At 64.7% G+C, this 56,767-nt stretch carries 56 protein-coding genes and 2 pseudogenes (1 of these 58 cut by a window edge); 26 read left to right on the top strand and 32 right to left on the bottom strand.

Annotation, left to right across the window (positions count from 1 at the left end; genetic code table 11):
* The first annotated feature begins 61 nt into the window (after positions 1-61).
* The 3 genes from ABZV58_RS30975 to ABZV58_RS30985 all read left to right on the top strand — a co-directional run bounded on the left by ABZV58_RS30975 (position 62) and on the right by ABZV58_RS30985 (position 3,790).
* Complete coding sequence (locus ABZV58_RS30975; RefSeq protein ID WP_355003954.1) at positions 62-2,794, top strand: type I polyketide synthase; 2,733 nt, start codon at positions 62-64, stop codon at positions 2,792-2,794.
* 71 nt (positions 2,795-2,865) lie between these two features.
* Entirely contained in the window at positions 2,866-3,192 is a 327-nt protein-coding gene (locus tag ABZV58_RS30980; protein ID WP_355003740.1) for a transposase, read from the top strand.
* Positions 3,193-3,253: 61 nt separating this feature from the next.
* The gene (locus ABZV58_RS30985) at positions 3,254-3,790 is read left to right on the top strand and encodes a DDE-type integrase/transposase/recombinase (RefSeq protein ID WP_355003741.1); all 537 of its coding nucleotides are present in this window, start codon (positions 3,254-3,256) and stop codon (positions 3,788-3,790) included.
* On the opposite strand, the gene ABZV58_RS30990 is transcribed toward ABZV58_RS30985, so the two are convergent.
* On the bottom strand, positions 3,687-5,063 hold the full coding sequence (locus ABZV58_RS30990) for an IS30 family transposase (protein ID WP_355003955.1): 1,377 nt from the start codon (positions 5,061-5,063) through the stop codon (positions 3,687-3,689). The two genes, ABZV58_RS30985 and ABZV58_RS30990, sit on opposite strands and share 104 nt — an antisense overlap.
* 79 nt (positions 5,064-5,142) lie before the next feature.
* Between ABZV58_RS30990 and ABZV58_RS30995 the strand changes: the two genes are divergently transcribed.
* Complete coding sequence (locus ABZV58_RS30995) at positions 5,143-5,433, top strand: integrase core domain-containing protein (RefSeq protein WP_355003742.1); 291 nt, start codon at positions 5,143-5,145, stop codon at positions 5,431-5,433.
* Positions 5,381-6,735: pseudogene (locus ABZV58_RS31000) on the top strand (IS256 family transposase). The gene ABZV58_RS30995 and the pseudogene ABZV58_RS31000 overlap by 53 nt, the downstream one beginning before the upstream one ends.
* 646 nt (positions 6,736-7,381) lie before the next feature.
* On the opposite strand, the gene ABZV58_RS31005 reads toward ABZV58_RS31000, so the two are convergent.
* The gene (locus tag ABZV58_RS31005) at positions 7,382-7,852 is read right to left on the bottom strand and encodes an SRPBCC family protein (RefSeq protein ID WP_355003743.1); all 471 of its coding nucleotides are present in this window, start codon (positions 7,850-7,852) and stop codon (positions 7,382-7,384) included.
* A 177-nt stretch (positions 7,853-8,029) separates the two neighbouring features.
* Positions 8,030-8,695 carry a class I SAM-dependent methyltransferase gene (locus tag ABZV58_RS31010; RefSeq protein WP_355003744.1) on the bottom strand — a complete coding sequence of 222 codons (666 nt, stop codon included), beginning with the start codon at positions 8,693-8,695 and terminating at the stop codon, positions 8,030-8,032.
* Between the two features lie 906 nt (positions 8,696-9,601).
* Here ABZV58_RS31010 and ABZV58_RS31015 point away from each other — a divergent pair.
* From ABZV58_RS31015 to ABZV58_RS31025, 3 genes are all read left to right on the top strand, one after another.
* Entirely contained in the window at positions 9,602-9,922 is a 321-nt protein-coding gene (locus tag ABZV58_RS31015; protein WP_355003745.1) for an acyl carrier protein, read from the top strand.
* A complete protein-coding gene (locus ABZV58_RS31020) occupies positions 9,906-11,180 on the top strand; it encodes a KasA/KasB family beta-ketoacyl-ACP synthase (RefSeq protein ID WP_355003746.1) in 1,275 nt (424 codons plus the stop codon). The genes ABZV58_RS31015 and ABZV58_RS31020 overlap by 17 nt, the downstream gene beginning before the upstream one ends.
* A gap of 1,147 nt (positions 11,181-12,327) precedes the next feature.
* Positions 12,328-12,864 carry a hypothetical protein gene (locus ABZV58_RS31025; protein WP_355003747.1) on the top strand — a complete coding sequence of 179 codons (537 nt, stop codon included), beginning with the start codon at positions 12,328-12,330 and terminating at the stop codon, positions 12,862-12,864.
* Between the two features lie 522 nt (positions 12,865-13,386).
* Here ABZV58_RS31025 and ABZV58_RS31030 read toward each other — a convergent pair.
* The 6 genes from ABZV58_RS31030 to ABZV58_RS31055 all read right to left on the bottom strand — a co-directional run bounded on the left by ABZV58_RS31030 (position 13,387) and on the right by ABZV58_RS31055 (position 21,486).
* A complete protein-coding gene (locus tag ABZV58_RS31030) occupies positions 13,387-14,685 on the bottom strand; it encodes a hypothetical protein (protein WP_355003748.1) in 1,299 nt (432 codons plus the stop codon).
* On the bottom strand, positions 14,682-15,251 hold the full coding sequence (locus ABZV58_RS31035; RefSeq protein WP_355003749.1) for a helix-turn-helix domain-containing protein: 570 nt from the start codon (positions 15,249-15,251) through the stop codon (positions 14,682-14,684). Before ABZV58_RS31035 ends, ABZV58_RS31030 begins: the two co-directional genes overlap by 4 nt.
* Before the next feature lie 103 nt (positions 15,252-15,354).
* Positions 15,355-18,288: a PrgI family mobile element protein gene (locus ABZV58_RS31040; RefSeq protein ID WP_355003750.1), complete on the bottom strand. Its 2,934-nt coding sequence runs from the start codon at positions 18,286-18,288 to the stop codon at positions 15,355-15,357.
* The gene (locus tag ABZV58_RS31045; protein ID WP_355003751.1) at positions 18,285-20,156 is read right to left on the bottom strand and encodes a hypothetical protein; all 1,872 of its coding nucleotides are present in this window, start codon (positions 20,154-20,156) and stop codon (positions 18,285-18,287) included. Before ABZV58_RS31045 ends, ABZV58_RS31040 begins: the two co-directional genes overlap by 4 nt.
* A 2-nt stretch (positions 20,157-20,158) precedes the next feature.
* Positions 20,159-20,563 carry a pilin gene (locus ABZV58_RS31050; protein ID WP_355003752.1) on the bottom strand — a complete coding sequence of 135 codons (405 nt, stop codon included), beginning with the start codon at positions 20,561-20,563 and terminating at the stop codon, positions 20,159-20,161.
* On the bottom strand, positions 20,560-21,486 hold the full coding sequence (locus ABZV58_RS31055) for a hypothetical protein (RefSeq protein ID WP_355003753.1): 927 nt from the start codon (positions 21,484-21,486) through the stop codon (positions 20,560-20,562). The genes ABZV58_RS31050 and ABZV58_RS31055 overlap by 4 nt, the downstream gene beginning before the upstream one ends.
* A 476-nt stretch (positions 21,487-21,962) precedes the next feature.
* Between ABZV58_RS31055 and ABZV58_RS31060 the strand changes: the two genes are divergently transcribed.
* Together ABZV58_RS31060 and ABZV58_RS31065 are read left to right on the top strand one after the other, a co-directional pair.
* Positions 21,963-22,607, top strand: coding sequence for a hypothetical protein (locus tag ABZV58_RS31060; RefSeq protein WP_355003754.1), 645 nt, complete (start codon positions 21,963-21,965; stop codon positions 22,605-22,607).
* Positions 22,608-22,656: 49 nt separating this feature from the next.
* Positions 22,657-23,682: a DNA methyltransferase gene (locus tag ABZV58_RS31065; RefSeq protein ID WP_355003755.1), complete on the top strand. Its 1,026-nt coding sequence runs from the start codon at positions 22,657-22,659 to the stop codon at positions 23,680-23,682.
* Here ABZV58_RS31065 and ABZV58_RS31070 read toward each other — a convergent pair.
* Genes ABZV58_RS31070 through ABZV58_RS31080 form a run of 3 tightly spaced genes read right to left on the bottom strand, consistent with a single transcriptional unit; the run spans position 23,595 to position 26,681 of the window.
* A complete protein-coding gene (locus ABZV58_RS31070) occupies positions 23,595-25,280 on the bottom strand; it encodes a hypothetical protein (RefSeq protein WP_355003756.1) in 1,686 nt (561 codons plus the stop codon). The two genes, ABZV58_RS31065 and ABZV58_RS31070, sit on opposite strands and share 88 nt — an antisense overlap.
* A 3-nt stretch (positions 25,281-25,283) precedes the next feature.
* A complete protein-coding gene (locus tag ABZV58_RS31075; protein WP_355003757.1) occupies positions 25,284-25,607 on the bottom strand; it encodes a helix-turn-helix transcriptional regulator in 324 nt (107 codons plus the stop codon).
* The gene (locus tag ABZV58_RS31080) at positions 25,608-26,681 is read right to left on the bottom strand and encodes a tyrosine-type recombinase/integrase (RefSeq protein ID WP_355003758.1); all 1,074 of its coding nucleotides are present in this window, start codon (positions 26,679-26,681) and stop codon (positions 25,608-25,610) included.
* A 275-nt stretch (positions 26,682-26,956) separates the two neighbouring features.
* Here ABZV58_RS31080 and ABZV58_RS31085 point away from each other — a divergent pair, with 275 nt between their 5' ends.
* The 4 genes from ABZV58_RS31085 to ABZV58_RS31100 are packed head-to-tail and all read left to right on the top strand — an operon-like array spanning position 26,957 to position 33,038.
* The gene (locus ABZV58_RS31085; RefSeq protein WP_355003759.1) at positions 26,957-29,470 is read left to right on the top strand and encodes a DUF87 domain-containing protein; all 2,514 of its coding nucleotides are present in this window, start codon (positions 26,957-26,959) and stop codon (positions 29,468-29,470) included.
* 39 nt (positions 29,471-29,509) lie between these two features.
* The gene (locus ABZV58_RS31090) at positions 29,510-30,529 is read left to right on the top strand and encodes a replication-relaxation family protein (RefSeq protein ID WP_355003760.1); all 1,020 of its coding nucleotides are present in this window, start codon (positions 29,510-29,512) and stop codon (positions 30,527-30,529) included.
* Between the two features lie 7 nt (positions 30,530-30,536).
* Entirely contained in the window at positions 30,537-31,544 is a 1,008-nt protein-coding gene (locus tag ABZV58_RS31095; protein WP_355003761.1) for a bifunctional lytic transglycosylase/C40 family peptidase, read from the top strand.
* A gap of 27 nt (positions 31,545-31,571) precedes the next feature.
* Entirely contained in the window at positions 31,572-33,038 is a 1,467-nt protein-coding gene (locus tag ABZV58_RS31100) for a cutinase family protein (protein ID WP_355003762.1), read from the top strand.
* 92 nt (positions 33,039-33,130) lie between these two features.
* Here the strand turns inward: ABZV58_RS31100 and ABZV58_RS31105 are convergent, their stop codons facing one another.
* Together ABZV58_RS31105 and ABZV58_RS31110 are read right to left on the bottom strand one after the other, a co-directional pair.
* Positions 33,131-33,580 carry a hypothetical protein gene (locus ABZV58_RS31105; RefSeq protein ID WP_355003763.1) on the bottom strand — a complete coding sequence of 150 codons (450 nt, stop codon included), beginning with the start codon at positions 33,578-33,580 and terminating at the stop codon, positions 33,131-33,133.
* A gap of 93 nt (positions 33,581-33,673) precedes the next feature.
* Positions 33,674-34,108, bottom strand: a complete 435-nt coding sequence (locus ABZV58_RS31110; RefSeq protein ID WP_355003764.1) for a hypothetical protein — start codon at positions 34,106-34,108, stop codon at positions 33,674-33,676.
* On the opposite strand from ABZV58_RS31110, the gene ABZV58_RS31115 reads away from it, so the two are divergent.
* Positions 34,082-34,492 (top strand): hypothetical protein, encoded by a 411-nt coding sequence (locus ABZV58_RS31115; RefSeq protein WP_355003765.1) that lies wholly within the window; start codon positions 34,082-34,084, stop codon positions 34,490-34,492. The two genes, ABZV58_RS31110 and ABZV58_RS31115, sit on opposite strands and share 27 nt — an antisense overlap.
* A gap of 369 nt (positions 34,493-34,861) precedes the next feature.
* On the opposite strand, the gene ABZV58_RS31120 is transcribed toward ABZV58_RS31115, so the two are convergent.
* The 5 genes from ABZV58_RS31120 to ABZV58_RS31140 form a co-directional block, all read right to left on the bottom strand.
* Complete coding sequence (locus tag ABZV58_RS31120; RefSeq protein ID WP_355003766.1) at positions 34,862-35,152, bottom strand: hypothetical protein; 291 nt, start codon at positions 35,150-35,152, stop codon at positions 34,862-34,864.
* A complete protein-coding gene (locus ABZV58_RS31125; RefSeq protein ID WP_355003767.1) occupies positions 35,149-35,430 on the bottom strand; it encodes a hypothetical protein in 282 nt (93 codons plus the stop codon). Before ABZV58_RS31125 ends, ABZV58_RS31120 begins: the two co-directional genes overlap by 4 nt.
* Complete coding sequence (locus tag ABZV58_RS31130) at positions 35,427-36,365, bottom strand: nucleoside hydrolase (protein ID WP_355003768.1); 939 nt, start codon at positions 36,363-36,365, stop codon at positions 35,427-35,429. The genes ABZV58_RS31125 and ABZV58_RS31130 overlap by 4 nt, the downstream gene beginning before the upstream one ends.
* A gap of 147 nt (positions 36,366-36,512) precedes the next feature.
* Positions 36,513-36,878 carry a hypothetical protein gene (locus ABZV58_RS31135; RefSeq protein WP_355003769.1) on the bottom strand — a complete coding sequence of 122 codons (366 nt, stop codon included), beginning with the start codon at positions 36,876-36,878 and terminating at the stop codon, positions 36,513-36,515.
* Positions 36,875-37,063 carry a hypothetical protein gene (locus ABZV58_RS31140; protein ID WP_355003770.1) on the bottom strand — a complete coding sequence of 63 codons (189 nt, stop codon included), beginning with the start codon at positions 37,061-37,063 and terminating at the stop codon, positions 36,875-36,877. The genes ABZV58_RS31135 and ABZV58_RS31140 overlap by 4 nt, the downstream gene beginning before the upstream one ends.
* A gap of 37 nt (positions 37,064-37,100) precedes the next feature.
* On the opposite strand from ABZV58_RS31140, the gene ABZV58_RS31145 reads away from it, so the two are divergent.
* Positions 37,101-37,355 carry a hypothetical protein gene (locus ABZV58_RS31145; protein ID WP_355003771.1) on the top strand — a complete coding sequence of 85 codons (255 nt, stop codon included), beginning with the start codon at positions 37,101-37,103 and terminating at the stop codon, positions 37,353-37,355.
* A 15-nt stretch (positions 37,356-37,370) separates the two neighbouring features.
* On the opposite strand, the gene ABZV58_RS31150 is transcribed toward ABZV58_RS31145, so the two are convergent.
* A complete protein-coding gene (locus ABZV58_RS31150) occupies positions 37,371-37,841 on the bottom strand; it encodes a hypothetical protein (RefSeq protein WP_355003772.1) in 471 nt (156 codons plus the stop codon).
* A 155-nt stretch (positions 37,842-37,996) separates the two neighbouring features.
* A complete protein-coding gene (locus ABZV58_RS31155) occupies positions 37,997-38,356 on the bottom strand; it encodes a hypothetical protein (RefSeq protein WP_355003773.1) in 360 nt (119 codons plus the stop codon).
* A 90-nt stretch (positions 38,357-38,446) separates the two neighbouring features.
* Between ABZV58_RS31155 and ABZV58_RS31160 the strand changes: the two genes are divergently transcribed.
* The 3 genes from ABZV58_RS31160 to ABZV58_RS31170 are packed head-to-tail and all read left to right on the top strand — an operon-like array spanning position 38,447 to position 39,679.
* Positions 38,447-38,854, top strand: a complete 408-nt coding sequence (locus ABZV58_RS31160; protein ID WP_355003774.1) for a helix-turn-helix transcriptional regulator — start codon at positions 38,447-38,449, stop codon at positions 38,852-38,854.
* Positions 38,805-39,311: a DUF5753 domain-containing protein gene (locus tag ABZV58_RS31165; protein ID WP_355003775.1), complete on the top strand. Its 507-nt coding sequence runs from the start codon at positions 38,805-38,807 to the stop codon at positions 39,309-39,311. The genes ABZV58_RS31160 and ABZV58_RS31165 overlap by 50 nt, the downstream gene beginning before the upstream one ends.
* Positions 39,308-39,679 (top strand): DUF397 domain-containing protein, encoded by a 372-nt coding sequence (locus ABZV58_RS31170; RefSeq protein ID WP_355003776.1) that lies wholly within the window; start codon positions 39,308-39,310, stop codon positions 39,677-39,679. Before ABZV58_RS31165 ends, ABZV58_RS31170 begins: the two co-directional genes overlap by 4 nt.
* 48 nt (positions 39,680-39,727) lie before the next feature.
* On the opposite strand, the gene ABZV58_RS31175 is transcribed toward ABZV58_RS31170, so the two are convergent.
* From ABZV58_RS31175 to ABZV58_RS31195, 5 genes are all read right to left on the bottom strand, one after another.
* A complete protein-coding gene (locus tag ABZV58_RS31175) occupies positions 39,728-40,411 on the bottom strand; it encodes an HAD family hydrolase (protein WP_355003777.1) in 684 nt (227 codons plus the stop codon).
* Between the two features lie 77 nt (positions 40,412-40,488).
* The gene (locus ABZV58_RS31180) at positions 40,489-40,938 is read right to left on the bottom strand and encodes an NUDIX domain-containing protein (RefSeq protein ID WP_355003778.1); all 450 of its coding nucleotides are present in this window, start codon (positions 40,936-40,938) and stop codon (positions 40,489-40,491) included.
* Positions 40,939-40,957: 19 nt separating this feature from the next.
* Positions 40,958-41,398: an NUDIX domain-containing protein gene (locus ABZV58_RS31185; RefSeq protein ID WP_355003779.1), complete on the bottom strand. Its 441-nt coding sequence runs from the start codon at positions 41,396-41,398 to the stop codon at positions 40,958-40,960.
* A gap of 6 nt (positions 41,399-41,404) precedes the next feature.
* Positions 41,405-42,658 carry a DegT/DnrJ/EryC1/StrS family aminotransferase gene (locus ABZV58_RS31190; RefSeq protein ID WP_355003780.1) on the bottom strand — a complete coding sequence of 418 codons (1,254 nt, stop codon included), beginning with the start codon at positions 42,656-42,658 and terminating at the stop codon, positions 41,405-41,407.
* Complete coding sequence (locus tag ABZV58_RS31195) at positions 42,655-43,644, bottom strand: Gfo/Idh/MocA family oxidoreductase (RefSeq protein WP_355003781.1); 990 nt, start codon at positions 43,642-43,644, stop codon at positions 42,655-42,657. Before ABZV58_RS31195 ends, ABZV58_RS31190 begins: the two co-directional genes overlap by 4 nt.
* A gap of 410 nt (positions 43,645-44,054) precedes the next feature.
* Between ABZV58_RS31195 and ABZV58_RS31200 the strand changes: the two genes are divergently transcribed.
* The 4 genes and pseudogenes from ABZV58_RS31200 to ABZV58_RS31215 all read left to right on the top strand — a co-directional run.
* Positions 44,055-45,272 carry an XRE family transcriptional regulator gene (locus ABZV58_RS31200; RefSeq protein ID WP_355003782.1) on the top strand — a complete coding sequence of 406 codons (1,218 nt, stop codon included), beginning with the start codon at positions 44,055-44,057 and terminating at the stop codon, positions 45,270-45,272.
* 113 nt (positions 45,273-45,385) lie between these two features.
* Entirely contained in the window at positions 45,386-46,147 is a 762-nt protein-coding gene (locus ABZV58_RS31205; RefSeq protein ID WP_355003783.1) for an aminoglycoside phosphotransferase family protein, read from the top strand.
* A gap of 959 nt (positions 46,148-47,106) precedes the next feature.
* Complete coding sequence (locus ABZV58_RS31210) at positions 47,107-47,496, top strand: hypothetical protein (RefSeq protein WP_355003784.1); 390 nt, start codon at positions 47,107-47,109, stop codon at positions 47,494-47,496.
* Between the two features lie 143 nt (positions 47,497-47,639).
* Positions 47,640-47,747: pseudogene (locus ABZV58_RS31215) on the top strand (maturase); the annotation flags it as partial.
* Between the two features lie 204 nt (positions 47,748-47,951).
* Here ABZV58_RS31215 and ABZV58_RS31220 read toward each other — a convergent pair.
* From ABZV58_RS31220 to dcm, 3 genes are all read right to left on the bottom strand, one after another.
* The gene (locus tag ABZV58_RS31220; RefSeq protein WP_355003785.1) at positions 47,952-48,797 is read right to left on the bottom strand and encodes a GIY-YIG nuclease family protein; all 846 of its coding nucleotides are present in this window, start codon (positions 48,795-48,797) and stop codon (positions 47,952-47,954) included.
* 206 nt (positions 48,798-49,003) lie between these two features.
* The gene (locus ABZV58_RS31225; protein WP_253784018.1) at positions 49,004-49,435 is read right to left on the bottom strand and encodes a very short patch repair endonuclease; all 432 of its coding nucleotides are present in this window, start codon (positions 49,433-49,435) and stop codon (positions 49,004-49,006) included.
* A gap of 301 nt (positions 49,436-49,736) precedes the next feature.
* Positions 49,737-51,059, bottom strand: coding sequence for a DNA (cytosine-5-)-methyltransferase (dcm, locus tag ABZV58_RS31230; protein WP_355003786.1), 1,323 nt, complete (start codon positions 51,057-51,059; stop codon positions 49,737-49,739).
* Positions 51,060-51,643: 584 nt separating this feature from the next.
* Here dcm and ABZV58_RS31235 point away from each other — a divergent pair.
* From ABZV58_RS31235 to ABZV58_RS31245, 3 genes are all read left to right on the top strand, one after another.
* A complete protein-coding gene (locus ABZV58_RS31235; RefSeq protein WP_355003787.1) occupies positions 51,644-51,775 on the top strand; it encodes a hypothetical protein in 132 nt (43 codons plus the stop codon).
* A gap of 187 nt (positions 51,776-51,962) precedes the next feature.
* Positions 51,963-52,883, top strand: a complete 921-nt coding sequence (locus ABZV58_RS31240; protein ID WP_355003788.1) for an IS630 family transposase — start codon at positions 51,963-51,965, stop codon at positions 52,881-52,883.
* On the top strand, positions 52,880-53,083 hold the full coding sequence (locus ABZV58_RS31245) for a hypothetical protein (RefSeq protein ID WP_355003789.1): 204 nt from the start codon (positions 52,880-52,882) through the stop codon (positions 53,081-53,083). Before ABZV58_RS31240 ends, ABZV58_RS31245 begins: the two co-directional genes overlap by 4 nt.
* A 132-nt stretch (positions 53,084-53,215) precedes the next feature.
* On the opposite strand, the gene ABZV58_RS31250 is transcribed toward ABZV58_RS31245, so the two are convergent.
* The 3 genes in view from ABZV58_RS31250 to ABZV58_RS31260 are tightly spaced (at most 23 nt apart) and all read right to left on the bottom strand, a layout consistent with a single transcriptional unit that may run on beyond the window.
* Positions 53,216-54,748: a PIN domain-containing protein gene (locus ABZV58_RS31250; protein WP_355003790.1), complete on the bottom strand. Its 1,533-nt coding sequence runs from the start codon at positions 54,746-54,748 to the stop codon at positions 53,216-53,218.
* Between the two features lie 23 nt (positions 54,749-54,771).
* On the bottom strand, positions 54,772-55,734 hold the full coding sequence (locus ABZV58_RS31255) for a DUF3883 domain-containing protein (RefSeq protein WP_355003791.1): 963 nt from the start codon (positions 55,732-55,734) through the stop codon (positions 54,772-54,774).
* Positions 55,734-56,767 carry the 3' portion of a DEAD/DEAH box helicase gene (locus ABZV58_RS31260; protein WP_355003792.1) on the bottom strand. Its footprint extends 850 nt past the window's final position, so the window shows 1,034 of its 1,884 coding nt (coding positions 851-1,884); its start codon lies beyond the right edge, outside the window; its stop codon occupies positions 55,734-55,736. Before ABZV58_RS31260 ends, ABZV58_RS31255 begins: the two co-directional genes overlap by 1 nt.

Consider the following 56,767-nt stretch of genomic DNA (forward strand, 5'->3'; position numbering starts at 1 on the left):
CACCCCCACCCCCTCCACCCACACCACCGTCGGAGCAGGCCTCCGCCCCACCAACCACCCAATACTCACCGCAACCACAGACCTACCCGACGGAAGCAGCCTGTTCACAGGCTGCATTTCACCACAGCACAATGCTTGGCTAGCTGACCACACTGTGTTAGGCCGCCCAACCCTACCTGCGGCCGCATTTGCCGAGCTGGCCCTGCATCTTGCAACCCACACACGTTGCAACCGCGTTGACGAACTGATTATAGAAGCACCGCTTGTCTTTCCCGAGCACAATGCCATGGAGATCCAAGCGGTACTGAGTGCACCGACCGAGGCCGACTCGTGCACGTTCACTATTCGTTCCCGGCCCGATATAGGCGAACAAAAAGCGTGGACGCGTAACGCGACAGGGTGTCTAAGCAGTACAAGCGATGCTCTCGAATTTGCGGATCATCTCGCCGTACCTGCTGATGCCGAGTTGATCGACATTAACAATCTGTATCAGACACTCAACGATGCGGGGCTCAACTATGGACCGACTTTTGAACGCGTTAGGGCTGCATGGCGTTGCGGCGGGACAATCTATTCCGAGATAGAAATCGACGATATCGGCCCTAAGGCCGCTCAAGCGGACCACTTTGTGATCCACCCAGGCATACTAGACTCCGCACTTCAGCCAGTTGCCCTCATTACCAAAACAAGCGAACTCGGAAAGCAACCCTTACGGTTACCATTTATTTGGAACGGGATCTCGGTACAAAGCAAAAATTTCCGAGCCGTTCGAGCACTTGTTGCGACCACGAGCGCGGGAAGTTTCAGCTTGACACTGGTGGATCCGATTACCAAAGAGTCGATCGTCAACGTCGCATCAATCGACCTTCGCCCAGTCGATCCCTATATTTTCGGTAGATCCGCGCCACAGAAGTCGCTTTATCACGTCGACTGGATGCCGTTGGCAAAAACATCTACATCTACCTCAAACAGCTACGCTGTCGTCGGCAACTCTCCCCCTAACACAGAAACGCGGGCATCGGCCGCCCTCCCGAGCATTGACTCCCTACGCCAGACGCTGGCAGGCAATGTTCCGGAGGTAATCGTCACATTCCGAACTAATGACGAATCAATCGGTACGCCGGACGCTATTCATCATTCGACTGCAGAATTGCTTGCGCTCGTCCAGGAATTTTTAGCGGAACCAGAATTGGATCTGAGCAAGCTAGTTATCGTTACACATTCAGCAGTTTCGACGAACCAATCGGACACCGCGTTAGACCTCGTTAACACACCAGCATGGGGGCTCATCCGCTCTGCCATGTCCGAACATCCCGGTCGGTTTGCGCTCATCGACCACGACCATAGCCAGGCTTCGTGGCACATTTTTCCCGCAGCGCTTGACGCTACGGTACACAATGACGAGCCACAGCTGGCGTTGCGCAATGGAGAGCTGCTGACGCCGCGGCTCCTCCGCACTAACACAAGACTCGACGAACGGATATATCTGGATTCTAACGGGACGGTCCTGATAACCGGCGGCACCGGTGCGTTGGGAGCAGTTGTGGCCCGTCATTTGGTCGCCAATTATAACGCCCGCCACCTGCTGCTAATTAGCAGACGCGGAGCAGACGCCCCAAACACTGACAGATTGGTTGAGGATCTCACCGCGCTCGGAGCCCGAGTTTCTGTTGTAGCGTGCGATGCCGCCGACCGCAGCGCATTGGCCGATGTCCTCCGTACTATACCCATAGAGCACCCCCTGACGGCAGTGGTGCACACCGCAGGCGTGATTGACGACGCTACCATTCCGACGCTTGGTCGCCAGCAGCTCGTCAATGTGCTCCGTCCGAAGATCGATGCTGCCTGGAACCTCCACGAGCTCACCGCAAATATGGACCTGTCCGCATTCGTTGTTTACTCATCGGCAGCGGCAACACTTGGCACTCCTGGCCAGGCAAATTACGCCGCCGCCAACGCCTTCCTTGATGGCCTTGCGCATTATCGTCGCAGTCTGGGGCTGCCTGCTTTGTCAGTTGCGTGGGGGCTGTGGGACGGTACCGACGGAATGGTCAGCGAACTCAATGAGTCTGATCGAGCTCGCCTTGAGCGTCTCGGCATAGGCTCAATGTCCGCTGATAATGCGCTGCTTCTGTTGGATATTGCATTGAGAAATAGCAGCCCTGCCCTGTTGCCGGTTGAATTGGATACTGGCAGACTGCGTACAGTCGGATTTGTGCCGCCACTGCTACGCGCGTTGGCACGTCGAGACTATCACCGGGGCACCGCCGCATCATCCAGCAGCTCGGATCAACTGAGAGCAAAGCTGAATACTCTTGCCGAGCCCAATCGTTTTCGATTTATCTTGGAGACGGTACGTAGCCACATCGCCACGTCACTGGGGTTCCCTTCCTCTCACGCAGTGGATGTTGACCGCGGGCTAATGGATATGGGACTGGATTCCCTAACTGCGCTGGAGCTCCGTAACAGCCTCCACAACGCGACAGGCTTGAGAATGCCGAATACATTTGCCTTCGATCATCCGACAGCTTCGGAGATGTCTCGCTGGGTTCTCTGCGCACTGTCAGACCGCACCGAAGGCAGTGACAACGGGCAAGAGAAAGCCATCAGAGATGCGTTAGCGCATCTACCACTGACACGCCTGCGTGAGGCCGGATTACTGGCCCCCCTCTTGAGGTTGGCCGAGCATCCCGAGGTGCCGCCCGCCGAGACAGCTGCGGCTGACGACTTAGCGAGCGCAGACGTGGAGGAACTTGTACGCATCGCATTGTCGCAACCGCCCGAGCGTAGCTGACTCTGCACGAACAGGAGGATGAACCGTCACGGGTTGGGGCCGCTTCTGCCTAGTGGAAGATGGTTCCCGTCATGACGAAGCGTTACCCGCCCGAGGTTCGTGAGAAGGCCGTGCGTCTGGTCTTGGAGCGCCTCGATGAGTTCGAGTCCCCGTATGCCGCCGCCCGCGCGATCGGCCCGCTGGTGGACGTGCATTACGAGACGTTGCGGGTGTGGGTGAAGAAGGCGCTCGCCCAAGGAACTTCGCCGGTGGGTAGGGCCAGTGCGGGGTTGTCAGCTGGCGAGCGTGAGGAGCTGGCGCGGCTGCGTAAAGAGGTCCGAGATCTCCAGCAGGCCAACGACATTCTGAAAGCTGCCTCGGCTTTTTTCGCGCGGGAACTCGACCCGCGACACCCCTGATTGTCGGGTTCATCGACGAGTATCGTCAGGTCTTCGGCGTCGAGTCGATCTGCCGGAGGAAATGTATGGCCGCCGGAAGATGACCCGTTACTTACGGCGCCGCGGCCACGACGTGGCCTTCTGCACCGTGGATCGGATCATGCGCGAACTGGGCATGAACGGGGTGGTGCGAGGCCGCAAGCTGCGCACCACGATTGCGGCCAAGGACGGCGTGCGCGCCGCAGACAAGCTCAATCGCGACTTCACCGCCGCCGCTGCGAATCTGGTGTGGGTCGCCGATTTCACCTACGTATCGACCTGGACCGGATGGGCGTATGTGGCGTTCGTATTCGACGCCTACTCCCGTGCGATCGTCGGATGGTCCACGGCCGCCACGAAAACGACCTCGCTGGTGTCCAAGGCACTCAACATGGCCGTGTGGCGGCGCGATCACTATGGGCACCCGATCGAGCCCGGACTGATCCACCACAGCGACGCCGGGTCGCAAGGCGGATTCAACTGGTCGACGCAACGCTTCGTTGTTGGAGCGATTGTAGGTGATGTTCCATCGCTTCGGCCGGAGTGCGCCATCCGAGCGTCTTCCGCGGGCGCGTGTTGAGCGTGTGTGCGACCGCCGCGAGGTCCCGTCTGGTCCACCGAGATAAGTCAGTGCCTTTCGGGAAATATTGCCGCAGAAGACCATTCGTGTTCTCGTTGGTTCCGCGCTGCCATGGACTGTGAGGGTCGGCGAAGAAGACCGGGATACCGGTCTTCGCTGTCAGCGCCGTGTGTGCTGACATCTCCTTTCCCCGGTCCCAGGTCAGCGACTTCACCATCTGCGCGGGCAGCCCGTTCAACGCCGCAACCAACGCCTTGTTCATAGACAGTGCCCCATAGCCGCTCAGCGCGGGACCGTTCTTCACCGGCGCCGATTTGCCCCATCCACGCTCGCGGGGCAGGTGGACGAGAACGGTGAACCGTGTGGTCCGCTCGACGAGGGTGCCGATCGCCGACCGGTCGGTGCCGATGATCAGGTCGCCTTCCCAATGGCCAGGGGTCACGCGATCGTCGGCCTCGGACGAGCGCTCGCCAATCAGCACGTCGGGAGTGACGTGGGCCCAGGCCACACGCTTGGCGCGGGCCCGCGGCATCCGCAGTGACCGGCCGGTCCGCAGATTCAAGATCAGTTCTCGGTCCAGGGCTCCCCGGCCTTCGATATATAGCGCCTGGTAGATGGCTTCGTGGCTGATCCACATCGACTTGTCATCGGGGAAGTCGATCCGCAGCCGCCGCGAGATCTGCTCCGGGCTCCACGCCTGCACCCATTGCCGGTCCGAGCGGTGCGGCTTGTTCCGGCCGGTCCAAGTTCCGATCGCCGGGCCAGCGGCGATCCTGCCGGTCGCGTCGGCGATCCGCCCCGACAGTCGATGCTGAACGTATTCCCGAAGTTGTTGGTTATCAACAAGTTTCGTCGTCTTCGGGCGCCTGGCGAACAGTTCAGCCTTCCACTGCGCAACCGAGGCGCGGTAATCGAGCTTTCCTCCCCGCGTCGCTGCGTTGCGCCGCAACTCCCGCGAGATGGTCGACGGGCTGCGGCACAACACCTGCGCGATCTGCCGAACTCCCTTGCCCTGCACCCTGAGCAGCGCGATCTCCTCCCGCTCGGCGAACGACAGGTAGCGGCCACCAGGCCGGCTCCAAGAATACGGCGACATCCCGCCAGCATCGCGGAACCATCTACTGCCCTTGACAGGCGATACCCCCACTGCCACACCGGCTTCCGTCGGCAACAGACCTTCGGCGATCTTGTCCCAGAACAGGCGCTCCACTGAACGCTGCGTCCCTGGAGCCCCCGGCGACCGCAGCGGAGCTCGTCCGGTGACCTCCCGCATCCAGTCCGATGGCCTTCCCATACACCCTCCGTGACCTCGGGTGTTGCGTCCACCGGTTGAACCTGAGCAATACACGTCGGTGAGATTCACCGAATCACTTGCACTGCAAGGACTCTCAGCGTCGATCGGTTCGGTCGGCGATGCGTATGACAACGCTCTGGCGGAATCTATCATCGGCTTGTTCAAGACCGAGGTCGTCAACCGGCACGACCCGTTCAAGACGCTCACCGAGGTCGAGTTCGCACTCATGGAGCGGTGCGACTGGTACAACAACGCCCGGCTCCACTCGCGGCTGGGCTACCTGAGTCCGGCCGAATATGAAGCCGCGTACTACTCTCAACAATCGCCACGCCGACCGGCGCTGGTCTGAAACCGAAGCCGGTCCCTTACCCGTGACGGTTCATACTGCTGCGGTGGCGAAGCGTAAGGATGCTAAGGCGCCGGCGGTGGATGCCGAGCTCGTGGGCCAGCTGGTGGCCCAGGCCCGCAGCAACGGCTTGCAGCTGACCGGTGAGGGTGGGCTGTTGCAGCAGTTGACCAAGATGGTCGTCGAATCCGCTCTCGATGGTGAGATCACCGACCATCTCGGCTATGACCACGGCGACCCGGCCGGTCGTGGGACAGGCAATTCTCGCAACGGAACTCGGTCGAAGACGGTGGTCACAGACGTCGGGCCGGTCGAGATCGACGTCCCTCGTGATCGGGACGCCAGCTTCGAGCCGCAGATCGTGCGCAAACGCCAGCGCCGGCTCAACGGTGTGGAGAACATGGTGTTGTCGCTGTCGGCCAAGGGGCTCGCCCATGGGGAGATTTCCGCGCACCTGCGTGAGGTTTATGGCGCCGAGGTGTCCAAGCAGACGATCTCGGTGATCACCGACAAGGTGGTGGATGGCATGAGCGAGTGGCAGAACCGGCCTCTCGACAGCGTGTATCGGTGATCTTCCTGGATGCGATCCATGTGAAGATCCGCGACGGCAAGGTCGCCAACCGGCCCATCTATGTCGCGCTGGCGGTCACCGTCGATGGCACCCGCGACATCCTCGGTTTGTGGGCCGGAGATGGTGGTGAGGGCGCGAAATTCTGGCTGCAGATCCTCACCGAACTCAAGAATCGCGGTGCCGAGGATGTGTGCATGCTCGTCTGCGATGGTCTCAAAGGGCTGCCCGAGGCGATCGGACAGGTCTGGCCCCGCGCTGTCGTCCAGACATGTGTGGTGCATCTGCTGCGCGCATCGTTCCGGTACGCGGCCCGTCAGCACTGGGACGCGATCGCCAAGGCGTTGAAGCCGATCTACACCGCGGCAACGGAATCAGCTGCGCTCGAACGGTTCTACGAATTCACCGAGGAATGGGGCACGAAGTACCCGGCCATCGTCAAGCTGTGGGAGAACTCGTGGTCGGAGTTCGTGCCGTTCCTGGCCTTCGACACCGAGATCCGCAGGGTCGTGTGCTCGACCAACGCGATCGAGTCGGTCAACGCCCGCATCCGCCGCGCCGTACGCGCCCGCGGCCATTTCCCCAACGAACAAGCCGCCTTGAAATGCGTCTACCTGGCGATCATGAGTCTCGACCCCACCGGCGCCGGACAGAAACGCTGGATCACCCGATGGAAAGCGGCGTTGAACGCCTTCGACATCACCTTCGAAGGCCGACTCAGCGCTGGACGGAAGTAACCCAATCAAACCGAGTTACACCGTTGGCTGGACAGACCCAGCACCGTCCGCATCCCGAAGGAGACGGAGTTCACGACCAAACCGCGGCAGGTCGCCATCATGTTCGCCGTGGCGAGGCTGGCGTGATCGGACCAGGTTCGGGCGGACAAGCAGTCGGAGGTGCTCAAGTTTCTTACTGTTGCCGACCTCCGATGGTCGGGTGGTCGTCGGTTCACCAACAATCGCCTAGTGGCGGACGGCATCATGTTCCGGCTGCAGACCGGGGTGCCGGGGCGGGATCCAGACGGAGATGTTCGGTCCGTGGCAGACGGCGTGGTAACGGCATCGCCGTTATGCCGGTGATAAAACCTAGAATCGGGCGCTGGTCGCGTTGACCGCGCTGGCTGATGCGACCGGGAACCTTGATTGGGTTGTGTCGGTGGAGTCCTCGATCATGCAGGTGCATCAACACGGCGCGAACATATCGCGACGACACGACGCTCGACCCGGCGGTCGAGCTATGAGCCGACCGATCACGCGATCGGCCGGTCCCGCGGCGAGCTGACGACGAAAGCGCGCCTGTCCGTCGCTTGCACCCCTCGCCGCCCTACTGCGCAGGCAAATCGGACGTGGGCAACTAAGCCCGGCAGCTCCTACAAAATACCGGTTAGGCACTGCGCTCTTGGGCATCGAGTTGCTCCACCCGAGCCTGAAGATCTCGAACGCGCGGACGTATGAACATCGCAATCACAGCGCGTTCGATCGGCCCTCGAACAACAATTTTGAGGATCCCGTCGAGAATTGCATCGAGCGCAAACGTAGCTGCGGTTCGCCCGTCGGCCAATGCCGCGAGCTCAAATTGACCTGTCAAGACTTTCATTCCCCCTTTCGTCTGGCGCCAGCTTACCCGTGTCGGCTGTTCGTACGAGAAGACCGCATGACCCTTGAAAGTCTTACCGACTGCGTGTGCCTCCATATCACACAACGTTGCGCGCCCGCAGCTGTCACGTTCAAGGGCCTTAACCGATGTCAGGCGGGCTTGCCATTCAGGGACCGACTCAACATCCGCGATTACGTTCCACACGCAATCGATCGGCGCGTTGATCTCGACAGTCGCAGCGAATCGTTTCAATGTCATATGTTCACTCCAGAGTATTCGGATTCCGTTGGGCACAAGCGCTTCGCTGAAAATAGGACACGACCGTCGGTGTCGCCGACCGTTTCTTTACGGGAGACGCCGACGGTCGGTCACATCGGGGGCCTACGCAGACCACGCGGAAAGACAGACACTTTCCGCGCACTGCATGAGCGGTGTTTACGGCTTGGGGCGCGTCGCTCGGAAGATGACCATTCCGCCAGAACACTCAATTTCATCTATCGTCAGGCCGGCATCCCCTAGCCACCGACGGAGATCCTCAATGGTTCCGGACGGGCCGAACCCACCAGTCAGACGCGCGAATGCCGACCACGTGTCCGTGCGCCACGACTGGCCACGCGCCGCAAAATTACCGACGAGCCTGCCACCCGGCTTCAGGCAGCGAGCCAGCTCAGCGATCGCGACGGGTGGATGCGGAAAGCAGTGCAGTCCGTTGAACGTTACGCAGAGATCGAACTCGGCGTTACCAAATGGCAGGTTCTCGACGTCGCCTTCAACGAACTCGATCGACAGGCCAGCCTCGCGTGCTATGCGCCGAGCGCCATCCATCATAATGGGGGAAATATCGCAGGCCACATACCGAACCTGTTGTTCCTGCCGCAACCGTTTTAGTGTGACACCGCCGCCACAAGGCACGTCGAGGATCTGCGATCCATCGGGCATCTCGGCAACCACGTCCATGGCGCGATAAATCACATTGACGTCGGTCTCAAAGATCAGCTGGCCAGCGCGGGCGGCGGCTTCTTCGTTATCAACGGTTCGAGCATAGGCACGACCCATTGTTTTAGCCATGAATTCGTCTCGGACTGCTTTGACATTGAGCATGTGACTCAAGTTAGCCCTGGCCTCTAAACTTCGTCTAAGTTCAGGCATGTCGGTCTGACAGCTGGCGAGCCGACGCATGTACCAGCCGCTGCTGGGCTCGAGGCCGGCCTGGCAGCCTGCGCTCCTCCTTGACGGGATCCCTACCCGATACGGCATCGCTGACAAGAGCTGACTTGACCGGCCAGCGCACACTGTGAGCTGCTTTGTAGACGAATAAGCATGCCTGCTCGACGCAACCCGACTATGGGCGCCCCGAACCATTCGCCGAGTTGCGGTGCCACCGTAAGGCCTATGCGAACAGCAGGCTTTGCTCAATTCCTCCATGAGGTGCGGCGCAACAGTGCCCGCCTTTCCCGGTCTCGGCACCGACAGTGCCAGCACACCGCATGGGTCGATCGTGTATACACCGATCCGCCGACTAGTTCGATCCACCTCACACCGCATGTAGTTCGATGGATCCACGCTTCAAACGGCTCGCGGGTGCTCTCATCACGACACGCCGAGACCCTGCTTGATGACGATGCGCCTCAGGCCTCGCCACTGACCAGGCTCGTAGCGAAAGATCGCCACCTCGAGGTCTTTTGGTAACGGCATCGCCGCCGGACAGGCCAACCATCGCCCACCACATGGCAGGGTGAGACTGGAGCTTGCGATACGATCGGGCCCCTGCCATAGACGTCGCCCGACGTCAAGCCAAGGGTTTCCCGTCTCGCTGCCTCGAATCCGCTTGCGTAAGAGAGGATTTGTACGACTCAAACAAGAACTAGACCGAAGCTTCATCCACAGTCGACATCTGAGATCTGCGACGGATCGTGTTGCCTAGAGGCGGACCGGAACGTGTTGCCGCGTGGCGGCGCGGCGTCGATCCATCGACAGACTACGATGAAACCGGATGAAAGGAACCATGTGCCTTCGCCCACCAGCCGGGAAGAGATCATCGCCGAACTTGCGAGAATCACCGAAGAGGGAACCGGCGCTGAGCTCTCCGCTGCAACCATGTTGAGGTCGGTCGTTGACCACCTAGACACGGACCCGTTGTGCCTCGTCGAGGCCGTCGTTCAAACCAGGAGGGGAAACCGCGTCAAGATCCCCGAAAAAGATCTCACGATCTCGCGTAATCTCCACAACGGAGTCAACAACCGAAGGCTAGCTTTGGAGAACACAGAGCTAGCTGACCAGCTCAAAGCGAAGTTCGAAGCCGCTACTTCCGATGCGAAAGACCAGTGATCCTGCCGTGAACATTGCTTCCATCAAAAACGGAAACTTCCCGAGTGTGGTCGTTACGGCAGTCGCCGCGACAACGTCGATCGCGGGAGATGTCGACGCCACGTGGAAGGGCCTACTCAACGGCGCGAGCGGTATTGACGTGCTTGATGAGCCGTTCGTCGACGAGTTCGATTTGCCTGTCCGCGTCGGTGGCCAGCTGAAGGTGAAGCCCGAGTCCCTGCTGACACGTGTTGAAATGCGCCGACTGGCCTACATCGAGCGGATGGCTACCGTGCTCGGCCGAGAGGTCTGGAAGAACGCAGGCAGCCCCGACGTCGATAAGGAGCGCCTCGCGGTCGCGATCGGCACTGGCATCGGCGGCGTCGACGCCATCATTGACACTCGAGAAGCACTCAAGGACGGCGGCTACCGCAAGGTGTCGCCGCTCGCCGTGCAGATGATCATGCCGAACGGACCGTCAGCTGTAGTCGGGCTGGAGTTGGGCGCCCGCGCTGGAGTCGTTACTCCGGTGTCGGCATGCTCGTCCGGCTCGGAAGCCATCGCTAAGGCATGGCAAATGATCGTGTGGGGTGACGCTGACATCGTCGTAGCTGGCGGGGTCGAGGGACAGATCACTGCGGTACCAATCGCCGCGTTCTCGATGATGCGCGCGATGAGCACCCGCAACGACGATCCGAAAGCCGCGTCGCGTCCGTTCGACAAGGACCGGGATGGTTTCGTGTTCGGTGAAGCAGGGGCGCTCATGGTCCTCGAAACCGAGGAACACGCTAAGGCGCGCGGTGCCGTGATCCTTGCTCGATTGCTCGGGGTTGGCATCACATCTGATGGTTTTCACCTCGTTGCACCGGATCCGGAGGGCGCCGGTGCGGCGCGCGCGATGGCTCGGGCCATAGAAACAGCCGGATTGACCAGCGCCGATATCACCCACGTCAATGCGCATGCGACGGCTACGCCGATCGGCGACATCGCGGAAGCTAGGGCGATTCGTACAGCGGTCGGCAACCATCCATCGGTGTATGCACCGAAGTCCGCGCTGGGACATTCAATCGGTGCGGTTGGCGCACTCGAATCCGTTCTGACAGTACTCAGCATCCGCGATGAAATGATTCCGCCGACACTGAACCTTGAGCACCAGGATCCCCAAGTCGATCTCGACATCGTCAAGGGTGAACCCCGCCGTGGTCGCATTGACTACGCCATTAACAACTCGTTCGGATTCGGTGGTCACAACGTCGCTCTCACCTTTGGACGGGCCTAATTTTTTGTATCCGACGAGGCGAAGGTCGCGTCACGTGGTGGGGTTTTTCGCCTAGCTCGCGAGCGCAACTGACCCACCCGACCTCGATCGGCCGCAGAGAACCTTAATTCAGTCCAAAGAGAGGCACGGCTGACCTGGCGTCGCCTGCAGATAATCGAACGTACCGCAAGGTACGCAGGCGGCGCCAGCGATCATGCAAGGGCCGAGAAACGTACCAACTGGTCTCGCAGGCTGTCGTCTTGGGCGCTGGAACCGGAACAGCTCCCCCTAGAAGGGCGTAGGGCCCGGTGGCACCTCGTGACCAACATGTCACCTCGCGAACACGGCTGCGTTGACCAGGCAAACCGAAGCCGTAGTCCTTCTGCCGCTTAGGTTCGTACCGACGAATGCTCTGCCCGACTACGACGCAGAACGCAAGGTACTTGTGAGCCCTTCGGCATCAACCTTCGTTCCCAATACGGCTTGTTCCATCCTCCGGCGGCTTCGTGTGACCCGCCGATGCTATCGTGCGGAAAGCACTTATGCCCTACAGTTAGCCATCACAAGGAACAAACCACGAATGACTAGCTACACCCTTGTCATCACCCCCGATGTTACACATGACGGCGATATGATCGCTGATAACTCACAGCTAACCATTCGTGTCGATGTCACGCCTCCGGAACCGCGAGTGACCGCAATCGCTATCAACTCAACGTCCCAAAGCGGCTTGACATCCCTGAATGTTCCCCGCATCAATATAGCTGCGATCGTCACTGCACTTGCCGCCAGGTTCCCGCCGCAAGGCCTGGCACCTGTACGCGCTGCCGTCCTTCCAGCCACGACTGAACAGCACCCAGCAGAACAGACTCCGTCGGCCCCTATGGATAAGGGCGCAGCCGAACTGGTAACGCAATTCGACACGGTACCGGAGCCACCACGGCCAGGGCACCCTGCGGCGAGCAGAGCGTACCGGAAGATGCCTGATACGAGCGAGCTGCGCGACACTTACCAGCGGCTCGGCACTGTTACAGCCGTTGCGAGGCACTACGGAGTTCCGCGACATACCGCGCAAGGTTGGATAGGTCGGTTGCGCAAACTCGAGAGTTCCCCCGAAGCCGGCTCGCCGGACAACAATTAGACTGCCACTGCGAATGGAACCGGCAAGATGACTGACATCTACACGATTACGATTTCTAATGGCCAGAACGGGATTCCTCTCGCCACCGCGACGGTCGAGATCGATGCCGCCGGTACGCGAATGACCGAAGTGCGCGTGGAAGCCAGCAGCGGCGCATTCGTTCCAAAAGCACTGGCGCAGATCGACTTTCCACTCTTGGTCCATACGATCACTCTCCTCTCGGGTGCACAGCCGCCGAGATCGACATCGGTAGAACCGACAGCCGACGCCAGCCCCGACGATCGGAATCCCATAAGATCTGCCCATCACACCGCGGAAGCGACACAGGCTCCGTCGATTCCCAGCCCTGCTCAAGAGCAGCCGCGACTCCCTCGATCTCAAACCCCGGATATTCCAGCTGATTTCGGTGTGGCCTACTGGCGACTCGGCAGCGTCGCCAAAGTAGCTCGGCACTACGATGTGCCGCATCACATCGCCCAGGACTGGATCAAGTCGCTCCAGCAGCAAGGAAAACTGGCTAGCCCGTGGCCACGAAGGAACAAGCGCCCGTCGCGATCGGGATGACATAGAAACCACAATCGCGCAACGAACAGCGCAGGCATCTGCAGGGGAGGATAGGCAACGCAGATGCCCCAGGTCCTCGTGCGTCGGGACCTGGGGCATCACGGGGTAATCGCCGAGCCAGTCGCAGGCTCATTGACGTTAACGACGTTACATCTCCCTCTAAACCGTCCGGACCTCTGATGGTGACATCGTGTGCGTCATGTCCGACGCGAGCAGACCGGGCACCAAAGCCCACGCGAGCTTCGTCGAGACGACCATCCGGGCGGTACCGCCGAGACGATCGCCTCATCTGCGCCGGTAGCAAGCCAGAGCGACAAGGAGGATACAATCGACTGGTTAATTGACGAGTTCGCTGGTGGAGCCCGCTAGGATGTCTCGCGCTTCCCGCTATGTACGAAGTATCCCTGGGATAGTAGGCCGATCGCCTTTCCCGGCGGTTCCGGGCGTGTCCCAATTTTCCCGTTCAAAGCGTGGGAGTCGAGCTGGTGCCGCCCCGAGCGGCTGGTCATCGCTGGTTCCGCGCTAGTCGGAGAATGTTGGTGCCAGGTGGTTGAGCGCTGCGGTCGAGTCGGGTGCCTTTGCGGGTTTGTCGATGTAGTGCTCTTCGGTGGTGGAGCTGCTCCGGTGTCCGGCCTGTCGTTTGGCTCGTTCGGGTCCGAACGCTTCTGCCACCGCGGTCAGGTTGGTCTTCCGGTAGGTCTTCGGGGTGATCCATGCGTAGGTGGTGCCGCGGGCGGCGCGCCATGTGCGGCCGAAGTTGTGGGGATCCCTCCAGCTGCCCCGCCGCGACGGGAATACGGGGGATTCGTCGTCAGGGTCCCATTCGTCGGCACCCATTTTCTTCAGGGTGTCGATAGCGAATTGTGGCAGTACGACGACGCGATGCCCAGCAGCGGTTTTGGGCCACTCCTGGCGGTACAGTCCTTTGCCCGTCACCCGCACGATGGTTCCACAGATTGTCATTTCCCATGGCGTTGCCTGTCTGTTGAGATCGCAGCAACGGAAGGCGAGGGCTTCACCTGGCCTGGCTCCTGTTCCTAGCAGCACATCGGCGATGTTCAATATGTCGCGGTCGCGTGTGGGGCCGTGTGTGTAGGCGGGGGTCCCAGGAATCTCTTTTCCTGAGAGCCAGATTTCGAGCTGTGCCCGGAGTCCGTTGCGGGTCTGCTCGTTCATTGCGGTTGGTTTCACCTTCTTCCGTTTGATTCTGCCGACTTCTCGTACCGGGTTTTCGCGGATCGCTCCGTGGCGCACCGCTAGGCTCATCATGCCGGTGAGAATTATCTTGTGGATCTGCGCTTTGCGCTTGTGTCCGTTGGCCTGGATTCGTTTGAGGTAACTGTCCAGGAATGATGTATCCGCCTCGAATACGCGCACGCCGCTCATAGCGGTCTTTATCTTTATGGTTTCTTTCCTGGCGCGCGGATCGTCTGAGGGCTCGATCTCTTCGCGATACCACTGAAGGGTTTGCGGGCCGATTGTTTCGTCCAGTTCCATTTCCGCGAGCCAGCGGTCCGCCAGTTCGGGCATTAGCATGTCTCGCGTGATTGTACTGTCTCGTCGCTGTCCTTCTGTCGCCGCTCGCTGCTGAACGATTCGTTTGAGGCGGGATTCGGCGCCGGTCTTGGTGGTTCCCCATCCCTCGATGGAGACGGTTTCCCCGTTGTACGCGCGGTACCGCGCCCGCGCGCGGTACCGGCGGGGACCCAGCTTCTTACAGCTGATCGCTCCGTAGGTACCGATCGCCAACGGCTGTCGAGCCATTTGTGTGTCGCCTTTCTTGCACAACCTGTATTCGAGCCGGAATTGGATGGGATTCAAGAAGCTCCTCCGCTTTCGAGCTGAGATTCTTCCCAGAGGATCAAATCACTGAGTCGGTACCGTCGGTATCTGCCCATTCGAGCGTAGCGAGGACCTTTGCCGAGAGAAGCCCAGTTGGCGAGGGTCTTCTCAGGGATTTTCAGCCGTTTCGATACCTCCTCCGTAGTCAACCAGCAACCCGTTTCCGGAATAGGGCTCTCATTGTCGCCACCGAATTTTGGCGACACCCTAATATCAACGCTCCGCACTGCCCGATAGTCAAGCGCTTCGCCCGACAAATTGTTCGATGCGCGACGATTTCCTGAAGCTTCGGACCCACGATCGGCGGCTTGGTCCCGCTTTCGACGCGACGGGCACGAGTTACTATCCCCCCGTGATGCTCCATTCCGTCCTTTTGCTGATTGCGTTGAGACACCCGCGACGGAAGGCACGTTTCGTCTTGCCATGACTATGACGCCTTTACATGAGAAGAGGGATCGGAAAAGGGACGGCACATGGTTCATGCGGTGCGCGAGGGGTGATAGGCGACGCGCCGGAGCGGAAGCGGTGGCCAGTGGCCGTGACATACTCGAACGCGTTGGTATGCGGGGCGTGATATCGGTCAACAGCAGCGCGACCCATAAGTGGCCTGCTGACGTACGGCCCGCTTATGCAACCGCTCGTCAAGTATTACCTCTTGATCGCTGTCGGCATCGATGTCGTCGTCACCGAGGACTGCGGTAGCGGTCCCGGCGTCGCCGGGTTGGTCAGTGGCGGTAGCGATGGCGCCGCGTTGAGGTCGATGTCGGTGTCGCCGGTATCGCCGGTGGGGACGAGTTCGCTGGGGTCGGTGGTGATCAGCGCGTTCTCGGTGAGTGAGGCCAGTGACGCGAACACGGCCCTGTCGGTGCCCCCGACCGCGAGCAGGCCGCTGCCGCGTGCCGCGGAGAGCAGGAATTGTTGTTCGCCGTCGGAGAGACGGAATGCGGCGGCGACCTCGTCGATAGCTTGTGGTGCTTGGCGCAGCAGGATCTGGGTGGCGGCGTTGGAGACGATTGCGCGTCCGAGTTCGGTGGACAGGACATCGGCGCTGTCTTGGGTGGCGATGGTTAGTCCGGCCCAGTGTTTGCGGAAGCTCTTGGCGGCGCGGAACAGGAATTCGGCGGCGGCGGGTTGGCGCATGAGCAGCCATGCCTCGTCCACGGTGATCATCCGGGGCCGTCGATTGGCTGGGCTCGACACGCGCCGCCAGGTCGCGTCCAGCACGAGCAGGGTCCCGATCGTCTTCAACTCCTCCGGTAGCGCGCGCAGGGAGAACACGATCAGCCCGCCCTCGGGGTCGGTGGTGGTCGGCCCGTCCAACAACCCCGCATAGGCACCGCCGCCGGCGAACGGGTGCAGCGCGGCGGCCAACTCCCCGGCAGCCGGTGTGGCGAGGCGTGCGAGTTGCTCACGCAGTCCGCTCAGCGTCGGTGCGGGCCGGGTCCAGGTGGCGGGGTCGTCGGTGATCCCGACAGCGGCGTAAGTCGCCGCCAAGGCCCTGTCCAATGTTGCCCGCCGCCCGGGGTTCTGGTCGCCGAGCAGGACTTGGATGAGAGTGTGCAGGAACAGCTTCCGTCGTGTGAGGGCATCGGTCGGGGCGCTTCGGCGACCGTCGGCTCGGGTGTGGACTTCCAGGTCGAACGGGTTGAGCCGCACCCCGGGAGCGCCGAGGCGAATGTGGGTGCCGCCCACGGACTCGGCGAGGCGGCGGTACTCGTCCTCGGGATCGATGACGACCTGCTCGATGCCGCGATACAGCGAACGCAGGATCTCGGTCTTGACCAGATACGACTTGCCCGCGCCTGAGCGGCCCAGCACAACGAGGTTGTGGTTGTGGGACTCAGGGCCGAACCGGTCCACAAACAACAGGCCGGAGGCGGCGTCGCGGCCGTAGAGGACACCCTGGGGGCGGTCGGCCTGGGCCGGGTCGGCGGCGGGCAGTTGTGGGGAGTCGAAGGGGAACGCCGCGGCGAGGGCGGTGGTGTCGAAGGTCCGCTGAACTCGGATCAGGTCCAGCCCGAGCGGCAGCGTGGTGACCCACGCTTGAGCCGCCCGGTACGACAGGGTGCAGGTGTCCACGAGCAGGCTCGCCGCCAGGGCGCGGACGGCGGCGACCTCGTCGGCCAGTTCGGTTTCCGAGTCGGCGTGCACGGTGAGATACACCCCGACCCGGAACAACCTGGCCTCGGCGCGGGCGACGCGGGCCCAGAGGTCGGCGGCGTCTTCGACGGCGACATCGACCTGCGGGTCGGTCAGGCGGCCTCGGCTGACGTCGTGCATGCGCGAGGACTCCAGGCGTGCCTGTTGGCGGCGCAGCCGGGTGGCGGCGGTGGCCGGGTCGACGGGGTCGATGTGCACCGCGACCTCGACCCGGCCGGAATGCGAGAGCAGCGGCGCGAGCCAGCCAGCGGTCACCTCGCGCGGGTATCCGGTGACCGCGAGAGTCGCGGTCCAGTCCGACCCGATCTCCAGATGCCGGGTGCCGATCGTGAGGGATTCCGGCACGAACCGGTCGAGGCCCTCGCCGGTGAACGGGTCGGGTATCCGGACTTGGGGATCGGTGGTGATGATCTCGTCGGCGGCGGCGATGTCGGCGGCGGCCGAGACGAGGCCCTCCGGATTGGTGCAACTGGTCAGTACGGCGGCAGCCGCCACGCAATCGAGCGCGGTGACCGAAATACCCAGTGGGGAAAGCACATCGGCGGCCTCGTTCATGCGGCGCAGGAGCCGGGACTCGGCCGCCCGGCGCGCACCACCGGACAACGCCCGCCGTGCCCGGCTCCGGCCGGGCAGCCGGGCACGCAGCCCGGTGGCGGCCAGGGTGTCGGTGGGTTCGCGCCAGATCAGCAGCACTTGGCGGTGGACCGGGTCCTCGCGTGCGGTCAGCTCGGCGAGGTGATCGGCGTGGTCGAGCGCGGCGGCGGCGAGGTCGGGTGACATCTGCGCTGCGGCGGTGTGCAGGCCGGTGATGTGCTCGGTCAGGTCCAGTCGCGCCGAGCGCACCAGAATCTGCACCGGTTGGCGCAGGATGTGTAGCCAGCCCGCGAGCTGACCGACGAGGCTGTCCTGTTCGGCCGGGGTGCGCAGCGAGAGGTTGAGGGTTCCGGCGACCGCGATGACGGCGAGCCCGTCGGCGCCGAGGTCGATCACACCGACCCCGCCACCTCCACCACCGCTCGCGGTCACCGACTCCGGTAGCCGTGCCACCTGCGCAGTCAACGCGGCCGGTGTCGGCGGACGCGACCGGGTCCTGCTGGCGCGGCGGGCGATCCATCGCGGTGATGCCTGCACGCGCGTCCTGACGAGGTGGCGTGGCCGGAGGCGGTGGCCGATGGCGGCCACGAACAGCAGGTCGGCCGACAGTCCGTCGCGGCGGGTGAGCACCGCGACAGCGACCACGACCAGAACCGGGGCGGCGACGGCGGCGAACACCGCCGGAGCGATCACTGTTCTGGTCGCGGCCCAGGCCGAGTACAGCAGCAGGGCCGCCGTGGCGAGGACGGCGAGCTGGCGGGCGGTGAACGGGCCCAGGATGCGGTCGGAGCGGTCGACGTCGGCGGGGATGCGCACGATGGTGCTCATCGCAGGGTGCCTCCTCTCGGTGCCCGGGGGGCGCGGCGGCGCACGGGCAGATCGGGCATGGGCAGATGTAGCTGCCGCCCCGCTGGGCGCGCGGGGGCGGGCGCGGGTGGCTGCGGTGGGTTCGGCGGCGGCGGAATAGGTTTGACCCGGGTGACCGGGAACGGCAGCGGGTACTGGCCGCTCCGGGTCGGTCGCAGGCGCGCGTAGGGATCGGCTGGGGTGGGTTCGGTGAAGTCGAAGGCGAGTTGTTCGGGCCGCCGCCGGGGGCTGGGGCGTTGCGGTGGCGGGGCCGGTGCCGGGGGTGTGGGCCGGACCCGGCGCACCGGGATCGGGAGCGGGTACTGGCCTCCGGCTCCGGCCCGGATGCCCCGGTATGGGTCCGGCGGGGTGAAGTCGAACGCGAGTTGCCGTCCACGCGGCGTTCGGGGCGGGCGGGGCGGCGGGGTGCCGGTCGAGTCGGCCGGTGTCGAGCTGGGTTGCCGCGCGACTCGCCGCACACCGTCCAGGGGCAGCATCAGCTGCCCATCTCGCGTCGAGCGCACCCGAGCGAACGGGTCAGCAGACCCCGAACTCGCCGCGGCGGCCGGGCGCGGCGTGCGCGGGGCACGGGCGGGTCGTGGGCCGCGCCGGGCAGGTGCGGCCGAGGCGGCGGTGCGGACGCTGCTCGACGTGGCCCCTTTGAGCAGGCCCAGGGTTTTGTAGGCGAGGAAGCCCCGCGCGATCGACCTGGCGAAGCTGCGGCCTTGCCCGATGTTGAGGACCGACAGCAGCCACATCGGGGTCTTGATCAACACGTACATCAGCGCCAAAGCGACGGTGAGGTCGGCGATCTCGTTGGCGTTCGGGCCGAAGAGGTGCCATCCGCCCGGGGCGAGCAGCACCCGCAGCACGGTCACCAGGGTCAGTGACTGCGCGACCTGGATCGCCAGGCAGGCGGCGAACGAACGCCACCACCAGCGGGCGACGCCGTCGATGCCGGGCAGTGCGTGACACATCAACGCCAGTGGTGCCGCAACGATCAGCACGATCGTGATGGAGACACGGATGACGTAGCTGATGAGCAGCACGAGCAGCATCACCACCAACGCCAGGTGCAGCAGCAGGAAAAAGCCGTGGCTCTGGCTGGTCACCGCGAGCTCGGCCAGGGCATCGGCCGCCGACGCGGAGTCGACACCGTCTCCGGCCACCGCACCGGCGAGGGCGTTGGCGAAACCGAGGGCCGCCGTGGCGATCATCATGCTCAGTCCGCCGGTGACGAACCCGACCACCAGGCGAGGCGCGAGTTCGCGGATCGACCATTGCGTCTGCAGCGTCTCGCGCGTCATCAACAGCACCCCGGCCGCCATCACGACCAGGACATAGAGGGCGGTGACGAGCTGCCACGACTGGTTCCACAGCACCCCGATCTCCGGGATCTGCCCCGGTTCGGGAGTGGTCAGCAGGGTTTCCGACAGCAGCTCGAGCAGCGGGTTGAGCGCGGACTCGACGATGCGCTGGAGGAACCCGTCGATCGCGTTCTGAACGCAGCCGTTGATGTTGGTGACCCCGCACTCGGCCGACCCCGACCCCGACCCCGGCGTCGGGGGCGGGGTCGGGGTGCCGGGCGTGGTCGGGTTGGGCGAGGCCGGGGTTGGGGTGGTGGAGGGCGGGGTCACCCACCGGCTCGGCGGAGTTGTCGGGGTAGGTGTGGCCGGTGTCGGGGTCACCGGCGCGGTCGGTGTCGGGGGCTGGGCGGAGGCGCCGGTGGCGCCGGTGACGGCGATCAGGATCGCGGCGAGTACCGCTGCTGCGGCGGCGGCAGCGGTGCGCGCGGTTCGTGAGTACTGGACGGGTGCGGGTGTGGGTGGGGCCTGTGCCGAGGTGTTCACGGTCAGGCTCCGATGATGGACTTGAGAACGGTGACGATGACCGGTGCCAGCATCGCCAGCGCGTAGCCGAGGCAGGCGGCGCGGAACGCGGTCTTGGCCTTTTCGATCTCACTGGGATCGCCACCGCCGAGCAGATAGCGGGCACCGGCGATGGTCAGGAACAACGTCGCCAGCCCGGCCAGGATCCCCACGATCCAGTTGCGCGCGTTGTCGATCACCTCACCCAGCGACGAGGCGATCGCCAGCACTTCGGTGTGCGGCGGTGCGGCCGACGCCGATCCGGCCACGAGCACCCACAGCGCCACGGTGGTGCCCAGCGCCGCGAGGATCCTCGGCCACCGGCGTCGCAGCACCAGCTGTCGAATCGAAGCCTGCGCGCTGCTGAGGTGTTTACGGTGCGCGTTCATGCCGCAGCCTCCTGCCCGTGCTCGGTGCTCGACTGCACCGCCGCAGAGTGCGGGTTCGGCCGGCGACCTCGCCGCGGTGACCGGGCGGGCGGCGCGAGCGCGGTGACCGCCTCGGCTTCGACCGTGCTGGTTCGCTCGGGGTCGAGGTCTCGGGCGCGCTCGCTGAGCCACGCCAGTAGGGTGCGCTCGGCGCGAGGCCGAGCCTTGCGTAGCTTCCACAGCGACACACCACGTTCGGCGGCCAGGGAGGTCAGCGACCGGCCCTCCCATCGCGAGGCCGCGATCAGTTCGGCCGCGTCGGCGGAGATCACTCCGGCGGCCACCGCCTGCGCCAGGACCGTCTCGGGGTTGCCCGGCCTGGCCCCGATCGCCTGCACCCGTTCACCGAGCGGGGCGAGGTCGCGGTCGAGGTCCCCGACCACCGTCACGCCGATTTGCTGCTGGTATGCCGCCTTGAGGACGGCACGGTAGGCACCCCACCTCAGCCGATGCCACACCCCCGGCTCCTCCAGGCCGACGCGCGGGAGGTGGAGCAGGAACGCCGTCAAGACTTCGGACTCGATGTCATGGCGCGCGGTACTGCTCGGGGTCGCGTGCTCGCCCGTGATCCGGGTCAGCATGGGTGCGGCCAGTCCCGCGCACACCAGCATCGCGCCGTCATCCTTGGCGCGAACCCGCTCGAGCAGCCACACCCAGATCGCGTCGACCTCGGCCATCGGCGTCGCCGGATCCCACAACCGCTCACGCAACTGCGCCCACGTCCGCACCGGACCTGCGGCTGCGGCCTGCGATGTCGGCATGGGGCGCGGATCGGCGGGCAGCGCCTCGGCGGCGATCTTCTCGAAACCGGACCGCACCGCTGCCAGCGGTGAGCCCGACTTATCGCCCGGTCCCGGATATTTCGCGACGTTCGTATTCGTCACCACGGATCTCCTTGTTCGATCGAAAACTTCCGACCCCACAAGGACACCTGAGACCCATATCTGAAACGCATCCAAACCCTATCCAAAACACACCCAAACCATATCTGAAACATATTCAAGTCATATCCTGGGCGGATTGGCGAACATTTCGCTACCATTCCGCCACGCCTCGACAGCTCGCCGGCCACTCGGCTTGATATATGCGGCTACCTGCGGGTGTGAATGGACGGATAGCGTTTGGATATGAATTGGATATGTTTCATATAGGGCGCGGATAGCACCAACGGGTGAGTCGGCAACCAGTCAAAAATTTCTCGAAAAAAAATTCGACCCAACCTCTCCCGACCAGGATCTCCGGGTCGCTATTTCGGCCTCAGGAAGTTCTCAGAATAATTCTTGGGTTGCCGTGTCCCGAAATCGGCTTTTTGGCGGAAGTAAGCGAGTACACACCGCTCTCTCGCTCAGGAGGCCCTGTTATGTCCGCCAGCTCCCGCCGCCCCCGCTCCACCGCCGCGCCGGTGCGGGTTCCCTCGACCCTGTGGGCGCTCGGTCCCGAGCCGCTCGATCCCGACGACCGTTGGCCCGAACCGGTCCTGGCCCACGCGATCGCCAAGTTCTCCGAACCGAGTTCGCGGGTGATGCTGGTCGGCTGGCCTGCCCCCGTGGCTTGGGGTGCGCTGCGGGTGATCGAGCCCGACACCGCTCATGCTCTGGCCGCGATCGGTGATTTGGACCGCTACGGCCTCGACGCTCCCACCGACCGGGGCCGGTCCGGGGAGCCGGTGGATCTGGTCGTCGCGAGCCTGCTGGCCGATCACTTCGACCCGATCGCCGCCGCCGAGCACGTCACAGCGCTCGCGACCGAGGTGATGGCGATGGGCGGTTTGCTGGTCGTTCTCTCCCGCTGCCGTCACAGCGCCTCCGGCACCTTGTTCGACCCGGCCGGTTCGGTCGTGGCCGCCGCGCAGGCCGCCGATCTGCTCTACCTCCAGCACATCATCGCCGCCCCGATTTCCGGGCGCACCGTCACCGCGCCCGCCGACCCGGCCCCGTCCGGCACCGCTCTCCACGTCGTCGCGCACACCGACGTCTTCGTCTTCCTCCAGCCCTCCCATGGCTGACCCGGCACACCCCTTGCCCCGCCCGAACTCTCACGCGAAGGACGCGCCCATGACTCTCGATCCCGCCGCCACCGACACCACCGACGTCGACTCCGCGATCACCGCACAGACCCCTCCGGCCGCGCGACCGGTGTCGGTGTGGGCGACGGCCCAGAGCGCACCGACCGCGCAGCGGCGGGGCCGCTACCACCCCGACAGCACCGCCCATCCCGCGAAGATGTTCCCGGCCATCGTGCAGCACGCCGTGACCACCTACACCCGTCCCGGGGACCTCGTGCTGGATCCGATGTGCGGGATCGGGACCACCCTCGTCGAGGCCCTGCATCTGGGCCGCCGCGCGGTCGGTGTCGAGTACGAGTCGCGCTGGGCGGAGCTGGCGCGCACCAACATCGAGCTCGCCCGCGAGGCGGGGATCGATCTCGACGCGAACGTCTACCACGGGGACGCCCGCAAGCTGGCGGACCTGATCCCGGCCGAGCTGCGCGGCCAGGTGAGTCTGGTGATCACCTCCCCGCCCTACGGCGACTCCCTGCACGGCCACGTGCGCGCCAACCGCACCCAACCGGTGCTCAAGTCCAACCACCGCTACGGCCAGGTCCTCGACCGGGGCAATTTGGCCAACGTCGGATTGGGCCGTCTGCTCTCGGGATTCACCAAGATCCTCGCCGGTGCCGCCGAATACCTCGCCCCGGGCGGGTATGTCGTGGTCACCGCGCGGCCGTGGCGTCAGCACGCCGAGCTGGTGCCTTTGCCCGCGCACTTGTTCACCTGCGCCGAGCTGGCCGGGTTGGTCCCGGTGGAGCGGTGCGTGGCGCTGCTCGGTCGCCTCAGCGAGGGCGAACTCGTCGCGCGCAGCTCGTTCTTCCAGCGCGACTTCATCGTCAAACAGCGCGCCGCGGGGCTGCCGATGCACCTCATCGCTCACGAGGACGTCGTGATCCTGCGCAAGCCCGAAAAGTCCGTGAGTTCGTTGGAACTCAAGCGTTTTCAACGCGAACCCAAGTATCGACCTGCCTCATTTTGGGGTACCGGCACTGGGGTTGGCAAGGAACCCGAGGGCGGCGTGGCGGCGTGAGTGTCGTCGAGGAGCTGGCGCGCGTTGGTGGCCCAGCGGATCGCCGTCGATGCGTCCATGCCGAACACGGCGGCCAGGTGCAGCGGGTCACCGCCACTGGCGAGTGCTTCGTCGAGTTGGCGGTCCAGGCGCAACCGTTCGAGTGTGGCCGCCAAGCCGCGCAGGTTCATCACATAGGTGTTGCTGACCGGTCCGGTGCGCAGGGCACTTTCCTTGCTGATCAGCAGGTGCCGGTTGGCGGTGTGTGGCCATCGAGCTCGACGGTGGTCGAGCCAGCGGTGCAAGACCTGGTAGGTCAGGTCGTCGATCGGGCGGGCATGGCCTGCGACGGTGAGGCGCCGGTTACCCAGGTCGACATCATCGAGCCGCAAGGCGCGGATGTGGTGCGGTCGGGCGGCATGGACCGCGGCGAGGATGACGCACAGTTTCGCCTGGGGCGTGTCGGCGACGACGATCGCGGCATCGATCTCGGCAGCGGTGAGCGGCTGCCAGATCTTCGGTGGCGGTTTGGGCAGCCGGATGCGGGCGCAGGGGTTTCGGAAGATCACGGCCTCGCGTTTGGCCCATCCGAACAGCGACCGCAATGCCGCCAGCGCATCGCAGCGCGCCGTGCCCACCAGCCCGTCGAGGTGGGCGAGGACATCGCCGCGGGTGACTTCCCGCAGATGGTCGTAGCGGTCCGACCACAACAGCAGCGCGGGCCGGGCAAGGCGGACGTAAGCGGTCGCGGTGCCCGGATGCCGAGGACGCCGGCGTGGGCCGCCCTCGCGCAGCACCATCGCCCAGGTGCGCACGTGGGCGGCCATTTCCGGCGCGAGCCCGTCGACTTTGGCATCGAGCCAGAGGTCGAACACCTGGGGCCGGTCCTCGGCGAGGACTCCCATGTCCGACAAGACGTCGATGACGTGGACCAGCGAGCCGCCGCCCCGTCCGCGGATGTGCCGGTGGAACTCCGAGACCCGCACCAGGTCACCGTCGGCATGGGTGGCCAGCAACATGATCAGATTCCGGTTCAGTGCGCGCCGCACCGTCTGGTCGAACCCGTGTGTCTCGGCCAGGGTGTGTGCCAGGTGCAGCGCCCAGGCAAGCCACGGATTCTCCGGTGCGGCAACCGATCTCAGATCGACACTGCCGGGCCGGAAGGTGCGTGGCAGATTCATCGGCAACACCAGTTGCGCACCGATATCGCTGGGCCGATACGCGGGCGGCGGAGGCGGTTTGAGCGGTCGTCCCTTCATGCCCCGGCGTCGGGTGATCGCGCGGGGGCACGCCTGCGGCCGATAGAGGTCGGCGAGAAACAGCTGGTGGTATCGGACGCGGGCCACATACGGTGCGAGAACGACACTGTCGCGGGCGTTTTCGGCGTCTGCGGCGCGATCGAGGCGGGCCTGGGACCAGCACAGGCGGCAGTAGCCGTCCTTGAGCGGCACACGTCGATCGCACGACGGGCAGTCGGCGACGCGGTCGCGGTAGCGGGCCGCGAGGTTGTAGCAGGCCAGACACACGCCCTGGGCATACATCAGGCCCCAGGCCAAGCATTCCGAGCAGCTGGTCACCTGCCGGGCGAGCTTGGCCCCGGTGCGGTCACGGCCGACCACGGCTCACCGAGGCGGGACCGAGCGACCGTCGCGGCGGCGGGGGACCACACGCGGTGGCGCGTTCACCGCAGCCGGATCAGCTTCGGCGTGCGGCTTCGGAGCCGCCACCGTGTCGGGCTCGGGAATCAGCAGTTCGGAGACCTGACAACCGAGCACGGCACAGATGACGTCGAGGTCGGCGAGTTTGATCGAGGCAGGCTGGCCGGACCACAGGTGCGACATCTTGCCCGCCGAGATCACCAGATCACGCTCGGCCAGCAGCCGCTGCAGCTCCGATGCTTGCCAGATGCCTCGGTTGGCCGCCGCCAGGCGCAGGTTCCATCGCATTCAGATCAGTCCTTCCCACCGAGCCGCCGCGCGCTGCTGCCCGGCGATCCAGGCGTCCTCGATGCGGCTGCGGTGCACGTGGACGTAACGCATCGTGGTCGCCACCCAGGCATGGCCGTACATCTCCTGGATCGAGATCAGATCCATCCCGTTCAGATAAAGCTGCGACGCGCAAAAATGCCGCAGCACATGGGGAGTCAGCCGACCCGCCCACGACGGCAGATGCTTCGCGGTCGCCTCGGCCAGCCCCGCGCGCAGCGTGTCGTAGCCGACTCGGCTCCGGCAGCCGGTCCCGGCCGCACGCTCGGACGGATACAGCGGCGCGCCGTGACGGGCGGGGTCGTCACCGAACTGGCCCCACACGTCGCGCACATACCAGCGCAACGCGCGGTCGGCGCCGCTGATCAACGGCACCATCCGCTCTCGCGGTCCCGACCCGCGCGCACCCTTCCCGACCCGGACATGGAGCTTGCCGAAACGTCCCAAGTCCCACCGGATGTCAGCCAGGTCCAAATGACGGGCCTCGTTGACCCGGATACCGACATCGGCCATCAACCGCGCCGCCGCGTAGTTACGGGCCATCGGCGCGAACTTGCGGCAGCTGGCCAATTCCTGCGCCCACCCGGCGAACAAGGTGTCGACCTCGGCCTCGGTCGGCGGGATACGCAGCCGGGCGTCTTTGCGTCCACGCGGGCGGTTCATCTCATCGATCGGGCACTCGACCACCCGCCCGGTCATCGCGTGCAACTCGACCTTGTGCCGCAGTTCCAGGAACTCGAAATACAGCGACAGCGCCGCCGCTCGCGCCAGCCGCGTTCCGCTGGGCGCTCCGCGCAGCACCCGACCGAAATAGGCGTCCGCGTCCGGCGGATCCATCTCCCACAGCGGACGGCCGAACCAATCCCGGATCTGCTCCAGATTGCTCAACTCGCCCCGAATCGTGCCATCGGTCAACCCGGCCGCGGACCTCGCCAACACCAGCCCAGCCAGCACGTCGGTCTCGAACGCCTCCAGCTCCTCCGGCGACGCCAACGGCCGATGCGACCGCAGATCCCGCACAACAGCAACAGCCAACCCACGCCCCTTGTCTTCAGAACACGCGAGAGGAGATCAGTGCTGATGAGGCTACTTCAGAAATCCCGAAGCAACGTCAACACGCCGAACGAACCAACGAAACCCAGCAACTACCTGGACAGGAGCTCACGGAGCTGCCAGATGACATCGAACTCAAGCGATGTCGTACTTACCACCGGTGCGGCTGAGCGGCGTCGCGCGAGTGGGCGGTTCCCTTTCGGCACCGTCGCGACGCTGCCGACCAGCGATGCCACCGGGACCGGATCGGTGGCCGCGTGAACACCACGCACAACCCCGAGCAGGGGTGGCTGTGCCGGGCGCTCCTCGCGCCCGGCCGGGCCGTGGCCGAGCTGACCGAAGCGGCCGAACATGCACTCGGGTCTGTCTCCGGGCTGGGCGTGGTCGCGGCCGTGCTCGGCGGCCTCGCCGCGGTGCGGATTCTGGCCGAGTGGCGTCGGCGCCGGCTGAGTGCACGTGCTCGCCAGATCACCGTGCTCACCCCACCCGAGGTCGACGCCAAAGGCGCACTCACCTTCTGGGCGCACCTCATCGGGCAGCTCCGCCCGGCTTGGGCCAGAACGCTGCTGGGACAACCACATCTCGGGTTCGAGTACACCGTCACCCCCGAGGAGGGAGCGGCGATCCGGCTCTGGGTACCCGGCGCGATCCCACCCGGGCTCATCGAACGGGCCATCGCCTCGGCGTGGCCCGGCGCGCACACCGACACCCTCGAACCCGCCCGAGCCCCGCTACCAGCCCCGGCGCGAGACGTGCGGCGGGTCGTGGCCGGAGGCGAGCTGCGGCTTGGCCGCCGCGAGGGACTGCCGTTGAGTACCGATCACTCCGGTGATCTCGTGCGGAACCTGATCACCGCCGCCGACGACCTCGCTCCCGGGCAGGCCGCGTGTGTGCAGATCCTGGCGCGTCCGGTCACCGGCCGCCGCGTCGCGCGAGCCACCCGTGCTGCGGCGGGCACCGGCACTCCGGCGGGAATCGTGACTGGACTGCTGCGCGAGGCCCTGAACCTGCTCACCCCCGGCATGAGCACCGTCCACGCATCCCACACCGCCGGTCGTATGGGAGACAGGCGGTCCACCGACCGCCAGACCTCGCTGGAATACAGCGCCGCCGCCCGCGCAGCAGCAGCCAAAGCGCGAGGGGCGCATTGGGAGACGGTCGTGCGCTACGCCGCCTCGATCCCGGTCTCCACCGACCCCGACGACACCAACCCGACCGCACAGGCGCGAGCGGTAGCGCGTGGCCGGGCCGATGCGCTCGCCACCGTGTTCGGGGCGTGCACCGATCACAACTATTACCGGCGTCGCCGTCGCCTGCGCCTCGAGCGGTTGATCCGGCAGCGGCGTCTCCGGCGTGGGGATGTGCTGTCGGTGCCTGAACTGGCCACGATCGCGCACCTGCCCACCGACGACGGTCTGCCCGGCCTGCAACGCGCCGGGGCGCGCGCCTTGTCCCCAGCGCCGGAGATCCCTGTCGGCGGGGAGTTCACGAAACCGTTGGGGATGGCCGACACCGGCACGCGTCGCCCGGTCGCGGTGAAGATCTCCGATGCCCGACATCACCTGCACATCCTCGGCCCGACCGGTGTCGGCAAGTCGACATTGTTGGCCCGCACGATCCTCGACGACGCCGAGGCCGGACGCGGGACGATCGTCATCGACCCCAAAGGCGACCTCGTCACCGACGTCCTGTCGCGGCTGCCCTCGCGCATGGGTGAGCGGGTGGTCCTGTTCGATGCCGACTCGGCCGCCCCGCCGCCGTGTGTGAACCCCCTCGACATCGGCCGGATCGGGCGCGCGGGAATGGATCTCGCCGTCGACAACCTCGTGACCGTGTTCCACCGGATCTTTCACCAGTGGTGGGGACCGCGCACCGACGACATCATGCGCGCCAGCCTGCTCACCCTCTGCGCACAACCCGGCACCGCCACACTGGCCGACCTACCCCGCCTGCTCACCGAGCCCGCCTTCCGCGCCCGGGTCACCCGCACCACACCCGATCCCGTGCTGCGCGGATTCTGGGACAGCTACGAACAGCTGTCCGACACCGGCCGAGCCCAGCTCACCGGCCCACTGTTGAACAAGCTGCGCGCGTTCCTGCTGCGCCCGTTCGTGCGCTCGGCCATCGCGGGCGGCCCCTCCACAGTCGAGTTCGCCGACATCCTCGACAACGGCGGCATCTGCCTCGCCCGGCTCCCGAAAGGCTCACTCGGAGAAGAAACCTCGCGGCTGGTCGGGTCGCTGCTCGTGGCGCGGACGTGGCAGGCAGTGACCGCGCGAGCCCGGGTACCCGCCGCCGACCGGCCCGACGCCGCCCTCGTGCTCGACGAGGCCCAGAACTTCCTCAACCTGTCCACCCCGATCGAGGACATGCTCGCCGAAGCCCGAGGACTGCGCCTGTCGCTGCTGCTGGCCCATCAGAACCTCGGCCAACTCTCCCGCGAACTGCGCGACGGCATCTCGGCCAACGCCCGCAACAAGATCGTCTTCGCCGTGTCTCCCGACGACGCCCGCGACCTGGCCCGCCACACCGACCCGTGGCTGTCCGAGCACGACCTGACCCACCTCGACGCCTTCCACGCCGCCGCCCGCCTGCTGGTCGACGGCCGCAACGCCAGACCCTTCACCCTCACCACCCGGCCCCTGGACCCACCGATCCCCGGGCGCGCCCGCGAGATCGCCGCCGCCGCCCGCGCTCGCCTCACCGCCTCATCACCCGCACCTGGCCACGACGAGCCGCCGGATCCCATCCGTGACCCTCGTCAGCCCTAGCCGATCGACTCACCCACTCCGAGAAAGGTTTCCGTACCGATGATCTCGCGTCCCGACCGACAAGCAGACAGCCGCCGACCCCGACCCGAGGCCCGGCCCGCCCGGTCCCGGCCGCTCGACATCACCGCGCTCGTCGCGCGGCTGACAGAGCGGGACCGCTGGATCCTGCGGATGCTGCACGAGCACCGTGTTCTGACCACCAACCAGCTCGCCGCTCTCGCCTTCCCCACCCCCGCCATCGCCTTGCGCCGTCTCACGCTGTTGCACCGCTACGGCGTGCTGGAACGGTTCCGGCCATTGCGGACCCGGGGCAGCGCACCGGTGCACTGGGTGCTGGCCCCTGCCGGAGCCGCCGTGCTCGCCGCCGAGGCCGGTATCACGGTGCGCGAGCTCGGCTACAACCACCAGCGCGCCCTCGCCGTCGCCCACAGCCTGCACCTGACCCACACCCTCGGCGTCGCCGACTGGTTCACCGCCCTGATCGCCCGAGCACCTCGCGACGAGCGCGGCCAACAGGCCCGCGTGCAGGCGTGGTGGTCGCAGACCCGCTGCCAGCGCCTGTGGGGAGACCTGGCACGCCCCGACGCTTTCGGCCGCTACAGCCACCCCGAGACCATGCTCGACTTCTTCCTCGAATACGACCTCGCCTCCACCACGTTGACCCGTGTCGCGGCCAAGCTGCACGGCTACGGCGAACTGGCCCGCACCACCGGCGTGATCACCCCGGTCCTGCTGTGGTTGCCGACCGCACTACGGGAGGCCAACGCGCGCACGGCGCTGCGCCGGACCTGGGAGCGACTTCCCGACCCCGAGGCCGTGCCCGTCGCCACCGCCGCCGCCGAACTCCTGCCCGCGAGCCCCGAAGCCAGCCCCGCCGAGCAACTGTGGATGCCGCTAGACACCGACACCGACCGCAGGCGCCTGCACGAACTCCCCGCTCTCTGGTCCCGGCGAACCCCACCCACCACCAGCGTCGACACCGAGCCCGCGCCATCACTGAACGGACTCGTCGTCCTCGCCCCGCCGCCCCCACAGCCACCGGCCTCCGAGCTTTGGTGAGGTAGCGATGCTGGTCAAGGCACTCTCGGCGGGCTGCGCGGCGGTCGTGTTCCTCACGGTCGTGATCGCGGCCGTGGTCAGCGCCGTCGTGGTGTTCGACCAAGCGCTCATCGCTCCCGCCCCGGGGACCTCGATTGGCACCGGCTCGACCCCGAGTACCGAAGCCCAACAAGACATCCCGACCGAGATCCTCGTGCTCTACCAGGCCGCTGCCGGGGACTGCCCCGGGTTGGACTGGTCGGTGCTCGCCGCGATCGGCAAGATCGAAACCGACCACGGCCGCTCACCCCTCCCCGGGGTGTCCTCCGGCGAGAACAGCTCCGGGGCGGGCGGTCCGATGCAGTTCCTGGCCCCGACCTTCGACTCGGTGACCGCCCGGCATCCTCTGCCTGCCGGTGGTGCGAGCCCGCCCTCGCGCTACAACCCCTCCGACGCGATCCACGCCGCCGCGTTCTACCTGTGCGACTCCGGCGCACCCGAGGACATGTACAGCGCGATCTTCGCCTACAACCACGCCGACTGGTACGTCGACCAGGTCCTCGATCAAGCCGCCCGCTACCGCGCCACCGACACCACCTCCGGCGGCGACTGCCAGACCGCCTCACCGCCGAACCCGACTGCCGCGCAGGTGATCTCCTTCGCCTGCGCCCAGCTCGGCCTGCCCTACGTGTGGGGTGGCAACGGGCCCGAGGTCAACGGCGGCTGGGACTGCTCCGGCCTCACCCAAGCCGCCTACCGAGCCGCCGGGATCTCCATCCCCCGCACCACCTACGACCAAGTCCACACCGGCACAACCATTTCCGAGGACAGACTCGCCCCCGGCGACCTGCTGTTCTACAGCACCGACGGCGACGTCCACCACGTCGGCATCTACCTCGGCGGCGGCCAGATGGTGCACGCACCCACCTTCAACGAGCCCGTCCAGATCTCGCCGTACCGGTGGCCTGGCGACGACTACTACACCGCCACCCGACCCACCCCAGCTCACAACAACGACTCCCGCGCCGTCCCCTGACCACCACCGCACGAACGGAGAAATCTCATGCACCGCAACCACACTCGAACCGCCCGCGCCCGTCGCGCCGCACACGCGGCACTGTGCGCGGCCATCGCCACCACCACCGTGACGGCCGGTGTCGCCGCCGCCGAACCCACCACCGGCCCGACCGGTACCCAGTGCCCGCGCTGGACCGCGCTGCTGGTACCGGGCACCTACGAGACAACCCCCACCACCACCGGGCAGACGACACCCGGGATCCTCACCCAGCTCGGGGACTCGCTGACCGCCCGCTACGGCAGCGACATCGCCGTCCGCACCCTCGCCGCGCCGACCACGGGTGCCGGGTCCGTGAGCGGACAGGAACTCACCGCGACGGTCTCGGCGCTGTGCTCGGACACGCGAGTCGTTTTGGCCGGCTACGGCCAGGGCGCCGAGGTCACCGGTGACCTCGCCACCACCATCGGCAACAAACAGGGCCCGATCCCCGCCGCGCGCGTCGTGGCCGTCGCGCTCGTCTCCGACCCTCGCCGAGACCCCGCCACCACCCAGCTCGGCACCACGGTCTCGGGGCAGGGCGTCACCGGTCCGCGCTCGCAGAGCTTCGGCGAGCTGACCGACCGGGTCCGTACGCTCTGCGCCGAGGGCGACCCCTACTGCTCGACCACCGCGGAGTCGTCTCCGGTGCTCGCCGCGGTGAGCCGCGCTCTCGCCACCGCCACCTCCGCCTCGGCCACATCCACCCCGGCCCCGACGCGGGACTCGACCACGACCGCAGCCCCCACGACCTCGGCGCAGGTCCCCACCGCCACGACGAGCGCACCGGCCACGACCACCAGCACAACCTCGACCGGGCAGCTCAGTGCTTCGCAGGTTCTCGCGCAGGTGGTCACCGTGCTCAACGGGCTGGCGAGCTTCACCGCGAACGTACCCGCGATCGTGGCCGACCTCGGCCAGCTGCCGGGCCTGCTCACCGCCGGGGACCTGCGTGGCCTCCACCGCGTCTCGGGCGACCTGAACAACCAGTTCGCCCCGCTGGTGCAGTTGGCGGCCGGACTCGACCTGCGCCTGGTGGCTCGCGCGCTGACGATCGCGGCCCCGCTGGACAGCTCCGGGGTCGCCCTCATCGCCGCCGAGATCGTCGGTGTGCTGTCCGGTCTCGACATCACCCGCATCGCCGCCGACATCGGCCGTGCGCAGGAGATCGCCTGGACAGCCGTGGAAACCCTCGCCTACGGCGACCCCGTCGCGGCTGTCCTGGCGCTGACCGGCCTGGCACCGATCGCCGCCGATCTCCTCTCGGCCACCGCCAGCGCGTTCACCGGCACCCAGTTCCCCATCCTCACCCAGACCTACACCACCGCCAGGGCGGGCACGGCGGGCACCACCACCGGCACAGGCGTTGCGGCCCCGCAGAACGGCGACACGGCCGTGTTCCCGGCCACCGGCTACGACACCGCCGCGCCCGTGCTGACCGACTGGATCGAACAGGCCATCGACCGCACGAAGTAGCCGCCGCACCGCCCCGCACAGCGCACAGCGAAACGGCCGGTGGTGCCGAGCGAATTGCTCGGCACCACCGGCCGTTTCAGTGCGTGGACGGGCTAGGAGATGAGCGGGTGCACGGCGGACGGGGTGAACGCGGCGGGGTCACCGGTGGACCGGAACCGCCACGACGGCAACACCTTCGGCACCGCGTCGGTGTCGTCGCTGGTGTCACCCTCGGCGCGTCCGGTCACCGGGGCCGGGATCGCGGCGACGACCGCGCGGGCGGCGGCATCGGGATCGGAGAACGAGGTGCCGGTCAGCGGCCCCGTCATGATCCGCACAGAACCGGTGTAGGGGAAGAACTCGCCCTCGGTCCGGTGGAGCCGGTAGCGCAGCATCACCGGCACCCACGGCACCAGAGCCGGGAAAACGGGCATGCTGAGCTCACGCACGGCCACGTCCGCGATCTCGAGCCACAATGCGAGGCTGTCGGGGGCCTGTGTGGAATTGGCGAACACCTCGTGCAGGGACGAGGCCAGGAGGGCCGGGGTGGGAATGGAGTACATGGTCGAGCAACCTTTCTCAAGAGATACATTGAGAGGCGCGGTGTCGGACTCCCCGGAGGTAGGCACTCCGGGGATTCCGGCATCGCCCCATCGTCAGGACGCGAGAGTGAATTTCTTGGGGGCCGTGCCGGTCTGGTGAGCGGTCCCGTGCTTGGTCAGGGTGACCAGGGCGTTGTGGACCGCGCCGCTGGACCGGTCGAGGGCCTTGCCGATCTGGTGCGGGGTGAACTCCTCTCCGGGGTTGTCGCGCAGGAAATCCTCGACCTGTCCCCGCAACGCACCGGCGGGCAACCGCTCCACCGTCGACTCCGCGTTGGCCGCTGCCGCGTCGTCGGCCGCGACCGGTGCCGCCGGGGCCGGGGTGGCGGGATCGTCGCCCGTGGGGCCAGCTACCGCCGTCTCCGGCGCGCTGTCGGGCACGGGGTCGGCCGGAGCCGGGGCGACCTCGACGACCTCGCCACCCGCGATGTCCTCGCCGTCTACGTCGATCCTCTCCGGACCGTGCTGGTCGGCAACCGGATTTTTCACCGCATGGTGCCCGGCCTCGCCGAGGCCGACAACAACCTCAGCCTGTGGATGTTCTCCCCCGCCGCCCGCGACAGCATCGACAACTGGGACAGCGAAATCCGCCACACCGTCGCCATCCTGCGCGGCACGTTCGGGCGATACCGCGACCACCCTCAAGCACAATCGCTGTTCCGGAAACTGCGAGCCATCCCCGAATTCTGCCGCCTCTGGGACTCCACCCCCCTGCAGGTCGCCTACGGATGCCGCCGCCTGGCCCCGATCAACCTGCACGCGCCCTGCACCAACCAACCCCTCTCACTGAGCCTCGAGATCAGCGAAGACGGCGAATGCCCCGACATTCTCATCGCCTACGGCCTCTTCGACACCCGCGCTATCGCCTGCTGAGAACACCACCCCGGAACACAACCAAGACCCGGCAGTCGCGGTGAGACCTGCGGGTAACCCATCCGAACGATCTCACCGCACGCCGACGACCTCGACAAGGGTCGTCGGCCGCGCGGAGGCGTGATCGGATGGACACCTGTCCTGGAGGGGACTTCCGGATTCCACGCGGGTGTCCTGGAATGCACAGCCGGCGCCGGATCTAGCGGGGCGGATCCCGCCACAGCCACGGCGGCAGCGTGTACTGCTCAACCGCCTCGTCATCGGCCAGTTCACCATTGGGGCCGCGACACCCCGGCCTGTCGAGCATGATTGCCCGCAACAGGCGAGCGAGCAACACCCAGGTGCGGGCCACTACTGTGGGCTGCGAGGTCATTTCCCCTCCCCGAGCTGGGCGAGCCGGTGGTATTCGCGGAGGCTGTCGACGAGGTGGCGATCGAGTTCGCCGAACTCCGCCGCCGAAGACACTTCGGCGGCGGGCAGGTGACCGTAGTTCTCCTCGAGTGTGTCCAGAGCCCGGCCCTGGACTTGGCATTGGTGCGGGCAGGCGTGATGGAGGCTCAGTGCCGTGATCGCGGCGTCGGTGGAGAGTTCGCCGGGATCGGTGAGGCAGTCGCCAAAACCGGCTACCTCATCGCGGGTTTGCGGATTCGGACGCGTCATGACACCACCGACACCTGTCCCGCGCGGTCGTCGGCGATTCGCCAGCCGCTCCACGGGCAAAGCCGGGCATCCCAGGTCGGATGTTGACGAATCCTGTTCTCGGCCACCGTGACCGTTCCGCACAGCACCGCCGGGCAGGCCACGGTGATCAACCGGCCTGTTTCGTCGAACTCGGCGCGTCCGCAGTCGGCGTACAGCCGCAGCCAGCTGGTCGCAGGCGGTGACGCGGTGGAGGGGTCCGGGTGCCGGTGTGTGTTGAGCCAGCGTCGCCAGTTCACGCGCACACCGCCTCGTGCATCCAGTCGAGGAATCCGTCGTAGTCGACCTCGAGGGAGACCTCGATTGGTCGACCGTTGGGGTCGCGGTGCAGGCGGGCGTCGCGGCCGATGCGGATCGGTTCGCGGCCGAAGGTCACGAATGGCAGGTCGAGGGCGGCGCTGAGGGTGAGGGGGTCGTGCATCCAGGAGCCGGGTCGGCGGGTGAACCACATGCTGAAGTGGGCCGCCAGCAGGCTCGCCCATGCCGGGGCGGTCGGTTCGGACAGGCGCCGCACCAGCGCCCACTCAGGGGTGACGCGGATGAGTGGGGAGTTGGTGTGCTCGGACAGCACCAACCGCGGAGTGCGAAGCACGCGCAGCGCCACACCCGCGGAGGTGGGGTCGGTGTGGAAGTTGTGCGAGGCGCGCGTCTTGTCGCGGTAGTGATCCAGCCATCCGCCCATCTGCGTCACCGCCAGACGCTCGGCCATGTCGGGGACATGGGTGAGGACGGCGCTGAGGTTGGACATCGGTCCCATCCCGACCCACCGGATCGGTCTGGTCGCCGTTGTGCACAGTCGGGCGATGTCGTCGTTGAGCTGATCGATCCGGTCGGTCAGCTCCTCCCCGGCAGTGTCGGGATGGCGCGGGGCGCCCGGCCCCTGGTCGGCCAGGAACCGGTGCTCGCCGCCGAGGTCGAGCCCGCCGATGACCGGGACATCGGTGCGGTCCATCAGGTCCAGCAGCTGGCGGGCTAGGCGGGCGCGGCGCCCACGGGTCTCATCGGCGGTGACGACCGCCAGGTGGGGCACCGTCCGGGCCGCGATCACCAGAGCCACCAAATCGTCAGGGTCGTAACCGATATCGGTGTCGAGAATCACCAGAGCATCGGTCGGGTCGGTGATCGGTGACGTGGAGTCTGGGGTGGTGGCAGGGTGGTGCCGGTCGTCGAACATGCGGTGTTGGTGCTCCTTGTCGTGTGGTTGTTCGCCCCGGCACAGGTGTGGCTCTGCGCGTTGCGGGTGGCCCCGCGGCCTGTTCATGGGGAAGTCGTGGTCACGGGTAGTCGGCGGATGCCTTGGGCGAGTTCCTCGGCTAGGTCCTCATAGCCGTCGGCGAGTTCTTCGAGGAAGTCGGCGAAGTCGTAGAACAGCTCGTCGTGTGTGGCAGAGAGCGCGGTGTACGTCAGAACGGTCAGCTGGGCGAATCACCTGCCCCATCGTGTGGGTGTGCACGCGTGCCGCCGCGAACGGCACCGGCGTCACCATCAGCACCCAGCAGTCGATGGCCGACATCAACCTGGCGCGGTGGGCGTCGATGGCGTCCAGTCCGCAGAGCGGGGTGTGCTCGCGGGTCTGATGCAGCACCGCCAGTTCGAGGGCGGCGTCGAGGATCGGGTCGTCCTGGATCGGTGGGAAGCCTCGGCAGGCGGCCAGGATCGCGTCCTTGCTCGGGAGTCCGTGGGTCATCGGCGGTGATCTCCCAGGGCGGGCAGTCGGCGTGCGCGGTGGATCACCTCGGTGATCAGGTCGGTGTAGCCGTCGACCAGCTCGGCCAGCCGATACCAGGCCGCGTGCACGCGCGGGTCGGCCGGATCGACAGTCATCAGCAGGTGATAGGCGCGCACCTGCGCTTCGGCGAGCCGGTCGATCACCGCACCCAGGGTCTCGGTGTGCAGGGGTCGCGGCCGGATGCGGCACCGGCAGGTGATCGGCCACCCACACATCTACCGCGAGCACGAAATCGTCACGGCAGCATCGCCGCTCATCGACCGCTCCAGTGAGCCGATGCTGATGAACGAGACCGAGCTGGTGGGCGAGCGTTTCCAGCGGGTGGACGCCGATGTGATGACCGCGGATCGCCGACAACAGCGCCTCACCCGAGGGGAACCCCGAGGTGGCTTGTTCAGCGCCAGCCAGCTCCGGCGCCCGCGCAGCTGGATCTGATGTGGGTCGCATCGGTCACCGCCACACCGTGGCAGCCTCAGGCCGGGCGATGACCTGGCGGGCTACGGCGATCACCGAAGACCGCGACGGCATCGTCTTCGCGTTCACCGGTGGCGACACCCAATACCACCCGGTCGGGTGATCGGTCATCGGAAGCCACACCCGCTGACCGGACTCCAAGATCCGAACACCGCGTTCCTCAAGCTGGGCTAGGGTGTGCACACCGAGCTTGCCGCCCCACGCGGAGCCGACCAGGAAACTCCATTCCCGTTGTGGCCGTTGGTAGCTCAGGATCGGTATCGACAGCCACCGGCTCTCCTCCTCAAGGAACGCGCGCACCTGCGCGCCGAGCCCAGCGGGCATCACCACCACCCCCAGGGCGGGTGTCGCGGTCAGCGATACCCGCCCGTAGGAGCACGACACCGCGAACCCCAACCCGCGATACACATACGCCACCTCGTGAGCGGAATGGCAACGCTCGAACATTCACCGCTCCTTCCGGTGACGCCCACCCGGTTCCGGCGCGACGCGCAGACGGGACACCGCCGCCTGCCGAGCCTCCGCCGCGACACGACGGCCCTGGGCTGCGCCGGTACTGAACAACGCGATCGTTCGAGCGCGAGCCAACGCCTGCTGCTGCGTCACCTGGAAACCCCCAGCCAGAAGGCGAGGCGCCTACCGAACCCCTCCGATGGAGGCGGCGGCCACGGGCATTCCGCTGCCGCCATCCCGGCGATTTCCAAAACCGTCAACCCCAACGAGGCCGCGCATGCCCTGACCACGGTCAGCTCCTCGGCCGCACGTAGGGCAGCGAGGGCCTGGTCGATCGACACTGTTCGGCCGGGCAAGTAGCTCACCACCCATCCGCCCGTACTGACGGATCGTGCTTGATGAGCCGTTTCGTCACTCAACATGAGCGAGTCGTCAACAATCCGCACCGCCATGTCCACCCTGCTTCCCGTCTGGCCGACCGGGGTCAGCCGATGGTTGATGCTATGCATCGATTTAAGCTTAAATTCACGAGTAACGCTACGGATACGTCGGAGATTCATGCGGTAGCTTGTGCCCAACGACTGCTGAGGAAGGAAGAGATGCGCGACGAACGTTTGGATCCGTCAGCGCTGCGCTTCCTGGTCGGGCACGACCTTCGTGAAGCGCGTGAGCAGGCGCGTATCAAGCAAGCCGATGCCGCGCGGCACATCGGGTGCACGCCAGCGAAGCTCAGCTATATGGAGAGCGGCAAGACCCAGCAAGCGCCCGACGAAGTCGCTGCGCTCCTCCGCTTCTACAACGTTCCAGTCGAGCACGTCGACCGAACCGTCACGCTGGCTGGCCGCGCCGATCATGGAACGTGGTGGACTCCGTTCGGGGAAGTGCTGCCCGATTGGTTCAAGACTTTCGTCGGCCTCGAAGGTCTGGCAACCCGACAGTTCGAGTACGCGGACGGTCATGCCTGGCCAGCTTCAAACTCCCGCATATGCGACCGCGCTCCTCGGTGACAGTCTCCACATTCCGCCCATGGATCTGGCGCAGGCGGTGCGAGCACGTATGGCGCGCCAGCGCATCGATGGGACCGACAATCCTTTACAGCTCGGGGCGGTCGTTGAAGAGGTCACGCTGAATCGACCGATCGGTGGCCCGGCTGTAATGCGCGAGCAGCTTGAGCATCTGCTCGAGGTGATGGAGCTGGACAACGTCGAATTGCAGGTCCTTCCAACCGAGGTAGCGGTGCACGAGGGTCTGCCTGGGTCGTTCATCGTGCTGGAATTTGCCGAGGCCCGCGGGATTGCGTACGTCGAGTACCACACCGGCGCTCTCTACTTGCAGGATCGGCCGCAAGTAGACTTGTACTCGCTGGTTGCTGATCGGCTTCGTGACAAGGCGCTATCAGCCGAAGGCACGGCCAAGCTGATCAAGCGCCGGATATCGCACTTCAAGACCATGGAGCGACAATGATCACCGAAGTCCGCCAGGGTTGGCGGAAGAGTTCGTTCAGCAACAACGGCGGCGCGTCATGCGTCGAGGTCAACTTCGTCGGCGACCAAGCGCTCCTGCGTGACAGCAAGTACCTCCGCGATCCGGCAAACGACCCCGCCGTCCAACCGGTAATAGCTATGCCTGCCAGCCTCTGGCCGATCTTCTGTGATCACTCCTTGCGGTTGGCGGAGAGCCAGGTCGCTGGCGTACCGATGATCAAGCGTCGAGACGATGGCTGGGTCACTGTGAGTAGCCCCGAAGCTGGAAGAATCCAGCTGACCTTCACGCCCGACGAATGGACTGCTTTTACCGCAGGCATCCGTAACCACGAGTTCATCGCCGCCTGATTTCTCCATCGTCGCGTTCGCTGACGAGGTCACCCGGAGGGTGGCAGCTCAACCTTGATGCTCGTTGTGCTTGCGCACGAGATCAGGCAACTCAGAGAGGGTGTCGAGGCAGAAGAGGCTGAGACCCTCGATGTCCGTGCCCAAGATCTGATGCGCGGTATCGGCGCGCAGGATGTGTCCCCACGGCCCGCGCCGGATTACCGCGGCGTTGATGCCGAGTTCGATGGCCGGGCGAAGGTCGTTGTCGACGCGGTCGCCAACGTAGAGGATCCTCTCCGCTGGAACTCCCGCTTCAGCGATCAAGCGCTCGAAGAACGCCGTTGAGGGCTTGCTAGCACCCCAACTCTCAGAGGTGCCGAGGATATCGGTCGGCAGTTGCAGATCCCGAAGGATGCCTTCGGCGCGAGCGGTCTGGTTACCGGCGATACCGACCGTCAGTCCCTGCGCACGGAGCGCTGACAGGCACGGTCGTACATCCGTATACAGGTCCTCCTCGCCGAACCATTCCGGTTGGCCAGCTGCGGCTCGTCGCTCTCGTTCAGCAGTGAGGTCGAAGCCCGGCCGGAAGATCTGAAAGGTCTCGCGGTAGTCCTTACCCTGTGCGATTACGGCACCGAAGGCGGCTGAAAAGGTGTGCCGGGGGATCCCGAGCCAGTCCGCCCAGGTGCCGTACTCGCGGGTTTCGTCAACCAAAACTTCACCGACATCAACGAACACCGCGTCGATCGCCATGGCAGCCAGACTAGAGCTACGGCCCCAGGCGTACAGAGGTACGCCTGGGGTTGCGGTCGAAGCGATTCGCGTTGACTTCAGTGGCCATGGCCGTACCACACCGAGCGGGCACCTGTGGTGATGATGTCCTTGACAGGGCTCGGGCGCAGATCTGCGGTCGCAAGCTGATCCATTGAGAGCCAATCGAACTCCAGATGCGGTTCATGACTGCAGGGTTCGCCGTGAATGGTCGCGTCGAACACGAGGTTGATCTCGTGACGGGTTGTTTGAGCATCATCGACGTAACCATGCTCCACGACACCGGCCAGGCCGAGGATTGTGATACTGGTTCCCAGCTCTTCTGCGATCTCCCTGATGAGTGCAGCCTCGACCGCTTCACCGGGTTCGACATGCCCGCCGGGCAGGAAGGTCCACCTCCTGCCGCGTTCTCGCGCCACGAGTAGCCGATCACCCTCACAGATGACAGCACGTGCGATGACTTCGGTTGTGGTAGCTGGCATCTGGTTCCCAACTTCAGATCGGAACATCCGGTCAGCGCTCGTGCATCTACAGCCGTTGGTAGAGCGCGAGCACTTCCTTCACGGCCTCGCTCACCGGTGGGTCTTCTCCCTCGGTGATCCAGGTGTAGGCGTCGTGTTCTGTCAGCTGGATCGGCTCGGGGTCGGCCACGTCGACCGCGAAGTTGAACTGTCGGCTCTTCTTGCCGCTGCCCGACTGGTAGTCGAACTCTCCCAGGTAGCCGCGGATGCCGGTGATGTCGAGTCCGGTTTCTTCCTTGACTTCACGGATCAGCGCTTGGTCGATCGTTTCGCCGGGATCGACTTTGCCGCTGGGGAGTTCCCAGAGTCCGCCCATGAAGTCATCTGCGGGGCGTTGCAGGAGAAGCACTTTGCCGTCGTAATGGACGACTGCGCCGACCACCAGCTGCTGAACGCCGTCGCGTTGCGCGTCCAAGGAGAGATTTTCCAGCAGAACGGTATCGATCATGTGTTCTTATCCTTTCAAGTCCGAGTGGTGCTCGATGACCTTGTCGATGGCTTCGATGTAGCGATCGACCAGCGCGAGGTCTTGTTCGCGGTGCCAGACCGGCAGTTTCAGGGTGGTGTGGTGGATCTGCTCGGCTCGCGGGTAGTCGCCAGGAGCGTAGGACAGTCTGCCCGCGAAAGCCGGAAACAGAGGGCCGGGGTGCTGGAAGAGTTTCAACAGGTTGAGGGGGCAGGTGGAGCCGGGGCGGTCGATCTCGGCGCAGCCTTCGGCCTGCAGGGCGGCGTGGAATCGTTCGACGGGCACACTATCGAAGAACTCGTCGTCGTACCGAAGCGTCAGCCCGTACCAGGACGGTCGTATCCCGTCCCCAGGCCATGTCACGGTGATGCCTGACGTCTGTTCGAAAGCTTCAGCGATGTGCTCGGCGATGTACTGGCGTCCCGTCAGGTAGTCGTCCAAGCGTGAAAGCTGTTGCAGGGCAATCGCCGCCGCAATCGGGTGTATGCGGTGTTTGAGGCCCATGCCGGTCACTGCGTAACTGTTGAGTTCGATCTCCGGCGGTATCTCGTTGCGGCATCGTTTGTTGTACTGGCCGTGCAGCAGGACGCGGTGATACACCTCCTCGTCGTCGGTCAGGATGAATCCGCCCTCACCCGCGGACAATGGCTTGGGGCCGTTCATGCTGAATGCCGCGGCGCGACCGAACGTACCGACCTTCTGGTCTCCAATACTGGCTCCGTGCGCGTGGGAGGCGTCTTCGAGCAGCTGCAGCCCGTATTTGTCGGCAAGGCGTCGCAAGCTGCGAACTTGGGCGGGCATTCCCCACATGTGGGTGACCACGATGGCTTTGGTGCGGTCGGTGATGCGTCGAGACAGGTCCGCGGGATCCAGGTTGCCGCTGTCGTCGGCTTCGGCGAGGACCGGGGTGGCGCCTAAGTGCAGCAGTGGCGTCGCGGTGGCGAAGAACGTGTAGGCCGGGACGATCACCTCATCACCAGGGCCGATGCCGCAGGCGAAATACATCGAGTAGAGCGCGGCGGTTCCCGAGCTGGTGAGCACCGCGTAGCGAGTGTCGAAGTAGTCCTGTAGGGCGTCCTCCAGCCGTGCCACGACGCCCGATCGGTCGTAGACGGAAATGGCTTCGTCGAGCTGATCGACGACGGCGGCGATGCTCGCGTCTGTGAGTGGTGGCCACGAAAAGTGCGGCGCCTTTTGACGAATGGACGACGGTCCGCCGAGTAGCGCGAGCGGTGAGGTCACAGGAGCTCCTGGGGGTCGATGGGTGTGCGGGTCCGCGCAGCCTCGTAGCAGGCGGCGACGAAGGCCAGGTGGGGGAGGTTGTCTTCTGGGCCGCTGAGGTTGGGGCGGGTTCCGTCGATGACACGGCGGAAGTAGTCGATCTGGCATGCTGCAGCTGAAGGCCAGGCTTGTTCGCGGCGAAGAGACTCGATGACCTCGCCGTCGTTGGAGAGCCGACGGATACAGCCTCGCTCGAGATGAACAATTCCCTCGGAGCCGACGAGCCGGATCTCCTCGGTCTTGGGCCCGATGAAGCGTGACAGCAACAGCGAGCCGTACAGGCCGTTGTCATAGGAAAAGTGCACCAGCGCTGTGTCTTCGGCGTCGTAGCAACGATCAGGGCGCGCGTTGACCGAGATGTCGGCGGAGACTCGATCGGGAAGCCCGAAGTACCACAAGATCAAGTCGATGAGGTGATAGCCCAGATCGATGATGCAACCTCCTCCAGCCTGGGCGGTCACGCCGCGCCAACCTTCGGAGGGGTCATCAACGTGGAGGGTGTATCGAGCATCTACCAGAAACGGCGTCCCGATCTGGTCAGCGAGCTGGGGAAAGCTGTTGTAGATCGGGTTGAAACGCCGCTGCAGCGTGACCATCAGATGGATGCCCGACTCCCGGCACAACTGCGCCAGCTCGACGGCTTCGAGAAGATCAGTTGCGAACGGCTTTTCCTTGAGCACATGGACGCCGTGCTCCGCCGCCGACTCGATGACCGACCGTCCCACGTCGTGAGGCACGCAGACGACGACGAAGTCTAGATTTTCGCCCTCGAACATCTCTCGGAAGTCGACATAGCCCGCGGCCTGCCGCAGAGCTCGCTGTTCGGAGACTACCGTCGCATTCTCATCACAAACGGCCACGAGATCGACGGTGCTCGAAGCCGCGAGAGCGGGAAGATGATCATTGATCGCTTGTCGGCCGAGTCCCACAACCCCGGCCCGAAGCACGGTGCGCCCGACCGTAGCAGGGCGCTGGGTGCGCCACGATGGTTGTACCTCGGTCCGGCCCGCTGCCCGCGGCATCAGTGTGCCCGCGACGGTTTCTCGCGATGGTTGGCATGATCTCATGGGTCCCCCCAGTCGATGAGCAGCTGTGAGCAGGCAGCACCGCCGACGTTTCGGTGGCGCGCCAGTGGTCCCGTCCAGAACCTCTACTTCCAGACTCGACCGTCAGCCAGCCCCGGAAGAGGGCAAGTTACGGGGCAGATAACGCCTCGCCTGCCAACGAGCACACTCTGACTAGACTGAGCCAACCGACACTGGTGAGGGGGCGCATGCGACCAAACGTGCAGCTACAGCGGCGGCGAGAGTCCACACCGTCGCGGATCTCACCTGGGCGGACAATGAGCCGCCCAGAATTGGCTGAGGCCGTCAACGACTACCTCTGGCACAAATACGGCCAGCGGCGAGAACTCGACGCACACACTATTGCCCGCTACGAACGCGGCGCTGTCCGATGGCCGAACCAGAGCTATCGCGAGGCGCTCAGCGCCGTTCTGAACGCCACCGAGAGCGAACTCGGATTCGTGCCAACCCGGCGCCGCCGCGCGCAAGATCACGGCCCGGACGGCACACTGGCGGTGAACCTGTTCAGTCCGTTCGACCTCGCCGTCGTACCCGGGAAATACCTGCAGCCTGGTGTCGCGGAGGGCAAACCGGTCATCCGCGTCGGTGTGAGCGAAGTAGAGCAGGTCCAACGCGCCACCCGTGAGGCCGCATCCCAAGAGAACCTGCACGGCGGCGGCGCAGCCAACGCCGACGCTGGCGAGCAGTTGGCTCGCTTCATCCCCTACCTCGATGGACGAGCTTCGCCGACCGCTCGACGTGCTCTGCTCGAAGCAGTCGGAAACCTTGCCGGCGTCGCCGGATATGCCGCGTTCGACATCGGCGACTATCAACTCGCCGAACAGCGATTTCGCCTCGCCCTCTGGTGCGCCGACACCGCCGGATCCTGGGAACTGCGAGCCAGCACACTGGCCGACATGGCGCGGAAAACCGCCTACGTTGGCAATCCCGACGGCGCGCTGTCACTGATCGAGCTCGCCCAAGTGCGCTCAGATCGCCTGTCGGCCACCGCTCGTGCCATGTTGAGCGCCCTGCGAGCCCAGTATCTGGCCACACTCGGACGAACCGACGACGCGCTCACCGAAGTCGCTCGAGCCGACGAACACTTCGCAGACCGCTCCCCCGGCACTGATGCGCCCTGGCTGTGTTTCTACGACGAAGCCGAGCATCTCGGCAGTACCGGCAAAGCACTGATGCCGGTCGCCCGAACACGTAAACGCCTCGACTTGGCAGCCGTCAGGATCCGGCGAGCCGTCGCGCTACAGGGGTCTGCATACCCACGTTCGCGCACGTTCTCCCTGACCCGGCTGGCAATCCTCACCATGCAACTCGATGATCCGAGAGAGGCCGCGAACCTCGGTCTGCAAGCGGTAGAACAGGCAATCTCCTTTCATTCAGAGCGAATCCATGGCGAACTTCGCGCGCTGGCTGCCGCGGCGGCGCCACGACGGCGACTGGCAGAGGTGGCTGAATTGCGCAACAGCATCGCCGACACGGTGGCGGCACGGTGACTCCAGCTCGGGACCTCTCAACAGCGGATGTGCTCGCAAAGGCCGCTAAGACCGTCGGGATCGAACTCCACGACGCCGAACTCATTCGAGAGGGCTCACACGCGCTCTACCGGGTGGGTGACATCGTCGCCAGGGTCGGGCAACCCGGCACCGCCGACGCTGCTCGCCGGGAACTACGAGTTTCGCAGTGGCTCAATGAATCTGGCATACCAGCCGTCGAGTCAGTTGCGGATTTGAGACAACCTGTCATCGCCGCCGACCGACCCGTCACCTGGTGGCGCCGGATCCCAGACCACCGACCATCCACTCCAGGCGAACTCGGAGCAATGCTGCACGAACTCCACCAGCTGACCGCGCCCACCGACCTCGCACTGCCAGCCTACGAACCTTTCGCAGGACTTTACGATCGCCTTTCGACGGCCGATGCGGACAGTCGACAGTGGCTACTTCAGCACTACACCGAGCTGCGCACACAATATGGCGAGGTGCCGACACCACCGGCTCTCGGCGTCATCCACGGCGACGCCTGGCAAGGCAATCTCGTCGTACCGCGATCCGGTCCTCCGACGGTCCTCGACCTCGACAAGGTATCTCTCGGGCGACGCGAGTGGGATCTCATCCAACTCGCGGTCGACTACACCGACTTCAACCGCATCACCGCGCAGGAATACCGCGCCTTCGTAGACGCGTACGGCGGCTACGACATCACAACCTGGCCCGGCTTTCGGCTGCTCGCCGACATCCAGGAACTGCGATGGGTCGCCTTCGCCATCGAACGCTCTCGAAACAGCCCCCAGGCGGCCGCGCAGGCAGCACACCGGATCGCTTGTCTGCGCGGGGAAGTGGCACGGCCGTGGCGGTGGAACGCGCTGTAGCGGCGGCCTCGGGCAGCAAGCGGTGGAACCTGTGTCGGGGGGACTCCCGGCGATCGACAGCCCGGGGATCGGCGCGGTCAACCTTGTCAGCCGATGGAGTGGTCCGCACCTTCACGTCGACCGAGCGGCTCGTGTTCACCGGCGGCATCGGCGACGGCGAATTCGCCGCCGCTTGATCATTGGGCCAGCTTGCTCTCGCGAGGTGGCACGGGCCTAATAGGGCTTGCACGCCGTAGTTTTACATTTAGCGGAAATGGTTCTCAGCCGAACCTACTGCGCTGCTGCGGACCAGGTCGCACGGCGGGCCACCACTCCATTCTGAACGCCACCACCCCTACCTGCGGCTCCAAGCGCTCGCGGAATACCCGCACCTGGGCTGGGCATGGCTCACCGGCCGCGCTGCCGAACTCGCCGACCACGGCGCCTCGGGATTCACCAGGCCCCGCAATCGACTCCTTTCGCTCACCGGCCTTGATCGCGCATGTCAGTTTCTTGCGGACTACCCTCGCGAAGATCGCTAGGCTGCCGAGGTGTCCACAGCGGAAACCACCCGCCGCGTTACCGCAAACACCGGTAATTCTCTGCGGCGACGCCGCCACGCCATCCCCCTGCTGCGCCGCGAGGCGCCCGCGAAACCATCGAAGATGCACTCATCCTGCGGACTACCCTCGCGAAGATCGCTAGGCCGCCCGGGGTGCCCACAGCCGAAACCACCCGCCGCGTTACGGCTTCACCCCTCGGCGGCACCATCGCCAGGTCGACCACCGAGCACGGCGGCGTCGCTCCCGCCCTGTCGGCTGAGAAACCGCTCGCCGCGGTACCCAGGTGGTCGCTGTTGTCGCATCTTCGTCGCTGGTCCCAGCGATCGTCGCCGTGGGCGCGAATCCCTGGGTGGTCCGACCGACCACTGCGCTAGCGTCGATGTAGATCAGGACGTCGAAGGAAGGACAATCAGCAGAATGACCACGGATGACGACCGTATCGCCGAGTACGAAAATCGACTCGCAGAGGTCTATCAGCCCGAGCTGGACTTGCTCGCGAGTCGTCTAAAGGTCTCGGGCGAGATCGTCAACACTGGCGGCGGCTGCATGGCGATCGAAGCGACCCTCGGACAGGTCTCGGGCACGGACCACCCCCTAGTACTGACGGTCACGACCGTTGATGCGGGCCTCGCCGAGGAACGCGACGAGATCGTGCACTGGTACGCGTGTCTCTACGATGGCGAAGAAGGTGGCGAGGCCCTTGCGGATGGACACGATCTCAAGTCCTTCGACACAGCATGCAATCTCGCACTGGACAATTTGCGCCAAGGGATCCCGCCATCCGACACACTCTGCAGCTGCCTATAGGACTGTTCTCGGCGGGAAGTCGTCCGTCGCTTGCTCCGGCAGCAGGATCTGGCCACGCTGTACCCCATCGACCAACGCATCGAATGACTCGACACACCAGAATAATTCGACAGTGTCACGTTCCTGGCATTCGGGAAATGCCCTCGGCGGACGGGATCGAACTGTTCAACCTCGGCCGGGTGCCGACTACGCGATACCGGTACCGCGGCAACCAGATCCCCAGTCCCTGGGTCATGGCCAACCACACCTGACGGCCGAAACCGTGGAGAGCCCGTTGCATCGAGAGGTGCACGGCGGGTTCGGCGAGCGGCTCGCAGAAACGGACCCATCGACGAGAACTTCCGCCGGTTCCTCTGGCGGGCCCACATCCCGCACGGCGGACGGGGTCGTGGCCAGAGGAAACTGCGCGGTTCAGTCTGGCTGAACCGAGCCGCACAGCATGCCCCTACTAGTCCCTACTCGTCATACTCCTCAACATCATCTAGATCCAGCGCGAGCTCCTCTGGCTCCGAGTCCTCCTTGGGCTCAGGGAACTCCTCCAGAACCGGACCGGTCAGCTGGAGGACATCGATAGCCTCCGGCTTTGGATCCGGCCGAGCCTCGACGTAGGCGAGCCTCTGCGCCGCCAGATACGTCAACCGCACAGCTTGAACGACCAGCGCACGCCGCAGCCCGGCCGACACCTCACCCCGTTCACGAGCGACGGCCGCGAGCCTGGATATTGCTTCCGCACGCCGAGCGATGCGGATGTCAGGGTGCTCCCGTTCCTCGCGCACCTGGTCAGAGACCAGCGGCATCCGAAGCGGCGTCGGCAGATCACATCGCTTCGACTTCGGTGGGATCTTCTCGTTGAGGATTGCCTTGTACCGCGACTTTGCGATGGCGTCCAGATATGCCGTGTACTCGCACTGGTTGAGACGGGCCTGAGCCTCCTTGAAGGCCTCCGTGCCTTTTTTGGTGACGTTCTGGAACTCCCACAGCGGCCAGACGGCAACCTCGGCCACCTCGAAGATGTCGAGGATGCGCATCGCCACCGCGTCGGTACGCTGGTTGGTCAGATGCCGCTGGATCCGAACGCGCAGCTTCTCGTTGGTCTGTCCCACGTAGATGGGCTCGCCGTCGTAGTCGTAGAAGGCATACACACCCCACTTCGCCGAAGCCACCACACGACCTTCGGAGTCCTTCTCGCTCAGGAAGCTCTTGAGTAGGGTGCGGAAGTTCTGCACATCGTCCGCGGGCAGACTGTTGCGCTTCGGCACCTTCTTCTTGGCATTGAGCGACGCTTTTCCATGGCTGGACATCTGTTTTTCGCACCCCCGGTAGTGTGGCGTGACCCTCCGCTCGACCAAGAACGAACGCGCAGAGGACCTTTAGGCGACTGACCGCGTGAAGGGTACTCGGTACCACCGACACCGCTGGCATGGAGCAGTCACTATTGCTCTGCTGGCGTCGCTATCGCGATGGCCCATAGACCGGACTCATAGCCACAGCCACAGGCCGACTTGCATCAGCGCCGCAATCTGCGGACATGCGGCGGGCTGGACCTGATGCGGTCAACCAGCTGGTCCAGCGTCCCTTCTTTACGGAGCTCGCACTCCCAGACCACAATGACGCTCCAGTCGTCGGCTTCGAGTTCCTCGCGGCGGCGGGCGTCGCGAGCCACATTGCCGTCGAGCTTGCGGGTCCAGTAGTCCGTGTTTGAGGCCGGCCGCGCAGCAGCCTGGCACCCGGGATGCTGGTGCCAGAAGCAGCCATGGATGAACACGACGATCCGTCGACTTGGGAACACCAGGTCCGGTTTGCCCGGCAACCGGCGTTCGTGCAACCGGTATCGCAGGCCGGCCGCGTGGAGATACCGGCGCACCAGCATCTCAGGACCGGTGTCCTGAGAGCGCACCGCGCGCATGGTTCGGCTGCGCTGTTCCGGCGACTCCTTCATCGAACGGGCGGCTAGCCTTTCTTCTGCGTGGTGATCGCGATCTTCAGCGTTGGGTCTGTCTCGACCTGATCGATGATCTCGTTGTGGCGCTTCACGAGATCTGCGATGGCTACGCACCTGCCCCCTTCAGAATCTTCCGCGCTCGTACAGGTTCAGAGCGACGAACTGCCCAGCTCCGAACACATCGACTCGATCATCGCGGTCTACATTGCGCGCAAGGCCCTCGGCGAGCCCAGGGACGCCGACCGAACCCACTCTCGCTTCCTGAAGTCTTGCAGAGCAGATGCCAGACCGACAGCTGTCACGCAGACAGTTTGTCAGCCCCGGACGCGTTCTCCAGCAGCGGATTGAGAATGTTCTGGGCGATGAAGCGGACAACGTCAACGACTACGCCATCCCCCGCAAGGTGGTAGGCGTCGTTGTACTTATCCGGCAGCTCGTAATTTTTGGCCAACCCCATCAGGCGGGCAGCTTCACGGGGCGACAACAATCGCGAGCGAACGCGCTCGCCGTCGATGACCAGGATTGTCTGACGACTGGACCCACCCGTAGGCGTACGCAAGCAGCCAGCGATGTCGTCGAAACGCACTTCGGCACGCTGCACTTTCTTGCGGATCGGCTTTCCCTTGTCGTCGTAGCCGATGACTTCGCCCTCGGGCCGCATCCGCTTGTAGACGGTGCCGACTACCCGGACTTCCTTCTCTACGGAGCGCTTCCGAGCCTGGCGGACTTTTTCCTGGTTGACGGCATTCATCAACTCGTCCCCCCAAAGTCGATCAGTCTCCTCTTGGGGGTGCCACGGCACCCCTTCGAGTTCATCGTCTGGTTGGATCAGGTCAGCCAGTGTCTCGTAAGGCTCCCTGACCGCAGGCGGGGCCGGGAGGCGCCACCATAGCCACGCGTCATGTTTGTTGGTGGCCTTGGACCCCTTCATTAGACGTTCGTACGCTGTCACCAGCGCCGGTGTGTGCCAGGGAGCCGACCATGTATCGGAAACCAGGTCCTCGCGGATGGCCACATCCTTGTGGGCAGCGATGATGAACAGCCGTGGCCTCGACTGCGGCACCCAGTGCACAGCGTTGATCACGACGGCCCCGAAGCGGTAGTCGGTAGTTGCCAGCATGTCCCCCAGGGTGACGAAGTCCTGCCCCTTACCGGCGGTGAGCGCACCAACGACATTCTCAAGCACCACCAGCTTCGGGGGCCGCTTCTCATCGCGCAGCGATTTGACCAGCTTCCAGAATGGAAGGAATGTACCCGACCTGTCACCGCTCAACCCCGCGCCGTTTCCAGCCAGTGACAGGTCCTGGCAGGGAAACGACGCCCATACGAGATCGGCATGCCCTTTCAGATCCTTAGTCGTCACCTTCGCAACATCGCAGACCAGGAGATGCCCCACTCGCGCGCCGTCGGATTGGTCGGCATCCGCGGGGAGGCCCGACTCAGCCGTCAGCTCGTTCGGCTCGTGGGCCTCCCAGTCGAGGCCCTTGAGCCAGTTGGCTTTGTAGCTGTCCGCCTTCTTCTTGTCGATGTCGTTGGCGAACAAGCACTCCCAGTTACCACTCTCGCGCAGGCCCGCCATGGCCATACCGCCGCCTGCGAAGAACTCATAGAAGCTCGGCATCTATCCCTCTTGTCTCGCCGCACCGGTTCCGGTACCCCATACACTGCCGATCGCAGGTTCCACGCGCCCACGCGACACGGCCCTGTGCCTGGGGCTGCAACTGTCCTGCAACGGTCTCCTAGCCCAAATTACAACGATGGAATTATCCATCCGATTCCGGTTGATACCGTACCGTGACCCAGCGACATCCCGGCGCCCAACGGGCCGAAGCTCTCCAAAATAACTTCGTGCGCCGAAGTTGCTACTGATCAGCCTCATATTCCCGCGCCCTTCAGTCTGGCTGCGATGCCCTGAACCTAACCACGCCCGGCGTACTGCCCCGCCAGGCTTGGGCGGTAGCTACGGCGCGTGGGTTAGGAGGACCCGCGCACCCCAGAGCCAGCATCCGTGTAGCACTCGTCGATCACCTTGAGGCTGCGGCGGCAGACGAATGGTGGTCCGGCGATGGGTGCAGAGACAGGTGCCCCCAACCAGGTCGGACGGCATCGGAGTCAAGGTGGCCGGTGCATGAACTGCGTGCTTGGAGCCCCCTGCTTCCAGTCTCAACCACCAGAGCTCCGGACCCGCAGCACTGTGACGACGTCGTGGCCGATGACCACCATCAGGCGTGGAGCAGGCCGAACGCGGGCGTTGCGTCTTTCTTCCAGGGTCAGCAGAAGCTGACGTCGTCGCTGAGCGTGAGCCCGGTGTGGCCCGGCGGCCTACCCAAGCTGTGACAAGTCTGCTACTTGGAGGCTGTCGCGCCGGGCGCACAGCCGCCACTGGCGGTTCGTCCGGCACTGTGCGGCAGCACCGCCTCGGAGCCAAGCAGACAGATCTCGCCGCTTACCTAGTGCCTTGTCCGAGAAGGTTGATGCGTTAATCGCCGGGGTGGCGGGTTGAACCGGAGGCCTTGACCCGGCGATGCTGCCGGTGGAGGTGATGCCGGTGGCTCGCAAGCCGGATGTGTTCGGCAGAGCGGTGACTCCGGAGGAGGGTCGCAAGCTGGCCCAGATCGCCCGGCGTAGCAAGGTGCCGGTGCGGATGCGGCGGGCGGTGGTGGTGATGGCCTCGGCCCAGCATCAACCGGTCGGGGCGATCGCGAAGTTGATGCAGGTCTCGGAAGCTTATGTGCGGCAAGTGATTCACGACTTCAACGCGCATGGATTCGAGGCGCTGGACCCAAAATGGAGCGGGGGCAGGCCGGCGAAGACCGATCAAGCGACGCGTGATCGGATCTGTCAGATCGCCCGGTGCTGCCCCCGTGACCTGGGGTGGCCGTTTGCGACGTGGAGTCTGTCCAAACTGCGGGATGTGCTGCGGGCCAACGGGATCGCTGACATCAGCAAAGAGACGCTGCGGCAGATCCTCAAAGCCTGCGGGGTGTCGTGGCAGGCCACCAAGACCTGGAAGGCCAGCAACGACCCGGAATTCACCGAGAAGATGGCCCGCGTGCTCGATCTCTATGACAACCCGCCCGCCGACGGGCGCGTGCTCTGCGTGGACGAGTTCGGGCCCTTGAACCTGCAACCGCGTCCCGGCCGCGGCTGGTTCACTCGCCGCAAGCCGAAACGGTTGCGCGCCACCTACCATCGCACCCAGGGCGTGCGGCACATGTTCGGCGCTCTCGATTTGGCCACCGGTCAGTTGTACTACCGCATCCGGGACCGGAAACGCTGGACGGAGTTCCTGGCCTTCCTCAAAACCCTTCGCGCGCGTTCGCCGGGCGAGAAACTGTATCTGATCTGCGACAACTACTCGGTTCACAAGCGCCGTGAGGTCCGTGATTGGTGCGCGGACAACGCGATCGAGTTGGTGTCCTGCCAACGTATTCGTCGTGGTTGAACCGCATCGAGTGCGAGTTCGCCGCGCTGCGGTACTTCGCGCTCAACGGCACCGACCACCGCAGCCACGGCGAACAAGACGACGCGATCGGCGACATCCGCTGGCGCAACCAGCACGCCGGACCCGTCCGAGACTTCGCCGTCGGGTCGAAGATCCGGCAAGCCGGATTACCTACCGAAGGTTGCTTGACGAGGCACTAGCGCGCCAATGCAGCACATCAGCCGAGGTCAACGAAATGCAGTCTTTCTCGCCCGTGCTGATCCGGGCTCGAAGTCCTTGCTAATATCGACGGTGGAACCATGGCACCCATATCACGCCTCAGGTCAGCATCTTCACTCGGATTCGGTTACCGCTTGAAGATCCTTGCCAAAAATCGTCCGATACAGCTCCGAAGATCGTCTCCCCTCATTAGCTGCAAGACGGCTGTTGATCGCAGGGTTCTCCTCAATATCGCGGATAACTTCGGCCAATACTCGGCGCCCCGCCTCTCTCTGGCCGGATTTCACCAGGGCATCGGCAAGAAGGCGGCCGACCTCGAACCTGCGAGCGCTCCGCGCTCGGCGGGCATCGGCATACGCGCCTTCAAGGTATGCAGTGGCATCGGCGGGCCGCTGGTCTTTCAGAAGGGTCCGAGCTATCGATACCTGCGTGTTCAAAACCGTAGACAAGTTTGAACCGATACCAAAATGGATGTTGAGTACTCGCTTGAGAGTTTCGATATCACCGCGCGCTTCCGCAGCTGCGGTCGCGGATCCAAGCATACCCAAGACCCGGGAAGTTTCCGCATCTTCGCCGACGCCAGCTTCTACTTTCTGCACGAAGGTCAACAAGAGCTCGTATTCGACGGCCGAGAGGTCCGTCTGTTCCGATATCGGCGTCGTCTCCACCCGATCGATCGGACCGAAGTCGAGCATCTGACTGTTGATGTGTTCTCTAGCCGAGCGCACGGTCGAGATGGTTTCCTCTGCGACCTCAGCATCCAGATACGTATTGGCCGACCTCAAGAAACCTTCCAACGTGGTCTGATGATATGGCTGTCCTGATTTCTCCGCCATTTCCATGACCATCTCGATTCGCGGGCCGAGCGTCTTCCCATGCAACTTGACGTAGAAGTCTTCTTTGACATCGTCCGTGACGAAAAGGATTCGCCTGTTCGTAGTTTTCGCATACTCGATCAGCTCAAACCATATCAGGCAGTCCCCCAATGGATCGGCTTTTTCCTCGAAGTCCTTGTATCCCGGAGGCACCTCGCTTTCCATGCGCACCTGCGCGATGCTCCGACGTTTCTTGCCCTCCTCGACCGACAGCGGAGTGCCCATGTTCGATTCATCGATAAGGGCATCGAGCGCATCCCGCACCGGGTCATTAAAACGCACATCGTCGAACCTTATCGTATGCGCCGACCGGATAGCTTTAAACTCCGCCTCTAGCTTCACCCGGTGCTTTTCAGCCAACGCAACGAGGTCATTCTGCGCTTCCTTGAAATGCCGCTGAATAGTTTCCCGCATCTCGCGGTCGCGCACTCGCAAGCCCGCTTTCGACGAACAATCACCTAGGGCCTTTTGCACTGCATCGGTGATACTACTCATCACCGATTCAGGCATTGCTTCGATGGCATCGAAGTTCACGTTAACATCCCAGGCTACGCGGAGCCTGTTTTTCTGATACTCGTAGGCGACTTGAAATGGAATCCACAGCCGGTCTCCTATCTTGCCCAGCACTGCAAGGATCTGGCTCCGCTGAGAACCGCTGACGCGATAAAGGGAAAGTAGCACGTTGGCATCGAGTGCGATTGTGCCGTGTTTGTAGAATTCTGCGAGTTCTTCAGAGGTCGGCGCATACCATTGCCTGAGAACCTTCTTCAAATCAACACCAATCCATCGTAGTTTCAGGCACGGTCGAATGTCTTATGATGCTCTGGTTGTTGCAAACCACCAACAGGACGAAGGACTCGTCCTGGAACAATGAAATCCGGATCGGGTAGAATTTCGGAGTCCTGCCAGGCATTTGACGGCACAGAGATCCGTGCGGACTTCTCCCATCTGAAGGTGTCTGTGTCCGCGGGTATCAACCGCTGCAAGGCTTCATGGCTGAGTTCCCGGATAGATTCGATGTGATTTGCCCCTATCTTGTCAGCTAAGATCGCGGCATTGCTGAAGACGACCTGGACAAGCCTCCAACGACTTCCACAATAAAGCGCAGTTTCGAATTCGTTCCGCGTGATGTGGAATCCTCCCGAGGTTGCCAAGCTCGCTGCCTTGACTTCGATGCAGTCGATATCCCTGCCCGGTACCTCGATGTCGTAGCCGTGGGCGTCGCTGAGCTTGGCGACATGAACCGGCTGTTCGCCCTCGTATTCCAGGGCAGCTATCATCAGCAGCTCAGCAGCATCTCCGAGCGCCTTTGCCGCTTTGTCATCGACCTCGGCATTCACGTCGGCCGCCGACCTCACCAAGACTTGATTCAGGCGGGGTTCTAACCATTGCAACGCCCTCAAGTCGTCGGTCGGTATGAGCTCACGCTGCACACGCCTGCCGTTAACCGCCAGATACAGCCAAAACGGTGGTCGTGCTCGGAGCAGCACTTGGGCGATATGTGTCATTGCGCGTCCGTCAGGAAAGCGCGCGGCCGCTATCAATCGAGGTGATATCTGTATGTGGGGGTCCATGGTCGCGAGACCGCAGTCGATCAGATGCTGTGCGTAGGTGCGCATCTCTATTTGCGAAGCCAGCTGCAACCCATGGATGTTGCGCGCCGCGTCGACCCATTCGTCGACGTTGCGCCTGGCGGTCAGAAGGGCAACGTGTGTCAACAGCAGTGTGCTGTATGCGGCGCCGTGGATGGGCAGCATCAGAGTCCCGCCTGCAGCATGGAGGCCACCGCCGCGATGTCGTCGTCGTTTCCGGCTCGTTCTCTGGCATCGGTGTCTGGCTCGGGTAGAGCCACTTTCACCAGACCAGGATCGTCCATCAGTTGTGCCAGCACTCCTACCTTCTCTCGAAGGCGGACGTCGACCAGCTCATCGATGGTGCCGCGGCTGATGAGCAGGGTGAATTTGGTTGTGGCCGTGTCAGCAAGACCGAGCCGGTGAATCCGGTCCTGACTCTGAAGAAAGTGTCCCGCGTTGAAGGTTCTGTCAAGATAGATCGCGTGATGGCACCAGTGGTGCAGGCTCACGCCCTCTCCACATGCTGCGGGGTTGGCCAGCAGGACACGGCAGTTAGGATCGAAACGGAAGCGGTCGAACTCTATGTCGCGGGTGATCTGATCGGTCTTGGCGGTATCAGCATAGGGAATCCCGCCGTGTATCACTGCCGGCTGGTGCACGCGAAGATAGTTCGCGAGCAGTTTGAGGTTGCGGACGAAGGTTGACCAGATGATCACCTTCTCCCCCTTGCGAGCAGCAGTCTCGACGATCGCCGCGACCTTCTCGTATTTCCAGGGAACTTCGAGGTCTCGATACTTCAACAGCAGGTCGGCCACTGCCTCGTTGCCTGTGATTTCGAGAGGCGGGTGCTCGAATCCCTCCTGGTCATCGACATCCGAACCGGCGGTGAGCAGCATGGGATTTGTTGCGCCCTCCAGCAGATACATGGTGATCCTGCCCAGCCGGTCGAACTTGCGGCGGTCCTGGGTGTCGAGCTGAAAACGGCCTCGGTACTGTCCGATGAGCGAGTCGTAGATCGCCTGCTGGATCGGTGGCATCGGCTCGGTGATGATATCGAACGTCGTGGGAGGCAGGCCGAGGTCGGTTTTGGGCGTGCGCACGAAGTACCGGGAGATCGCGGCACTCGCGGCTGCGACTACCTCCTCGTCACGGCCAGCCTTCTGGTTGTAGACCGTATCGGGAAGGATGTCTTGGTCTTGTCCGGGGTAGAGGAATC

The sequence above is a fragment of the Nocardia sp. NPDC004654 genome, assembly GCF_040609595.1.
Classification (GTDB): Bacteria; Actinomycetota; Actinomycetes; order Mycobacteriales; family Mycobacteriaceae; genus Nocardia.

Coding starts and splice junctions, on each gene's coding strand:
- ABZV58_RS31005 (WP_355003743.1), bottom strand. CDS start 7,852: ATGACATTGAAACGATTCGCTGCGACTGTCGAGATCAACGCGCCGATC.
- ABZV58_RS31210 (WP_355003784.1), top strand. CDS start 47,107: ATGACCACGGATGACGACCGTATCGCCGAGTACGAAAATCGACTCGCA.
- ABZV58_RS31220 (WP_355003785.1), bottom strand. CDS start 48,797: ATGTCCAGCCATGGAAAAGCGTCGCTCAATGCCAAGAAGAAGGTGCCG.
- ABZV58_RS31035 (WP_355003749.1), bottom strand. CDS start 15,251: ATGTCACGGCCACTGGCCACCGCTTCCGCTCCGGCGCGTCGCCTATCA.
- ABZV58_RS31040 (WP_355003750.1), bottom strand. CDS start 18,288: ATGAGCACCATCGTGCGCATCCCCGCCGACGTCGACCGCTCCGACCGC.
- ABZV58_RS31175 (WP_355003777.1), bottom strand. CDS start 40,411: ATGGCGATCGACGCGGTGTTCGTTGATGTCGGTGAAGTTTTGGTTGAC.
- ABZV58_RS31240 (WP_355003788.1), top strand. CDS start 51,963: ATGCTGCCGGTGGAGGTGATGCCGGTGGCTCGCAAGCCGGATGTGTTC.
- ABZV58_RS31060 (WP_355003754.1), top strand. CDS start 21,963: ATGTCCGCCAGCTCCCGCCGCCCCCGCTCCACCGCCGCGCCGGTGCGG.
- ABZV58_RS31065 (WP_355003755.1), top strand. CDS start 22,657: ATGACTCTCGATCCCGCCGCCACCGACACCACCGACGTCGACTCCGCG.
- ABZV58_RS31170 (WP_355003776.1), top strand. CDS start 39,308: ATGATCACCGAAGTCCGCCAGGGTTGGCGGAAGAGTTCGTTCAGCAAC.
- dcm (WP_355003786.1), bottom strand. CDS start 51,059: ATGCCGAGCTTCTATGAGTTCTTCGCAGGCGGCGGTATGGCCATGGCG.
- ABZV58_RS31225 (WP_253784018.1), bottom strand. CDS start 49,435: ATGAAGGAGTCGCCGGAACAGCGCAGCCGAACCATGCGCGCGGTGCGC.
- ABZV58_RS31095 (WP_355003761.1), top strand. CDS start 30,537: ATGCTGGTCAAGGCACTCTCGGCGGGCTGCGCGGCGGTCGTGTTCCTC.
- ABZV58_RS31165 (WP_355003775.1), top strand. CDS start 38,805: ATGCCTGGCCAGCTTCAAACTCCCGCATATGCGACCGCGCTCCTCGGT.
- ABZV58_RS31105 (WP_355003763.1), bottom strand. CDS start 33,580: ATGTACTCCATTCCCACCCCGGCCCTCCTGGCCTCGTCCCTGCACGAG.
- ABZV58_RS31160 (WP_355003774.1), top strand. CDS start 38,447: ATGCGCGACGAACGTTTGGATCCGTCAGCGCTGCGCTTCCTGGTCGGG.
- ABZV58_RS31090 (WP_355003760.1), top strand. CDS start 29,510: ATGATCTCGCGTCCCGACCGACAAGCAGACAGCCGCCGACCCCGACCC.
- ABZV58_RS31180 (WP_355003778.1), bottom strand. CDS start 40,938: ATGTTCCGATCTGAAGTTGGGAACCAGATGCCAGCTACCACAACCGAA.
- ABZV58_RS31130 (WP_355003768.1), bottom strand. CDS start 36,365: ATGTTCGACGACCGGCACCACCCTGCCACCACCCCAGACTCCACGTCA.
- ABZV58_RS31185 (WP_355003779.1), bottom strand. CDS start 41,398: ATGATCGATACCGTTCTGCTGGAAAATCTCTCCTTGGACGCGCAACGC.
- ABZV58_RS31145 (WP_355003771.1), top strand. CDS start 37,101: ATGCGGCACCGGCAGGTGATCGGCCACCCACACATCTACCGCGAGCAC.
- ABZV58_RS30990 (WP_355003955.1), bottom strand. CDS start 5,063: ATGCGGGAGGTCACCGGACGAGCTCCGCTGCGGTCGCCGGGGGCTCCA.
- ABZV58_RS30980 (WP_355003740.1), top strand. CDS start 2,866: ATGACGAAGCGTTACCCGCCCGAGGTTCGTGAGAAGGCCGTGCGTCTG.
- ABZV58_RS31150 (WP_355003772.1), bottom strand. CDS start 37,841: ATGTTCGAGCGTTGCCATTCCGCTCACGAGGTGGCGTATGTGTATCGC.
- ABZV58_RS31025 (WP_355003747.1), top strand. CDS start 12,328: ATGACTGACATCTACACGATTACGATTTCTAATGGCCAGAACGGGATT.
- ABZV58_RS31010 (WP_355003744.1), bottom strand. CDS start 8,695: ATGCTCAATGTCAAAGCAGTCCGAGACGAATTCATGGCTAAAACAATG.
- ABZV58_RS31120 (WP_355003766.1), bottom strand. CDS start 35,152: ATGACGCGTCCGAATCCGCAAACCCGCGATGAGGTAGCCGGTTTTGGC.
- ABZV58_RS31100 (WP_355003762.1), top strand. CDS start 31,572: ATGCACCGCAACCACACTCGAACCGCCCGCGCCCGTCGCGCCGCACAC.
- ABZV58_RS31155 (WP_355003773.1), bottom strand. CDS start 38,356: ATGCATAGCATCAACCATCGGCTGACCCCGGTCGGCCAGACGGGAAGC.
- ABZV58_RS30985 (WP_355003741.1), top strand. CDS start 3,254: ATGTATGGCCGCCGGAAGATGACCCGTTACTTACGGCGCCGCGGCCAC.
- ABZV58_RS31050 (WP_355003752.1), bottom strand. CDS start 20,563: ATGAACGCGCACCGTAAACACCTCAGCAGCGCGCAGGCTTCGATTCGA.
- ABZV58_RS31075 (WP_355003757.1), bottom strand. CDS start 25,607: ATGCGATGGAACCTGCGCCTGGCGGCGGCCAACCGAGGCATCTGGCAA.
- ABZV58_RS31020 (WP_355003746.1), top strand. CDS start 9,906: ATGCGAAAGACCAGTGATCCTGCCGTGAACATTGCTTCCATCAAAAAC.
- ABZV58_RS31135 (WP_355003769.1), bottom strand. CDS start 36,878: ATGACCCACGGACTCCCGAGCAAGGACGCGATCCTGGCCGCCTGCCGA.
- ABZV58_RS31255 (WP_355003791.1), bottom strand. CDS start 55,734: ATGCTGCCCATCCACGGCGCCGCATACAGCACACTGCTGTTGACACAC.